A 57,671-nucleotide genomic window follows, 5' to 3' on the forward strand; every position below is an offset into this window, starting at 1 on the left:
GCGCGTCACCTCACTTGCCCACAAGGATTGACGGGTAAATACTAAATGGAGGTTCGCATCAGCTAGCGTATCCACCAGCTGCATATCATGACCAGTAATCTCGGCTAAATGCGTTAGCTGCATCTGCACTAATTGTGTGTGCAGCGCCCTATCGCCCACTTGATGTTCAATAAACACTCGCACAGGTATGTGCCATTTACGTATCCGATGTTTAGCCTTGTCATACTCATTTTTAAGTGCGACTTCACTGAACGCTTGGCGGATGTAGAGTGAGCTTTGCCAAGCCGCAGGCTTAGCAACATGATTTAAAGCAGGCGTGGTTTGTGCCGCAAAAACAGGTAACGTTGAGCAACATATACTGAAATAAAAGCTTAGATATAGACCTAAATTTAACAGTGTCCGCACGGCCGCCCTCGAATATTCATCCTAGTTAAGTCCCAATAAATTGATGTTAAATTATGATTTTTTCATTTTATGGCAATTAATTTTGACTTATGCGGTAACAGCGCCATTGCCAAAAAATGGAGAGCGACAATGGCGTATATTGTTAGCCTCTATTTTTACTAACACTATCACTGTATGGCAAATGGACCAGTAATGCGCCTTAGCGCCTAACAGTTAGCAACTTAGTCCCTTAACCATCCTTCAACTTCATCACGGGTCGGTACTGATCCACTGTGGATGAGCTCATCATCAATGACTACCGCAGGGGTTTTCATAACGTGAAATTTCAATAAACTTTGAGGATCCGTGTCTTTTTTTACGATGACATCTATGCCCATTTCTTCTGATATGTCTGCAATCATCTCGGCAGTTTGGCTACACTTAGCACAGCCGCTACCTAATACTTTGATTTTTTTCATGTTACTTCCTTATAAATACGGTGCTGCAAAATTAAAAATCCAACCTACTAACGTAAATGCCGTTAATAGTACAACCAACAGCACCGCCAAAAGGCGCCACTGCATGACTTGTTTAAGTAAAACAAATTCGGGGAAACTGGCTGCGACGGTACTCATACAAAATGCCAGCGTGGTACCAATGGGTAAGCCATTTGCCAACAAGCTTTCCATCACAGGAATAATACCTGTTGCATTAGAATACAAAGGAATACCGATTAGCACTGCCACAGGTACAGACCACCACTGACCTTGACCTAAATGGGTTTCGACCCAGCCCTCTGGTACAAAACCATGCAAGGCAGCGCCAAGACCTACACCGATAACGACCCACTTCCATACGCGACTAAAAATTTCAATCGCCTCCGCTTTAGCAAAGACATGACGTTGAGAAAAGGATAAAACACGATCTGGAATAGCGGCATCGTTCGATAACGCCATCTGCCGCCCACGGGCTAGGGCCTCTGCAGCGAAGGATTGTAACCAACGCTCAGCCTTCATCGCATCTAACAACAGCCCGCTGACTATGCCCACTGTCATACCAACGACAACATATAGCAAGGTAAACTTCCAGCCTAACAAACTCATAAGCAGTAATACGGCGACTTCATTGATCAAAGGCGAGGTGATCAAAAATGCCATCGTGATACCAAGGGGAATGCCAGCCGAAGTAAAACCTAAAAAGACCGGGATGCTCGAACAAGAACAAAAAGGGGTAATCGCGCCAAAGGTCGACCCCAATAAATAACCTACACTCTTATTCTTACTGGCTAAATAATCCCGAACGCGCTCAACATCTAGGGAAGCACGTAGTAGTGCAATGAAATAAATCATCACCACCAGTAATACAAAAATTTTACTGACATCTTCAACAAAAAAATGCACTGCGCCGCCCAAGGCTGAATCGGCCTCAAGACCAAATACGCCGTATACTAGCCAAGTCGAAAATTCAGTAAATATTTGGAACATATTGATCCCTAATAAAATATAAGCTTACATCACTATAATTTAGGATTGACTCTATCAGAGTACGCTGTGCAACGTACTGAAGGTATCGCAGTCACCTTATCATTCTTACCCAATCGTCTAAGCACTGTCACTTAGGCTGCTCTTAGAATTTAACCAAATAAACAAATAGCGACTGCGACAGCAAGCTCAAAAAATGAGAGGGATGGGCTATGCTCGCCACTACCAACATGGAATGGGTCAGTTTAGGCAGTATGGAATGGATAAATTTAGATTGTGAGGCAGTGCAATCCGTTAATTACAGATAAAGCTTTAGCTTAAAAAATAACAGCTACGCAGCACTGACATCATAGTGTGCTTCATTCTATTTGCGGATAATTTGGCTAGCAGTAAAGGAAATAACATATCAACATGGCGAAAATGGTACAGCTCGCCATTACAGGATAAATAAGCCAATTTATGGTGCGGCTAATCGTCTGCGATAAGCAGTCCGGTTAGCCGCATTAGCATGTTTACTTCGGTATATCACTCAGCGGTATGTCTAATGCTTTAGCGATACCCGTACCATAGGCTGGGTCTGCTTTAAAACAGTTGCCAATATGACGGATTTGAATTTCTCTTGGTGCATCGCCAATAGAACGAGCCGTATTTTCAAACAATACTTGTTGCTGTTCTGGCGACATTAAGCGGAACAAAGCACCGGGCTGAGAGTAATAGTCCGTATCTTCACGGTGATCCCAGTGAGCTGCCGCCCCCGACAACTCCAGCGGTGGCTCGCTAAAATCCGGTTGTTCTTGCCATTCACCATAACTATTAGGCTCGTAACCCAGTGTACTGCCGTGGTTACCGTCAACACGCATAGCGCCATCACGATGATAGCTACTGACAGGGCAGCGAGCGGCGTTAACAGGTACCAAATGATGGTTTACACCCAAACGATAACGCTGGGCATCACCATAAGAGAACAAACGCCCTTGTAGCATTTTATCGGGTGAAAAGCTGATACCTGGCACAATGTTGGCGGGGTTAAATGCGGCTTGTTCAACTTCAGCAAAATAGTTATCTGGGTTACGATTAAACTCGATTTCGCCCACTTCAATTAAAGGGTAATCGCCGTGCGGCCACACTTTAGTTAAATCAAATGGGTTGTATGGCACGATAGCCGCATCTTTTTCTGGCATGACTTGCACGTACAAAGTCCATTTCGGAAACTCGCCGCGCTCAATCGCTTCATATAAATCGCGTTGATGGGTTTCACGACATTCGCCCACCGCTTTTGTGGCTTCAGCATCGGTCATATTTTTAATGCCTTGCTGAGTGCGCCAGTGGAACTTAACCCAAAAACGCTCATTACTGGCATTGATAAAGCTAAAAGTATGCGAGCCAAAACCATGCATATGGCGATAACTGCTAGGAATACCGCGGTCACTCATCACCACTGTTACTTGATGCAACGCCTCTGGCAACGAAGTCCAAAAATCCCAGTTATTTTTTGCGCTGCGCATATTGGTGCGAGGATCGCGTTTTACGGCGTGATTAAGATCGGGGAATTTTAGCGGATCACGTAAAAAGAAGACTGGCGTATTATTGCCCACTAAATCCCAATTGCCTTCTTCAGTATAAAATTTTAGGGCAAAACCACGAATATCGCGCTCAGCATCGGCCGCGCCGCGCTCGCCTGCAACGGTAGACATACGGCTAAACAGTGCGGTCTTTTTACCTACTTGATTAAACAGTTTGGCGCGCGTGTATTGGGTAATATCCTTGGTGACGGTAAAGGTGCCATAAGCGCCAGAACCTTTGGCGTGCATACGTCTTTCAGGGATCACTTCTCGGTCAAAATGCGCCAGTTTTTCCAGAAACCAAACATCCTGTAATAACTGTGGACCGCGCGGTCCGGCCGTCATAACATTCTGGTTATGCGCAACAGGACAGCCTGCATTAGTGGTTAATTTTTTCTTGTCAGTCATGATTTTCTCCTGTGGGGTGGTACATCTTGGCTAAGTTTTTTGGAGCGGTGTTAATCCGTCCTAAGTGCTCACCGCGAACCAGTTGAACTAACTGTTTTAATTGAAAAATAACACTAGCTACGATGAGAAGTCTCAGTTTTTTGATAAAACTGACTCTCCGCTTTGATTCGCTGTAATAGATATCAAACATCGACTTTGGAGGGGTATTTATGCGAGATATAAATAACCACTAATATAAACAATAACGTTCATAGCCCTATTTCGCTACACACTTATTTACTGAGTTAGTTATCCTGCGATGGTTATTTTGCAAGGTAGCAGCGATCAATATGCACCACCTGTAGACAATTCATATCTTTTTTAATGAGTTATGTGAAGGCTACCCATATAATTGACATACCTCTTTCTACCTAGATTAACGTTTGATTTAGCTGACAGCGCTAGGGTTAAACTGCCTCCCATTAAAGCCCACGCTGCCATTCTTGTCTTAAGGGAATGCTGCGCGGCGCATTGATGGCGAGAGCAACCTGTGCCAACAATTTTGCCTTGTCCTTACCTAGTACGCCCTTGAGCACTAGGTAATTAGAGGCGTGATCTGATCTAAAAATCGTCTGTTCTAATTCCAAATGATTCAATAGGGTATGCATTTCTTGGAACAGACCCTGTTGATCCGGCAACTGAAATTGACCGCCAAATACCGCGTCCATTCGCTCTGTGCCTAAGGGTAAAGTGACCACTAAGGTAGAGAGATAATCCGGCTGAGCAGCATTCATTAACTTGGCTGAATTAACCGCATGTTGATGAGATAACTCAACGCCGCCTAAACCATTGAGGATCATTACAGATGACTTCATCCCCGCCGCACGGATTTTAAGCAGTGCCGCTAAGGATGATTCGAAGGTTTCACCCTTTTGGATTTTGGCGAGCACTTCGTCATCGCCACTTTCGCAACCCACATAGAGTAAAGACAGCCCGAGTTCGCGCAGACGTGCGAGTTGCTCTGGGGTTTTATTATTCAGATTGCGCGGCAAACAGTAACTGCTGATGCGCGTAACCTGTGGCAAGTGGCGGTTGATCAGCTCACAAATCGCTTCGAGACGCGCAAAGGGCAAACTCATGGCATCGCCATCGGCCAAAAATACCCGAGAAACGGGGGCGCCAGACTGCGCAACGGCCAAAATATCCTGCTCAACCTTGTCGAGCTTTTGTGCCCGAAAGGCTTTTTGCGGCTGGGTATACATGTCGCAAAAGCTGCACTGGTTCCAACTGCAACCATTAGTTACTTGCAGTATCAATGACTTCCATTCTGATGGAGGTCTAAATACTGGCTCAATATAGTTAATCAACACTGCAAGCTCCTAATAATTTATCTCACGATTAAACGATGATTTGGTGATAGGTTTCCACATGAAACGACTCAACCAATTCGGGCATCACTTGGTGGAAATAATGTTGAATGGCGTCTTTAGCACAGTGCTCATCGAATGCAGCAATATCGACAAACTTCTCTACAAACGTCACCCGACGTGGTTCATCACGGCTCACATTAAGCTCGTAACGAATGCAACCCGCTTCGCGGCGCGTATCAGGAATAAGGCTCGCGAGCGCCGCGATCAGCGCTTCGGTTTTGCCCTCTTTAGCCAAAAAACTCGCCACACAGGCAATTTGCTGTTGATTAATTTTATAATCCGTTGAAGTCGACATCTCGGTTCCTTATTGGCTTAATGTTGAATGCTTATATGCCTAGCTTTTGTTGATCGCTTATGTTGATAATTGATTTAGATAATTGATGTAGATAACTCATATTGATAGCCGCTTATACTGATTGATAGCGCATATCTAAATGGGGAATACCATCTTCTAAATACATCTCAGAGCAGGCGACAAAGCCGAGCTTTTGATAGAAGGCTTTAAGGTAATCTTGGGCGCCAATTTGGATCCCTGCATCGGGCCAAGTCGTCAATGCCGATTCGATGGCGTGTTGCATTAAAGGCATGGCTAGCCCTTTGCCCCGTCCCGCCGGCGATACCACCACGCGGCCGATACTCGCCTCTGGATAACTCAACCCCGGCGGTAAAATGCGCGCGTAACTAAGGAGTTCACCCGCTAGCGATAAGCCAATTAAATGTTGGGTTTGTGGATGCCTATCTTTGTCATCAAGCTCAGGATAAGCGCAGGCCTGCTCCACCACAAACACATCGACTCTGAGCTTTAATATGTCGTATAGCGTATTGGCATTTAACTGATTAAATGTAAGATTTTGCCACTGCAAGCGATTATCCCTCTGTAAATCATCGAAAAAGAGCTTTGAGTCTACCACAGCATAAAGACCATAAAAAAGCACCTTAATCCGCGAGGACTAAGGCGCAAAGCTGGTATACCCAAACAACCTGAAACTCGTATCTTCGGGTCGCTTAGGTATCAAACCAATAGATCTGGGGAAATCTATGGCGACAACAGGATAACGAAAAACGTTATTACTCGACCATGGCATCGTGGGCCACAGGCCCTGTCGGTTTACGGATCAGCAGCACGGCGAAGACGGCGATGAGTAGCAGAGCGCCCATGATGTAAAACACATCGTTATAGGCCTGAATATAAGCTTGCTGACTCATGGTTTTGCCCAGTAAGGCTTTCGCCTGCGCGGCCGCGGTATAGGGATCAGAACCTCCCGCCTGCAACATGCTTGCGCTTTGGGTTAAATAATCCTGTGCTTGTGTGCTCACTGCGGGTAAAGATTCCTTAATATGAGCCAAATGCCCGCGCGACAAAGTGTCAGTCAAGGTCGCGACCAGCGCGATACCAAAGGCGCCACCTAAGTTACGCATCACGTTTAATACCGTCGACGCCGAGGCATTTTCATGGGGTTTTAAATGCATGGTCGCAAGCATACCAATAGGCACCAAAATAAACGGCTGACCTAAGGCCCGCACGACTTGCGAAGCGATCATCTGCGGTCCGGCATAATCTGCGGTCATCTGACTATTCATGTAATAGCTAATGGCGAACATTAAAAAACCAAAGGCGGCGAGATAACGACTATCGAAGCGCTCCATCAATTTCGGCACTAAAGGCAAGACCAATAGCTGCGGAAATCCCATCCACATAATCACCCCACCAATCTCTAACGGTGTGTAATCATGGACTTGCGATAGATAAAGCGGGATCAAATAGATAGCGCCGAATAGTGCCATCCCCAGTAAAAAATACGCCACGGTGGAGAGCACAAAATCACGCTTACCGAGCAGGCGCAAATTCACTAACGGTTCTTTACGCCTTAACTGGATCCAAACAAACAACACCAGATTGACTACGGCAATAATGGCCAGATTACGAATGAGCTCCGAGCCAAACCAGTCCTTGCGGTTACCTTCTTCGAGCACCACTTCAAGGCAACCCATCCCCAGCGCCATAGTGACTATGCCCGCCAGATCGACATTCTTCAGCTTATCCCAAACGACCGACTGCTTCTCTAAACCGTAGGCCAACATCGCCATCACCAACAAGCCCGGTGGCACATTGATATAAAACAAATAATGCCAGCTAAATTGCTCGGTCAGCCAACCGCCTAAGGTCGGGCCGATTGAAGGCGCAAAGGTCGCCGTCACGCCAAATAACGCCATGCCGACGGCACGCTTGTTATCGGGTAAAAACTCAAGGATAAGCCTAAAGGCCAGCGGAATAAGCGCACCGCCAAAGAAGCCCTGTAGCGCCCGAAAGGCGATCATTGCCTCTAAGTTCCACGCCATAGAACAAAGTACGGAAGCAAAGATAAAAGCAGCCGTGGTCCATAACAGATAACGCCTGACCGACAATCCTGTACTGAGCCAGCCAGAGAGCGGGATCGCGATCATCTCAGCCACCAGATACGCGGTTGAAATCCAGCTGCCTTCTTCGAGCGTAGCCCCAAGGCTGCCTTGAATCTCCTTCATCGATGCATTAGTGATTTGAATATCGAGAATCGCCATAAAGGCGCCAATCAAACCACCAAATACCGCAATCCATGAACGGCGACTGCCACGCTCATAATCGGTAGGCTTTTTAGGTACACTGATGCCCTGCGCCTCCATATCGGCAGACGCAGTGATAGAGCCAGTTGCGCTCATACTAACGACCTGTATTTGCAGCGATTGCCGATGTTGATGGCTCAGATGCCGTATCCACTTTCACGACCGCACTTAAGCCCGGTAGCATGTGTGCTTCTTCCTCAGATAAATCTAAGCGAATACGCACGGGAATACGTTGGACGATTTTAGTGAAGTTACCTGTGGCATTTTCCGCCGGCAGTAGACTGAATTTGGCTCCGGACGCCGGTGACAGACTATCGATAACACCTATAAAGGTTTTGTCGGGAAACGCATCGAGACTGACCTGCACTGACTGTCCTGGTTGCATATGTTGGATCTGGGTCTCTTTAAAGTTCGCCGTGATCCACACTGCCCCATCCGGAACCAAACTGTAGAGTGCTTGGCCGGGTTGCACGTACTGCCCCACCATAGCACCACGTTTACCAATCACCCCAGAAAAAGGTGCGGTCACACGGGTATCATTTAATTGAATTTTCGCCAGTTCTAAAGTCGCATCGGCCTGCTCTACTACTGAGCCCGCCTGATCTAATTGGGCATTAAAAACTGCTAACTCCCGTTGCTTTGCCACTAACACGGCTTTGGCTTCATCGAGACGGGCGGCGGCAGAATCGAATCCCGCTTGTAGTTGGTCGACATCATCTTGGGAACTGTAATTACTGACTTTAAGCTTTTTCGAGCGGCTCAATTGTTGCTGTGCACGTATTTTATCGGCCTTTGCCGCCACCACGCCTGCGCTGGCTTGAGTGATTAACGCCCGTTGCAACTCCACCTTTGCGGCTAAAGTTTGCAAGTCCGCCTTCGAACTTGCCAATGAGGCTTCAGCTTGACTCACTTTGGCACTAAACTGGTTATCTTCCAGCTGAGCTAATAACTCACCCTTTTGCACATGCTGGTTATCGGTTACATCGCTTAACACAACGTAGCCAGGCACTTTAACGCTGATATGGGAAATATCGGCCTCAACATAAGCGTTATCCGTGGTTTCGATAAAACGTACCTGTGTCCACCAGTAATAACCGCCTCCCGCAACTGCAGCGAGTAACAGTGGAACGGCGATAATGAGTTTACTTTTGGACATGAATGACTCCTTGATTAGTGATATCTAGTGTACTACTGTCTCACTAAGTTTATTAGTCAGCAAAAAATCAACCCACTGTTTCACAGGTGTAACAATGATGGATCTCAATCGCGTGCAAATTTTCGCTCAAGTGGTCGAGCAAGGTAGCTTTACTGGCGCAGCTAAAGCCCTTGGGCTCACTAAGGCAACCGTCAGTCGCAAGATAGCCGAGCTCGAAGCCGATACCGGCACACAACTGCTGTTTCGCACCACAAGAGCCCTAAAACTCACCGAAGCAGGATCAAGTTATTACAACAGGATCAATAAGATCCTCAGCGATCTGCAGAGCGCCGAAAATCAGCTCAGCGCCCAACAACAATTGATTAAAGGCAATCTAAAAATTGTCTGCCCAATTGAATTAGGCCAATTGTTTTTAGGGCCGATTTTCGCGCAGTTTTTAACGCTTTATCCCGAAATCACCATAGAGGCTGAACTCACCAATCGAAAGGTTGATGTGATAGAAGAAGGCATAGATCTGTTATTTCAAATTGCCGATTCTGGCGACACTCGTCTGCAAAGCTATGCCTTAGTCAACGCCCATAAATCACTCATGGCAAGCCCAGCTTATTTAGCTGCCCATGGAACACCCAAGGTGCCACAGGACTTAGCCAAACATAAAGCGATTCGCTTGCAGTCGGCGCATATTGAAGGTGCTTGGAAATTATTCGATGGTAAAACTTGGATTGTCGCCGAGCCCAAGACTCAACTGACGGTAAACAATGTCACCCTCGCTCGCGAGGCCGCCATTGCGGGGCTTGGGATCACTGCGGTGCCGTCCATCATAGCCCAAGTCGCATTAGAAAAAGGCGATTTAATCCCGCTACTAGATGACTATCCAATGGTGCAAACTAAGGTAGTGCTTAGCTATCCACAGCGGGCGTATCTACCGCGAAAATACCGCGTCTTTATCGAATTCATCTATAGCTCCCTATTTAAACGTTGGGGATCGCAAGTCTTAGAAGTCCCTGATTTTATCGGCCATGCCGATCTAGATGAATAAATCGAATGCCCAAAAAAGTAACAATTGTTACTTTGTAAAGTGAAAATCATTGCCTTGAGGATAAATCCTCTATGTCAGAATTGCCTTAATCCATAAGCCCCTATAAGCTTGGCAAGGTAACAGGCTGCAAAAGACCTTAGGTTTTCCTGATACAGTTTGCACAATAAAATTTAACATTTAATCTCAATTTTGGAGGAAACCTAATGAGCTTAATTAAAGAGTTCAAGGCTTTTGCGTCCCGTGGCAATGTGATCGACATGGCCGTTGGTATCATCATAGGTGCCGCATTCGGCAAAATCGTCTCGTCCTTCGTGGCCGATGTCATCATGCCACCAATTGGCATCATCCTAGGTGGTGTGAATTTTAGTGATTTGAGCATAGTGCTACAGGCAGCTCAAGGCGATGCGCCTTCTGTGGTCATTGCCTATGGCAAATTCATTCAAACTATTATCGACTTTACGATTATCGCCTTCGCCATTTTTATGGGTTTAAAAGCCATTAACACCCTAAAACGCAAGGAAGAAGATGCGCCTAAAGCGCCACCAGCACCGACCAAAGAAGAAGAGTTGCTGTCTGAAATCCGCGATCTATTGAAAGCTCAACAAGAAAAATAATCTCAAACTTAAGTGTCACGCATAAAAAACCCATCTCTAGAGATGGGTTTTGTTTTTACATCAGCGAGATAAGTGATTACTCAGCTTCAACATGCACAGTTTCACTGTAATCTTGCACTACTTCTGCCACCCGAATGCGATAAGAGTTAAACAAACAGGGCACTATACCCGTTTGCTCGGCAATGCTGTGGGCCATCTGATTGCGCCATTGGGTAATAGAGGCTTGGTCCTCCCAGAACGACAGGCTCAGTACTTTGCCATCGTCGGTTAAGCTCTGAAAACGTTCGATCGAGATCAGCCCCGTACGACCTTCTAAATATTGGCGCATTTCAGCCGCCACGTGCAGATACTCTTCCTTTCCTTCCTTTGTCGGGATGACTTCAAAAATTACCGCAATCATAATGTTCTCCAGAAATGAATGTCCTTAATGTCGACTCTAAGACTAGCCCATCTATCACTCTTTAGCTCACTGATTTTTAGAGTTTTAGTCAATGTGATAACCCTGTCTACAACGAAGGCAATAACCCGAAACATAACAAGTTATTGCCCACGATGACGGCTTACTTGTGATTAACCGAGCTCATCAATGCGCTTATCGCCGCGATATAACCAGCGATACAAGGTCGGCAAGACGAGTAAGGTCAGCGCCGTCGAGCTAAACAAGCCACCGATAATCACCACTGCCAAGGGCTTTTGGATCTCACTGCCAACACCCGATGACAATAAAATCGGGATCAAACCTAAGGCCGAGGTCAGTGCCGTCATCAATACCGGGCGCAAACGCCCAACCGTGCCCTCATAAACACAATCATAGAGTGCTTCGCCGCTTTGCCTGCGCTGATTAATCGAATCCACCAGCACCACACCGTTGAGCACCGCTACCCCAAATAGAGTGATAAAGCCAATAGAGCTAGGCACAGATAAATAAGTACCACTGACATACAGGGCCACTATGCCGCCAATCAAAGCTAAGGGCACGTTCGCCATGATGAGCAACACTTGCTTGAATGAACCAAAGGAGAAGTACAACAACAAGGCAATCAAAGCGATAGAAATCGGTACCACTAGCATCAACCTTTGCTGCGCTCGCTGCTGATTTTCATACTGGCCGCCAATGATCACTGTATATCCCGCTGGCAAATCCGCCTTTGGCACTAGGGCATAAATATCTTTTACAACCGAGCCCATATCGCGTCCCGCCACGTTGGCCTGCACCACAACACGGCGCTGCACATCGTCACGGCGAATATTCGGCGGCGCCATTTCCACTTCGACGCTGGCGACTTCCCCTAAGCGCACTGTGGCGCCATTTGTACCGCTGAGTAACAAGTCTTTAATCGCATCCGGGCTTTGGCGAAACTCGGCCGCGAGTCGCACATTGATGTCGTATCTGGCATTGCCATCGATCACTTGTCCTGCACTCGCGCCGCCAATACCTTGGCTGACGAGGCTCATCACTTGATCGACACTGATGCCGTAACGCGCCAATAGCTCGCGTTTGGGGCGCACGACTAATTGCGCCTCGCCGCTCACTTGCTCAAGCGACACATCCACGGCGCCGGGGATTTTCGCGACGAGATCGGTAAGCGCTTGGCCTTTCTGTGATAATACCGCTAAATCAGGGCCGAAGATTTTAATCGCTAGCTGGGCTTTTACCCCCGAAAGTAATTCATCTACCCGAGTCGCAATCGGCTGCGAAAAGGTCAACAAGAGTCCAGGGAATACGCTGAGCTTTTCCTCCATCAAGCGTTGCAGTTCCAAGCGCGAGCTTGCCGACTGCCACTCTGCTATCGGTTTCAAGCCAATATAGACTTCAATATTACTCACTGGCTCGGGATCGCCGCCCAGTTCAGGCGCACCAATGCGGCTCAGGGCATATTCCACCTCGGGAAATGCTAGCAAAATAGCCTCAAGCTTAGGTGCGACTTGGAGCGAAGTGCCTAAACTCGCCGTTGGTGCCAGCGTCACCCTCAAGTTAATCGTGCCTTCCTCCAGTTCAGGCACAAATTCGGTACCCAGCCTTGGTAGCAATAATAGACTCAAGCCGAACATCACCAAGGCGCTGAGCATCACCACCTTTGGCCTAGCAAGCGTTGCCGTCAGTAACTTGCGATAAGCGGCATCCAGCGGCGCTAAAATCACACTTTGTTTAAGCAGTACACCGCGCTTAAACAGATACACGGCAAGGGCTGGCACGGCAATCAGCGCCACCAGCAGCGCCGACATCATAGCCAAAATGATACTGACCGCCATCGGCTGGAACAGCTTGCCTTCAACGCCTTCGAGGGCAAATAACGGTGCAAATACGACGATAATAATGGCGGTGGCGAAGAAGATTGGACTACACACCTCTTTTGCCGCGAGCATTATCCGAATAACCATATTCGATTCGCTGACATCACCACTGGCTTTAGCGCCATCCTCCTCGCTGTGATAGGGATCGTCCTCACCATCGGCACGCGCCCTCGCCTCGGGTAAATGGCGGCGATCCGGTTGGGTTAAGTGTTTGAAAATATTCTCCACCATCACCACAGAGCCATCGACTAACATACCAATCGCCACAGCTAAACCGCCGAGCGACATCAGGTTTGCCGACAAGCCATAATAGGACATCACCATAAGTGCGAGCCCGATAGACACAGGAATCGACAGCAGCACCAGCAAGGTCGCGCGGATATTGACGAGGAACAACGCCAAGATCACCACGATAAACACAAAGGCCATTAGCAGCGCATCGCGCACTGTGGTCACAGCCTTATCGACCAGATCCGCTTGGTCGTAAAACACCTCAAAGGACACGCCATCGGGCAAGGCCTGCTCGATAAGGCTCACCCGCGCACCAATATCGTCAATCGTCGCCTTAGTGTTTGCCCCCATGCGTTTGAGCACAACACCAGCCACCACTTCACCGAGATTTTGCACTTGGCCAGATTCATCGCGGCGCGTCATAGTCACAGCCCCGACACGGATCTCGCTGCCAAAATCCACCTGAGCGATATCGCCAATACGCACTGGCGTACCGCTGGCTTCGGTCAGAGGGATCTGCGCGATCGCCGCCAATCCAGCGTCTCCTGCGGGCAACATACCATAACCGCGCACCACAAGTTGCTCTTGGCCTTGGTCCATAAACCAACCGCCAGCGTTGCGGTTATTGCTCTCTAGCGCTTCGGTCACCTGCGCCATAGACAAGCCATAGGCACGCAGTTTATTCGGGTCGACCTGCACTTGGTATTGGCGCACATCGCCACCAAAAGACAAGACTTCAGTCACGCCGCCCACGGGCATCAATATCAACTTCACCAGATAATCATTTAAGCTACGCAGCTCGGCGGCATTAATGCCAGAGTTAGGTTCTGCGCGCAGAATATACTGATAAATCTGCCCTAATCCCGAGGTATTCGGGCCGATTTCAGGCACTCCGACGCCGCTTGGGATCATCTCCCGCGCCGCCTGCAACTGTTCAAACACTTGCTGACGGGCGAAGTAAATATCCGTCCCCTCGGCAAATACCACAGTCACAATCGACAAGCCAGTGCGCGATAACGAGCGCACCTCAGTCACGGCTGGCAAGGCGTACATGGCCGATTCCACCGGATAACTGATAAGTTTTTCCACCTCTTCTGCAGCTAAGCCTTCGGCCGCTGTATTGATGGTCACTTGCACGTTAGTCACATCAGGAAAGGCATCGAGATTCAACTTAGGTAACATGGCCACACAGCCCACAATCACGGCGAGCAGAGCCAATACCACTAACAGCCGATTTTTAATCGCGGCTTCGATTAACTTTTGCAACATAGAAAATCTCCAAAATAAGGGCGCTCATATTAGTGGGCGTGAATATCAAAGCCCGCTTTCGCCTGCTCGGATGCCAAGAAGAACGCGCCAGCCACCACAACCTTGAGCTGTGCCTGTTGGGCTTTTTCAAGCTCAGGTCCACGCACTAGACTCAGACCACGTTGACGCTGCACCACTTCTACCTCAATGGACTCGAAGCCATCCTCATCTTGAATAAAAATCTGCCAATCGCCATCGCCGCCACGGGTCAACGCCGTATCGGGCAGCACTATGCCACTGCCGTTTGGATCGGTAGTAGAGCCAGCAAAGTAGAGTTCAGCAAATTGCCCCGCATGCAACACATGATCAGGATTGGGCATACTCACCAGCACTTGCTCGGTGCGCGTTACGCTGTCGAGTTCATGGGAGCGACCGATGATCTTACCTGCCAACGTCTTATCCCCTACTTGCACTAAAGCTGAACTGCCAACCTGGATATACGTAGTTTGAGTTGGGGTTAACTGCGCCTCAACCCATAAATAGGATTCATCGGTCAGTTGCATTAAGGGTGTGCCCGCGCTAAAAACTTGACCTAGCATGGCGATATCCTGCTGCACTCTGCCGTCAATTGGTGCTAAGAGTTGATAACTGCCTATGGCTTCGGGCGTCGATTCCAGTGCACGAATTTGCGCGGGCGTCATCTTAATTGCCTCTAAAATCGCCCGTTTAAGTTCGGCATCCACCTGCGCCTGCATCCGCCGACTGACGCTAACCGCACCTTCACTCATGCGTTTGACTCGGCTCCATTCGGCAGCGGCATTAATGTAGTCCGCCTGTGCCTGCGCAACGGCTGCGCCACCCAAGGTAAGTAAAGGCTCACCTTTTTTCACTTCTTGTCCCGGCACCACATGGCGCGCCAACACACGCACATCGAGCTGCGGCGCAAGGGTCGCTGTTCGATCGCGATCCACCACTAAGGTCGCCGTCGCCCTAATATCGAGATTCAAATTGGCGAGGTTCAAGCTATCGCTCGACAAAGGTAAAAAGCTAATCCCCGCCAAGGCTTGCTGCGCTTCGGTCAATTTCAACGCCTGTTCGCCGTGTTCATCCGTCGGCGCCGTTTGCGTTACCGAATCGCCGCTTGCCTTAGCGACGGGAGCGTGATCACCGCCAGCCAATACAGGCTGAGCGAGAAATGCCAGCGTGCTCAGCACGAATAATGCGAGCGCAATTTTTGATAGGTTAAACCGACGCTTTTTAGGCGTCATTACAGCATCCAGTTGAAGGACATTTTCGTGGTGAGTATTTGAATTCATTATTGTGACCTCATGGGTTTACTGTGCGTGCGGCGGCATTAGATGTTATCGAAGGGACTGCATTTAGCTTTTCGATAATGAGCTTTTCGATAAAAGGCATAAGCTGGCCGCTTTCGCCCATCCAAGTTAACCAACTTTGATAGATAGCCGTTTCTAGGTTTAAGCCCACCAAATAACTGGCGGCTAACTGACGACGGCTCTGTAAGTACTCGCTAGTACTCACATCCCCCGCCTGCCATTGTTGGCTTAAGGATTTAGCGGCTTTAGCACCTGACACTTGCACTAACTCACGCCAGTCTTGGTAACGTTCGAGTAAACGCGGTAACGCATAGAGGAATTGTTTCTGCTTAGCGGTAAGCACTCGCTCACGGGCAAGATAGCCTTGCTCCGCGATAGCGATGCCCTTATCGGCTACGGCTTGCAACTCACTGTAGTTATTGCGAACTTGTAGAGGAATCGACACGCCGACACCGAGCTTATTGTCCGTGCCCTCCTTTTCAGCGCCTAGGCTAATAGTTGGGTCAGCTGAAGCTTCCGCTTTGACTTGCATAACATTAACTCTGGCGAGCAGCACTTGCTGATAAGCACTCGCCAGGGCTGGCAAGGCTGATGTAGAGGTGCCCAACTCGGCCGCTGGCGCTTGCTTAGCCTGAGTCACAAAGAAATGGATCTCTTTGATAAACTCACTAAAAGCAAAATTATTATCCCCAAGTAATTCAATTACTTTGCCATCGGCCACTAAGGCCACCTGCTCGGCTAAGGCGTAGTCGGCAGTATTAGAGGCGACTTCGAGTTGTATCAATTGCAGCTCGACGTTGGATAAATCCCCCGCCGCCAATCGCTGCTCAGCAATATTGAGCTGCGCCTTGGTGAACCTTAATTGCTGCTCAGCAAAGGTCAGCGCCTTACGGCTTTGCGCCTGTTCTGCCAACGCCAGTAAGCGTTCGGCCAACATTTGGCTACGCTCTAACCCTATATCTGCTAACAGGATTTGCGCTTCAAGCTCGGCACGCTTTGTCGCCACGCCGCGTTTGTCGCCCCAATCGAGGGTTTGGCTCAGCCCTAAGCTGTAGGCATCTGTATCGGCATTTTGATAATTAAGCCCAAGTTCTGGGTTATACACAGCGCGATCTGCCGCCTGAATGGCCAGTTTGGCCTGTTGCTGCCTTACAAGTTGCGCCTGAACTTCAGGTAACTGATTGAACTGTGTGAGTAACTCAGGCAACCATTGGCCAAAGTTGACATGTGCCGTGTCGGTTTCTTTGGCGGGTAAACCCAGTGATTGCGCCTTAAATGCCTCAACTTCAGAGGCATTTATTTCAGGGGCATTAGCCTCAGAGGCTTTGGTTTCAAGGACCATGACTTCAAGGACGTTGACTTCAAGAGAATCATTTTCTGCCGCGAGGGCAAAGGCTACCAATCCGGCGGCCAATACTAATCCGCAGCTAAACAAGCCCGATCTAAACAGACAAACTAAAGTACGGGCGAGAATCGTTTTTTTCATCGCAAATCCTAACAATATCGAATGTGGATCGGCTGACTTTTGCGCCCAAAGCGAAACGGCTAGATGTGAGCTTCATTTACATAGCTCAATGCAAAGCAATCATATCGTTCTGGGCATGGCAAATAAGCGCCGATCGAATCATCCCGCCAAGCAATACAGTAACGGCTAAAAAGCCAATGACGGCTCCAACAGTTAACGCTGCGAGCATCAGTTCAAGCGTATCTTTTGGGGGATGAACATAACGGACTTATCACGCGGCAAAATAGAATGAGATCCAATCAGATGAATCAATCGTCCTAGGCCGAGAAATAAGCCGAATATTGGAGAATTAAGCGATAGGAGGGCGGTATTTAGGTAAATTTTCAGGCGGGAAATAGGATACATCGGTAGGCAGATAGACGCTTTCTAACGCCTGTACAGGCTGACTCACTGCCTGAGATAACAGCGCCACATGACCGCCATGGCATTGACAGTCGAGGCATAGGTCAAAATCTTGTATTTCAGTGGTTTTCACTAAGTGGGAATGAAATCCGCTGCTTTGGTTTTCTCCCGTGTGATTACTGGTGACACCCGTGGAGTCCGCAAAGCCTAAGGCTTGCTCGCTTGGACAAACGCAATCGACACATTGGGCCAAAGTGGTCACTTGAGCGCTAAATTGCAGATGGGGATGATTCTCAGCTTCTTCCGCACCATTGCCCGCATGTAACTGATGCGCACCCATATTCGCGCCAGCAAATTGCAGCACGATAATGGCTATCAGTAGGGTCACCATTCGAGTAAAAAATGGCTTAGCGGTAGAATTCAAATATCACCTATAGCAAATAAAGGATAACGGAACATCTGACCCGTATGATAAACATAAGTTCACAGCTCGCAAGCAAAGTCTTTCAAGCTGTGATCTCTAAAGGCTAACGCTGACTTAAACACTCAGTGCTTATTTAAATGCACAGCACTTATTTAAATACACAGTGCTTAGCATAATCAGCGGCTTCGTTAGCAGTCCAATCGCCAGACGGCTTATTTTTCATCTGTTTACACCAAGCATCACTGCCCACTTCTGGCGCGCAGGCACTCAGTCCAGCGGTAAATGCCAACACTAACGCAATCGCACTGACCTTAGAAACTGTCAGTGAAGAAACAGAGCCCGATTTCAATAATGACATACTTAATTCCTTGTAAATATGGCCTAAATTAGACCATTAAATATTCGAACGCTTAGTGATCCAAGCAATCGCTTTGGCTTTCTGTTCGAGTGGAAACCAAGCCACTTCGCCCTGCATAAAAGGCCCGAGTAAGCGCACCGCATTTCCCACCCAATCAGGGCCGCCCACAAACACTAAGGCTTCAAAATTCGGTAACTGGACTTCACCACTACCGGTCAGCGACTCAAATTCCCAGCCTTCGAGTAACACATCCGCCTCAATATACAGGCAAACTTGGCCCCAATCCTTACGATAACTCTTAATCGCTGGCTGTAAACGGGTCCGATAATCGGTGGAGGATAGTCGGCCACTGGCAAAAAGACTGATAACACCCTTAGCAATATCGGGGATTTGGCATAACATAGAGGCACTCCGAATCGAGAACACTTTTGCAGGCAATGGCTTTAGCCAATGCAGCGGCAAAGAATGCGCCCGATGATAACAAATCTATTGGAAAGCCATAAGTCATTATTGATGGCTTCTCAATCCATGCTGAAAAATGCCTAAGTTTGCCATGATAAAAATCTCAAACCGTGTGGAACTTCAGGAAAATGAAATCGAGTGGCAATTTATCCGTTCGAGTGGTGCAGGCGGCCAGCACTTAAATAAAGTGTCCACCGCTGCGCAGCTGATTTTCGATATTAAAAGCTCATCATTACCCGAGTTTTACCAAGAACGCTTGCTCAACAAGGCGGATCACCGCATCACTAAAAGCGGCAAAATCATTATCAAATGCCAAGCGAGTCGCAGCCAAGATGCCAACCGCCAAACGGCGTTGGAGCAATTTATCGCCTTGGTTGCCAGTGTCGGTGAAGTGCAGAAAAAACGCATCCCCACCCGCGCCACTAAAGGCAGCCAAACGCGGCGATTAGAAACCAAGAAACAAAAAGGTGCCACTAAGGCCATGCGCCAACAGAAGAGTGACTATTAACTTAGGTGACAATTAACTCAACTGACAGCCAACTTAGGCAATTGCTAACTCGGTACCAGAGAAATAACCGCAATTGAACCCAGCCAACAATGGCACAGGATTTCAAAGGTATAATCGGCTCGCACATGATCAGCTCGCACACAATTGACTAACGGATAATGCAAAATCGATTTGAACAGGTTAAGTTAATGGCCTATGTAGAAAACTGAAATAAATTTATTCCAACTTTAATCCCAGCATAAATCCCAAGGCATGCCGTAAAGGAAAGCGCAATGAGTCACAAAATTTTGCTCGTCAATGGCCCCAATCTCAACCTCTTAGGCCGCCGCGAGCCCAGCGTTTATGGTCATCAAACCTTAGCCGACATAGTGGCGGAGTTAAATCAGCAGGCAAAGTTGGCGGGAGTTGAGCTCGAACATATTCAGTCCAACGCCGAATTTGAGCTAATCAATGCGATTCATGCGACTGATGCCCAGATGATTATTATCAATCCCGCCGCCTTTACTCACACCAGCGTCGCCCTGCGTGATGCCTTGCTTGGCGTGGCAATTCCTTTTTTTGAAGTACATTTATCCAATGTGCACGCCCGTGAAGCTTTTCGCCACCATTCCTATTTTTCCGATAAGGCGATAGGCGTGATTTGCGGTTTCGGTTCACAGGGTTATGAGTTTGCGCTGGCGGCGGCCATTAAGCGGCTCAACCAGCCACAGTAAATTCTATTCAATAGCGTGCTTTGCAAGGGCAGATAAATGGCAATGGATCTTCGTAAAATTAAAAAACTCATTGAGTTAGTACAAGAATCTGACATAGCAGAACTGGCGATCACAGAAGGTGAAGAATCAATTCGCATCACCCGCTACAGCCCTATGCCAGCCAATATGCAATCACAGCAAGCTATCCCCAGAGCACGAGTCGAGTCTTTGAGTGAACAGGCAAAGCAAACAGGCATTTCGCCGAGTACAGAAGGTTTTGTACAAGTCTCACCTATGGTCGGCACTTTTTACGCGGCGGCAGAACTCGATGAGGTGCCGCTGGTTAAAGTCGGTCAACGAGTGAGCCAAGGTGAAGTGATCTGCATTATCGAAGCGATGAGAATGATGAATCCCATCCAAGCCGAGCGCGATGGCGTGGTCAGCGCTATTTGGGCCAAAGACGGCGATGAAGTGGCATTCGATCAACCGCTATTTACCTTAATCTGACCGCTCGCCTTCCCATGAATTGAAGCGCACTTAAATTTAAAATGCGGTTTTCAAGCCAAGACAGCATTAACCGAGGTCACTATGATATTAATTACCGGCGCCAGCAGTGGTTTAGGCGCGGCACTCGCATCGCTCTACGCCAAAGAGAATGAAGCACTGACACTCACAGGCCGCCATGCCGAGCGCCTGCAAACCGTCGCCAATGCATTAACGCCCTTCTCCAACAAAACTATCACTGCTATCACCGCCGATCTCGCCAGTGAATCGAGTCTCGAAGCCCTGTTCGATGGCCTAACGCAAGCCCCTAAAACCGTGATCCACTGTGCGGGCAGCGGCTACTTTGGTGCGATTGAAACCCAAAGGGCGAGCGATATCCAAAGCCTGCTCAATAACAATGTCACCTCGACGATTTTGTTAGTGCGGGAATTAGTGAAACGCTATAAAGATCAAGCGGTCACTGTGGTTGTGATCATGTCCACCGCAGCACTGGCCGCCAAGGCGGGAGAATCCACTTACTGCGCGGCAAAATGGGCGGTGCGGGGATTTATCGAGTCGGTGCGATTAGAGCTTAAACAAAGCCCAATGAAGTTGATTGCCGTGTATCCCGGCGGCATGGACACAGGCTTTTGGCCCAGTAGCGGTAAGGCTTTAGATACCTCAAGCTTTATGTCCGCCGATGAAGCGGCAGGCATGCTTAAACAAGCATTAATCGCCACCCAGCATGGTTATATCGCCGATATCACCATACAAAGGGGCTAGCCAGATGTAATGCTAAGACAGAATGTTTAACAAGTGCATCGCTCGTTAATCATCACGGCCAATTACTGATGAGAATATATTAAGGGATAATTTAGATATCAAGTTTTTCAGTTGAACGTCTGAAATTCTTTTTAATATGCCTCGATATTAGCGGCTTCTTAATGATAATTTCCGGCAGATTAAAGCGTCGCCGCTCATTATTCACTAAAACATCTGGCATATTTACTTCACAATACTGAGCAAACTGCTCTAGATACATCCGAGAATAAGCCCCTTCTTCAATAGTTAGAGGTTCATCCATCTCGAGTCTTTTGTGTTTAACCCAAGGCTCTAGCGAATACCATGTAGACAAATACATTGGCCCCCAGATATTCATAAAATGATTACGAGAGATCAAATTGTGCAGTGCCATGTAACCAATTCGCTGTAATTTCACACTCACTTCTTGTGCTGCTAAAAGCTCTTCTGGCGTCCAATTACACTCAAACTCTTTAATATGATTATCTGTACATTGGCAATACGCAATACGTTTATGGGCATCCGTCAGCACACGAATAGCAGGCTTTAATATATCCATTTCAGCCATAGCCCAACGCAAAATATCTGCATCACGTGAAAGCGCCGACTCTTTAATATTTTTAGAACCTTGGCGCAGGCTATAGAGTAAGAACGCCGTTAAAAATACCATTAAAATATTGGTTAAACCTGAGACACCATTCCAGTCAAAAGTAGTGAGTTGCACTTTAAAATCATTAAACATATCAAAACTCTAATTAATACATCATTTAAATAAAAATGGTTGGAGTCGAAATAAGCACATTTATTACAGTGAGTAATAGTCAATAATATCGACAGAGTATCTCTTATTTATATTTTTATAACTCTACAAATATAAATGAGGAAACATATAATTAAATAACTGATTTACAATGCTTTCACTGTTACTTTCTGGGTTGTTCCTGATAGGTTTGACTGCTCCAGTCGTAGGCATAAAGTGCGCCTTGCCACTCGTAAAGTGTACGACCATCCTGTTGCACAACTCTGGCATTACTCGGCAAGCTAGACACACTGTACGCCACGCGCTGACGGGGTGTTGCGGCATTATTACCGGCTGTAACGGCGTCTGCATTATCACTATAACTTTGCACCGTTTGTGTAGTCGGGTTTGCAGGCACGCTTGTTGGCATACTCGACACCATACGGCCTTCACTCGCAGAATACTGCATACTGGTAGTAACACGCACTGGCTCAGATATCGCCACAGGTTCATCGTCGTAGCGCATAGGAATCGACAAACCTATGCCCGAATAGGGCGAGTTCCAGTAATTTCGAGCATAAACGTCACGCGAAGTATTCCAGCCCCAATCATTGTTCCACTGAGTGTTCACACCATAACCAACATTCCAGCCAGAACCCCAACCTGTTGCGAGCCCTAAACCCAGCCCTAAACCCCAAGGGTAATAAGGTCGATAATAGGGACGATAGTAACGATGATTAACGGCGTGCGCGTAACGATTGTCATAGTGATTGCCGTAGTTGTCATAGCGATTGTTGTAATGACTGGCGCCACGACTATGGCTATCGCGATGACCGCTTTGCTCCGAATAGCCTCGATTAGCGGCAACCGCTGTAGTCGACACACTCAGCACGCTCAAGAGTGATACCCCTACAGCCAGCGATAAAACCAAACACGTTAGCGGCCGTTTATGCACGCTAGCTGATTGACTTTGAACACACTTTTCGTGAGAAAAACCTGTAGAAATATTCATATAAACCTCGAAATAAAGGGCGTAAGCGAGATAAATCGTGACTTACTGATAATCATTTTACGCTTCCTAAGTCTGAAGATCACTGAATTGGTTAACCCTAAAACATAAAAATGCTATAGTGCGCGCCACATGGATTTTCACTGCAGAGGCTATTTCCACATGAGTTTTAAGGATTTACGCAGCTTTATTGATCACTTAGAAGCCAACGGCGAACTCAAACGCATTCGCTACCCAGTTGATCCTCATTTAGAAATGACAGAGATCGCCGATCGCGTATTACGCGCCAAAGGCCCTGCGCTTTTGTTTGAAAATCCCAAAAATCACTCGATGCCGGTGTTGGTTAACCTGTTCGGTACACCCAAACGGGTGGCAATGGCACTCGGCAAAGATGACCCCTTAGCACTGCGCGAAGTGGGTGAACTGCTGGCCTTTTTAAAAGAACCCGAGCCACCACGCGGTTTTAAAGACGCGATCGCTAAGATCCCTATGTTCAAGCAAGCTTTGAACATGCCGCCTAAAACAGTACGTAATCCCCCTTGCCAACAAATCGTTAAAACCGGTGATGAGGTCGATTTAACCCAATTGCCCATTCAGCATTGCTGGCCGGGCGATGTCGCGCCATTAGTCACATGGGGCTTAACCATCACTAAAGGCCCGCGTAAGAGTCGCCAAAATTTAGGTATTTATCGCCAACAATTACTGGGTAAAAACAAGCTGATTATGCGCTGGTTGTCCCACCGTGGCGGCGCGTTAGATTTTGCTGATTTTAAACAACAATTCCCCGGTGAGCGTTATCCGGTTGTGGTCGCACTCGGCGCCGATCCTGTGACTATTTTAGGCGCCGTCACCCCAGTCCCCGATTCCATGAGCGAATATGCTTTTGCCGGTTTACTGCGCGGTGAACGTACCGAAGTCTGCAAGGCATTAAGCTGTGACTTAGAAGTGCCCGCCACCAGTGAAATCATCCTCGAAGGCTATATCGATCCTGAGGAACTGGCGGAAGAAGGCCCCTACGGCGATCACACGGGTTACTACAACGAAACCGATAAGTTTCCAGTATTTACCGTTACACACATCACTCACCGTAAAGATGCCATCTACCACAGCACTTACACAGGCCGTCCACCGGATGAGCCCGCCATGCTTGGAGTTGCATTAAACGAAGTATTTGTGCCGATTTTGCGTAAGCAATATCCTGAGATCGTTGATTTTTATCTGCCGCCAGAAGGTTGTTCATATCGCATGGCAGTGATCTCGATTCGCAAACAATATCCGGGACACGCCAAACGGGTGATGATGGGCGCATGGTCTTTCCTACGCCAATTTATGTACACCAAGTTTATTGTTATCGTCGATGAAGATGTGAACTGCCGTGACTGGCAGGATGTGATCTGGGCAATCACCACCCGCATGGATCCTAAACGCGATACCGTGATGATCGAAAACACCCCGATTGATTACCTTGATTTTGCTTCACCCGTTGCCGGCTTAGGCTCAAAAATGGGCCTAGATGCCACCAATAAGTGGGAAGGCGAAACCAACCGTGAATGGGGCACGCCAATCGTGATGGACCCCAAAGTAAAACAAAAGATCGACTCAATCTGGGATGAGTTAGGCATAGACGACAGCCCAACCCTATAATTCAACTTAAGCCGTTGCTCAAGTATCGGCTTAAGCCAAGAGAATAGGCCAATAACCGGCCGCTAAGCGCCACCTAGTCAACAACATTGAAGCAAGGTGCAAAGGAAGTTTGATGAAAACCATACGTTGTAAGATAGAGAAAGTTAACCCATTTAACGATGCCGTATATCAAGTATTGTTAAGGCCTGAAACCGCCTTCGATTTCCAAGCGGGGCAATACTTATGTGTTGTCATGGGCGAAAAAGATAAACGCCCCTTCTCTATCGCATCAGCGCCAAACGCCGAGCTGATCGAATTACACATTGGCGCCGCTGTGAGTGAAAGCTACCCAATGCAAGTGGTCGAGCGCCTGAAAGCCTGCGCCATTGATGGCAGCACTATCGACATCGAAGCCCCAGGCGGCGAAGCCCACCTGCGCCACGAAAGCCAACGCCCTCGCCTATTAATCGCCGGCGGCACAGGTTTCTCTTACATTAAAAGTATCGTCGAGCAACAAATTGCCCTAGGCCAACAGGTTGAAACTATGTTGTATTGGGGTTGTCGCACCCAAGATGCCATGTACTTTGAAACCATCGCTCGCGAGTGGCACGACGCTCACCCTTGGTTGCACTTTATCCCTGTCATCGAGGAAGCCCCCGCTCATTGGCAAGGTAAAACCGCCAATCTGTTAGCGCAAATCAAACAAGATTTTGTCAGTTTAAATGGCTACGACATCTATATCGCTGGCCGTTTCGACATGGTGGGTGCAGCACGGGAAATCTTCCGTGAGATTGGTGTAGAGGAAGCACATCTCTACGGTGATGCGTTCGCGTTTATCAAATAACACGATAATTTGTTAGCTGTGGTTGGCCTTGGTTAGCAAACCTTTGCCAGCATAGGCTCAAATAATAAACCCCAGTTTTTACTGGGGTTTATTATTTTTATAGCTCTAACGAATGCTAGGAGTATCGACTTTAAAGCTTTCCAAACTTCGTTTGGATCAACATCGAGGGGCTTCACCCCCCTGATTTTTAATAAGGGTCGACCAAGGAAGACTAATCATCCTATCAAAAACGTCCATGTTAAACTGTCAGCTAAATATTCCTATATCGCGCTCAAAGCGGCCGTTGGATTCTCTCAGACGCCTCTAGCGAAGTTACATGCATTAGTGACTGGCTTCGTACTTATTTAGAATAAGAGTTTTGCGGCCTTATCTTTTGATAATCATAAATCTATTTTTACAACCACACATCTAAATGAGTTAGCTATGGTGGCTAAATAAAAAATTTTATATTACGACGAACTCCAGTAGTATTATTTCCTTATAAAACATAATTATAATTCTATTCTCGTTTTAAGGATTGAAACAAAATGAAGAAGTACCTTGTCGCTTTACTAGCCTGTATAGCAGCCCTATTTTGGTTTACCCCAAAAAACCCTAACAGCTCGTCTTATTCCAATGACACGATAAAAACAGCCCAGCCTTCAACCTCATCATCCGCAACACTTGAAAAAGAAATTACCCAAATAAATCTTAAGGCTCCTAACAACTATAATAGTTGTCAGCAGCTTATTGAATCGGAAAAAGAAACACGTTGGAATTGGGCTAGAAAGCAAGAGTGGGATCAATGGTTAGACAAGGGATATTCTATCGATGATATTACGTTGGCTATAGATCACTTTTTAAATTCTAATTTCGCTGCCAATTGGCGGGCAAAGCTGCTCAAAAAGAACTCGCAACTTAATCAGCAGAATCAAATTCTAACTGAACAAGTAAAAACCTTAGCACCTGATCTACCCTCTTTTGTACGAATCGAGAGAAGCATACCTCAATCTAAAATAGAAAATATTGCCACACTCAGCCAAGCAGACGCACTAGCACTCATTCAAGAAACGAAGCTCACCATCGATGATGTTGACTGGCTACTTAAACAAGATTCACTTAGCCAGCAGTTATTGTTACAAGCAATTGAAAAAATTGATGATATTGATGCACTTATAGGCTTTGGAATCCAAGAGAACGAAACTCTACACCTTATCGATACCGCAGCCTACTATGGCAGAGATCAAATAATAACCACTCTGCTAGAAAAGAACAGTGTTCTCAGTGATGATGCATACCTTGGCACAACCATGGAGTATGCCCTTGCTCGTCTAGATAACTATTTCCATATGAATATTCCATTAGAAAATGACTTAATTGTACGACAAGTCAAAATAATTAAAGCGCTTCACGGGCTAAATAGCACCGCCCACTTTAGCATTCAATCAGATCAAAAATCCGTAGGTTTCTTTCCTCGTCATATTTACAGCTTCGATGCACAACAAATGACAAATTTACAGCAAATGTATGGCTTCACGCTCACCGAGATCTCCCCTAAAATAACATTAACTTTTGATCCTAACTCCCCTTTATTAACAGAACTTAACGCTAATTTTGCACAACTACATGCAAACAGTGCTACACCTGAAGCAGTTGCAAACTGCCAGTCATTGGTTCACAAAATAAACTCTCAATGGCAGCCACATAATCTTTCTTACTTTAGCGATAAACTAATCAGAGAGGGCAAGGAGGTCACTGCCACCAATCTCAATCAAATTGATCCGGCATTAACTGATTGCTTTAACTATCAACAGCGGCAACCTCTCTCCAGACGGCAAAGTGGCGATCACAGCCTAGACAGCACTATATACGGGCTTGCGGCTCAGAATAAAATTAATGAAGCCATTAAAATGATCGAAGACGCGCAGGTAGAAGAGGCTGTAAGTCGTGAATTTTTCTATCAACTGTTAGGTTATAACCCTGAGTATTTCACGGAGTTACAACTCAGCCAATTACGTCAAGAGACCTTCGACTACGATGCTTTGTATCGCATGACTAATAGGACGATTTCCCTTATCAGCGAAGATTTAGATACCGACAAACTAGATCATGCGGGTGAAAGTTGGCTCGACATTGCTAATACCAGAATAATTTCCCTTATTAGCGAAGGTTTAGATATCGACAAACTAGATTATGCGGGTAAAAGTTGGCTCGACATTGCGATAATTGAACACGATCTTCCACTGCTGAATTATTTGGTTAATCAGCATATTAGCTATCCATATAAGGCAAGCGGACGAGATCCACTGTATCTGTTATTGGATACTAACCATTACAAATTTAACCCTGAGCATCTATTGGAGTACTTATCATTACTAATGGTACTTGAACCCAAGGTCTATCCTCAGCATCAACGTTTAATGTCATTGATACGTTTGAAGTTCCCTGAGGCATACACTCAAATCACCAACCAATTCCCAACGTTAATCGTAAAAGAGGAGATGCCACTTCCGCCTGCTGCTTGCCTCAATTACTAAGGTTGTGCAACAAATTAACAAAGATGAGACATGCATATCTCTTTTTGGATTAACAGCCGACACCGAGACCACAGAAATTCACCTTCCCCTGCGAAGTTGCTGAAGGGCGTTGAAGACTTTTTATTAAAAGGATAGACCGTGACGCAGACAGGACGTCTGCGTAGCTTTCGGGTAAGGGGCGAATGAAAATCGGTGATTTTCGCGCTTATGAGCGAGAGGCAGGGACTGCCGAACTGGAGGGCTTTACAGGGATGTAAAGCGTAGCCATCGGAAGCGTTAACTATTTTCGAATAAGCACGAAGCTAGTAACTAATGCATGTAACTTCGCTAGGGTGAGTGCTGCGTAGCAGCATTTCGAACGAGAGCCAGGGATGGCGAACTGGCAGTTAGACATGGACGTCGTTCGGCAAGGGAGATCCTAGAGGGAATTGCTGTTGATCCCCTCTTGGTCGGGTGTGGGGTGAAGCCCCACGACTTTGACTTAGATTTTGATTTAAAAAGTTAAAAGTTAAACTAATACCCAAAACTCAAACGAAGTTTAAAAACCCACAGCCCTGCGGCGAATGAGCAACCCCTAAACTTGTGGTCTATGTAGATCAAAACGCAGATCTTCACAGATCCCATAGTAAGCCGATGGGCCGCCGGCACGTAATACGGGTTCGGCGAGGGCAGTTTGATAAATCCCCTCGGCATTGAGTAAATGCTTGGCAATATGCACGGCCACCACTTCACCTAACACTAACCAAGTATCAATTTTATCGCCATTGGCGGCGGTTAACTGGATACATTGGGACAACTTACATTCAAAATTCACTGGGCTTTCAGCCACTAAGTCTGCCTTAACAATGATGCCTGTTTTAGCCGTGAGTCCGGCAAAGCTAAACTCATCTTGACCGCGTGGCAGCATGGCTGAGGTTTGATTCATCTGCTCGGCGAGACTGCGGGTGGTGAGGTTCCACACAAACTCCCCTGTTTCGACAATATTGGCAACACTGTCTTTCCAGCCTGTGCTGGCAAAGCCGATGATGGGCGGTTTGTAGTTGAAACAATTAAAAAAACTGTAAGGTGCGAGATTGCGTTGCCCCTCGGTATTCCGCGATGAAATCCAGCCGATCGGTCGAGGCCCCACAATCGCATTTAAAGGATCGTGTGCAAGGCCATGGCCTTTGCTCGGTTCGTAAAAATAGCGGTTATCAGCAGTCATACTTCATCCCTTAATCACAATAATAAATATCATCTTACAAGGTAATCTTTCCGCCAAACAGAGTGTTCAGAGGATCTCCAAACGCATAAGGGGAACCTATCGTTCCCCTTATTTACGGGTTTGATGAGACTGGCTTTACCAGATCTTAACTCGATCTTCTGGGGCCAAATACAGCTTGTCGCCAGGCTTAACATCGAATGCGCTATACCAAGCATCTAAGTTACGCACGGTCAGCGCGCGGTACATGCCGGGCGCATGGCCATCGGTTGCCACCCGAGCACGCAGGGCTTCGTCACGCATTTTAGTGGCCCAAGTTTGCGCAAAGCCGATAAAGAAGCGTTGATCGCCCGTAAAGCCTCCAATCACAGGCGCATCTTTGCCTTTAAGCGAGGCATGGTAAGCATCAAGAGCCGCGGCTAAACCTGCCACGTCGGCAATATTTTCACCTAAGGTCAACTTGCCATTCACGTGTAAATCAGGGAAAGGCGCATAAGCATCAAACTGCTGTGCTAACGCATCGCCTTGCTTATCAAATTGAGCAAAGTCAGCGGGAGTCCACCAATTACGCATAGCGCCAGTTGAGTCAAACGCTGCGCCATTGTTATCAAAACTGTGGCTGATTTCATGGCCAATCACAGCGCCTATTGCGCCATAATTGTAGGCCGCATCAGCCTTAGCATCGAAGAATGGCGGTTGCAAAATACCCGCTGGGAAGTTCAACGCATTTTGCACAGGCAAGTTCACCGCATTCACCACTTGCGGCGTCATCCACCACTCGCCTTTATCCATTGGCTTGCCAATTTTGGCTAACTGATGGGCATATTCTACTTTTTCGCCGTTAATGGTATTGGCGTAGGCATTAGTCGCAGAAACCGTATAACTGTCGTAGTTGCGCCATTTATCGGGATAACCGACGCCCACAGCGATAGTTGCTACTTTCGCTAAGGCCTCTTTTTTAGTGGAAGGGTCCATCCAATCTAATTTTTCAACTCGCTGACCAAAAGCCGCCACTATGTTATCCACCATAGTGCTCACTTCTGCCTTGGCCGAAGCGGGGAAATATTGCTCAACATAGGCATGACCTACGGCATCACCTAAATATTGGTCAAGGGCGCTTAGGGCAAGTTTGTCGCGGCTACGCTGCTCTGGCGTGCCAGAAAGCTTAGTGCCATTAAACGCAAATGCGGCTTGATCGATATTTGATGGCAACACATCGGCATGGCTATTAATGTGATGAAACACTAACCAATCTTTCCATGCATTTAGCGGCTCTGAAGCTACTAATGCCGACAGCCCGCTGATTGCAGTGGCATGATAAGCAGCAAATTTTGGTTGATTACCCAACTGAGCGGCATCCCAAAAAGCAGTCCAATCCATGCCTGGCGCTTTAGTATCAAAGTCAGCGCGGCTCCACACGCCAGAAGATTGAGCAAAATCTTCGCTTTCAGCACGGCTAGCGTGGGCGGCGGCAATCTTGTGTTCAAGGGTAAAAATCCGATCGGCGCGGGCAGCGGCATCGTTTACGCCTGCGTCTTTGAGGAGTGTTTCAATATAGGCACGATAAGCAGTCCGAATTTCAGCCATTTTAGGATCGGCAGATAGGTAATATTCGCGTTCAGGTAAGCCTAAACCGCCCTGTAAAATATAAGGTAATACTTCACCCGGCGTTGCTAAACCTTGGGTTACGAAGATCCCAAATAGGTTTTCGGTAGAAAAGTCGGTCGCGTTAAGTGGGTCAACATCAGCGCGTAGATTTGCGCCTAATACCGTAGATAAATCTTGTTTGCTGCTAATGGCCTCAAAACGGGCAATATCAGCCTCGGCGGGTTTCATTCCTGCGGCGTCAATCGCGGCGGTATCGGTGTAAGCCTTGTAGAAATCGGCGATACGCGCCTCGTCGCTGCCCGCGGCGTGCTGAGCGTTAACCAGCTTCGCAATCAGGCTGGTATTATGTTTTTCGGTCGCTTCAAAGGCCACCAGAAAAGAACCCGTGCTGGAGCGATCGGCCGGGATCGTCGTCGTTTTCATCCACTCGCCATTGGCGTAAGCATAAAAATCATCCCCGGGTTTTACGCTTAGCATCATGGCCGCCACATTAATACCGATAGGCATTTGAGTCATAACGGCTTGGCTTTTAGGCGCAGTTTCGCTGGTTTTTGCGGTATTTTCTGTGGTGTTATCACTGCAAGCAGTGAGCCCAGCCAGTACTGAAGTTGACAGTAATAGCACGGGAATAAGACGGTCCGACATGAATGACTCCTCTCTCTTTTATTATTGTATTTATCTTGTGATGATTAGGTTTGGCAGTGTAACTGGCACTGAATGAAGAAGTAAAACAAAGCCACTTTTTATGATAGAAAGTTAATGCAAACAATTTGAGCCAGACGCTTAAACACGCAGCTTAGCATCGTCACGACCACGCTCAACTGCAGGCACAAAAAAGCCGACGCTATGTCGGCTTAATCAAGTTTGGCTAACGACTACTTTATAATTTGATCTGAGTGTACTGAGTCCATGCAACCACTTGCCCCATTTGAGGAATGATCCACACCGCGGTTTGCTCATTTTGATAGATACGATAATAAAATAAGTCTTCATCGCGGATATCGTGTTTACGGATTTCACGATAAAACTGCATCGCAGAAGGGCTGACTTCATCTGGCTTTGTCAGTTCTTTTTGCTGCACTTTAACGTGGAAAACATCCACTTTAAGGTTACTGATTTCAGTTTGATACTGTTCAAACTCGCCGCGTATAGTGTATTTAATCGGTGTCGTTAAGCAATCTTGGTCTGTAATGCAGGAGGTCGAATAAAACTTACCCTTATTTTTTCCTTCGTACACAAGAGACATACTGAGATCGTTACGTACGAGCAGCTCGCCCGCAACAGGGAAATAAATATCCGCGTGGTAATTATGCTCAAGCAGCTCACCCATGGCGGCACCATCAGTTGGTAACACAATACGGTTGTAACGAATGCGTTGCTCCATTTGCTGACTGAGCGGAATAAACTCGGCCATATTCAAGCCTGCGGGTTTTGCATCTAGCGCGGTGATATTAATGATACCGCGGCCATTACAGGCACCGGCCTCTAATTCTGGGCAAATTGCCATTGAATAGTTACGGCCATCGGTTGCCACAAAGGCGCTGAAATGTTTAATACTGTCAACAAGGTTACCTTCTGGCGCTAAATGTTTTTGCCACAATGACGGGTGTAAATGTTCCTCATCGCCAATGTAAAACATTTGCGCGGTTCCAACAGTGCCACCGATATTGAGACTGATAAATTTATCGGCATGCCACTTAACTAAATGCTTAACCATGGCATGGCGGTCACTCACATACCAGACGATCGCCAAGATAACGCACAGTAAGGCAATACCCGCAAATTTAGTCCAAGCAGACACACCAACAATGGCATCACGGATAGCATCGGCATCGTTTATCGCTAACATTTTTACATGGGATTGCTCTGAAACATGCAGTTGATAACCACGGCGGGCGATGGTTTTTAACTGCACTTCGGTATAGGGTTCTAACTTTTTACGCAGGGTACTAATGCACTGAGTTAAAGATGTTGGCGCAACAACGCGATCAGGCCAGCCAGCTTCTAAAAGCGCTTCCTTGGTAAAAATCGCATTGGGAGATGACAGTAATAATGCCAACACCGCCGCTTCAGAAAAGGTCAAACTGGTGGATGTACCATGCACTTGATCGACTAATTGCTTAGCCTGTTCATCTAACAATAAATAAGCAGTAATTTTATGCATGTTAAGCGCCCGATAAATCAGTAAAAACTGATGATGTATGATTGCACTAACCACTGACAACCATATTAGGACAACGTTTTTCCCATAAGCTAGAGTGACAAAGCGTCACCCAGCTAATAGGGTTTATGTTACGTTTTAACAACATAAAATACTGTGACTGTATACTCAGTTTAGTTATTGTTTAATAAGCGCAAATCCCACCTAATGTAGCAGACACTAATTAAATTTCTTGATGTTTAAAGACCCAATGACAACAAAAGAGTAAGGCGATAATCCAGCCAGTAAACAAGCAATACATTAAAGGCAGCCCAAAGCCTGTTTGCGCAATCAGTGTAAGGCTGCTTTTTGCAACGAGCGTATCGGCAGGGTTAGCAAGCAAATTTAAGGCGCGGAATAAATCGGTAGGATTAAATAAAATCACTATGTTAAACAACTCGCGATTCAGTATGTCGGCCATTGCGACCAATAGGGTAAGTAATACCAGATCATATATTAGCACCAGTACAAACCATAAAATCAGCAACATCCCTAATGCCTTGGCTTTTTCTCGCACACATAAGCTGACCCAATAGCCTAATAAAATAAAAACTAATGACAGTAAAATACTGCTTAGGATTAAATGAGTAAATCCGCTGGCAAGGGTTAACTGAGCCTTAGCATCACCCAATAAAACCAGCATGAATCCTGTCACGCCAAAGCCTAAAATACAGGCAATCGCCATCACGCAGCCATGGCCTAAAAACTTACCACACAGCAGATGCCAGCGCGCCAAGGGATAGGTCAACAATAACAGTAAAGTGCCGGACTCTTTCTCACCCACAAAGCTGTCATAACTCAACAAAATCGCGCCTAAGGGAAGAATAAACACCGATAAGGTGACTAATCCAGAGAGAGTTTGCGCAGGCTCAAACATGGTTAAGCTGCCAGATATAGCGCTGCCCATAAAACTCACGCTCAATGAAAGCAGTAGCAATATTGCCGTCATCATCCATAACCAACGGTTACGTAGGTTATCCTTAAATTCTTTCGCGGCGATAGTGCTAATAATGCTCAGGGCGCTTAAATGGCCTCCCCCCGATAAAACGTCGGTTTGACTCATGTCATCGACTCCCGCTTAAGGTCATTAGTCATATTCACCACTTGAAAGGCCGTAGGGGATAAAATAGGCGCTGGAGCATCGCAAACACTATCCATAATACTTTCCATATAGTGATGAAATACATCCTGCAGACTCGGGGGCTCTACAGAAAAGTCCACTAGCTGCATTTTTTGTAATAAATAATTTAATACCGCGGCTTTTTGGCTGGGCGCTATGGTCAGCTTTAAGCCCTGCTGCGAAGAGGTGTTCACACAGGCACTTAAAATAGGCTCACTTAATACCTCTTGCTTTTGTGTTTGAGATAACGAGTGTAAAAAAATATGGCTGGGTAACTCAGTTGCCGCCCTAAGAGAGGCTAAGCTTCCGGCAGCAAGCATGCGGCCTTGACCTAAGATCAAGGCTCTTTCCATTTGATCTTGCACTAATCCTAACTCATGGGTGCTAATGATAATGGCGCAGCCTTGGGCCTTAAGTTGCGCGATTTTTTGATACAAAAAAGCCGACGCTAGGGGATCTAAACCCACGGTCGGCTCATCGAGTAATAATATTTTGGGGTTGGCTAATATCGCCTGTGCGAGCCCAAGACGCTGACGCATCCCCTTTGAAAAAGTATTCAAACGCTGATTTTTAGCGGCCTCTAAACCAAACTCGGCAAGTAATATATTAGCTTTTGCAGGGGCGATGCCCTTAAGTTTTGCGAAATACTGCAGTAGTTCCAAAGCGGTCATGTTGTCATAAAAGCTCACATTTTCAGGTAAGTAACCTAAAGATAAACGCTGCAGCGCATTCATAGAGCCCACATTGTGGCCTTGCACAAAAATCTGGCCGCTAGTGGGGGCAATAAGCCCTAAAATCAATTTAAGTAACGTCGATTTACCTGCGCCATTATGCCCAATGAGGGCAATAACTTGGCCTTTTAACACGTCAAAACTCACATTTTGCAGCGCCTTAAACTGGTTATAAGACTTAACGACATTAATGGCTTTAACGGCAATATCGCTATGCGTTATCACCTTATTCGCAGAGTGTGTAACCGCTTGATGATTCATGGCGAAACTCCATCAACTTGCGCAGGCTCGTCCCAGTGCATTAAGGGGAAGCTGTCACTAATACCGCTTGTCACTTGGGGCTGAAATTGCCGCTCAACCCAACGTAGCAGCAGCACAACAGGACTTTCCATTAATAACTTTGCCTCTGGATAAAGCCAAAATAACTTATCTAAACTGTCGTTAGGCCGATGGACAAGATCGCCAATCCCATCGGAATCTAAATCCCAGCCTTGATATTGCGACCAGTAGTTACCCTGCCCCTGATAACTCCACTCCAGTTGCGCGTCGCCCACGTATTTCACTTGGGTTTGATTTGCCGTAATACGGTTGCGCCACAGACGATTTTTCTCACCGCCCATCGCCATACTGATCCCCGTATCGCTATGACTAAACTCGTTATCTTCAATGCGATTATTTTGCGCTGCGTAGATAAAAATACCTTTGCCCTCATTACCTAATTCCACGGTTCCCTTAGGGTTATGAATATTGCTAACGCTGTTAGCTTGTACATGACAGGACTCAGTGATGTTGAGCAAAATGCCAAAGTCACGCGCCTGAGTTACGCGATTATGGTGCAGATAAATATCCGTTGAGCTCATTAAGGCATAACCCCCATCAACGGCAATGGCTTGGTTTTGCCACGCTTCGTCAGTTTGGGTGTACATGTAATGAATGCCGTATTGCAGCTTAGTAAATTGATTTTCAGAAATGCGACTGTGGTTAACAGACTCCAGATACACGCCATCACGGACGAAAATAAGCTGGTTATTATGAATTTGCGGAGCAGTGACATGCTTAAGATAAATACCATCGCCCCTATCCAATACATAAATAGCGCCATTACCACTAATGCTATTAGCAAGGATTTCAGGCGCATCTATGTGCTCGCCATAAATACCAAAACCCTCACCTTCGAGGCGATTGGCGGTGATTAGCACGTTATCCGCCCCTTGCTTTAGCAAGATCCCCGCATCACGATAATAGAGATCTCGCCCCCAATGACGGATATTGAGCCCTTCGATAGTCACCTTAGCGGCTTCAACAATTAACGCACTACCTTGGCGCTGTGCATCTAAAGTAGCGCCAGCTTCACCTTTTAAATGAATAGATTGCGTCACACTAAATGAGCCGCTGTATACCGCGGTCGCCAGTACAATAGTGTCACCATCTTGAGCCTTACCGAGCGCCAGCGTCAGTGAATCAGTATCTGTCACCCGAGTGAGCGCTGCCCAGCTACTGCAAGAGGCAAAGCACAACAGCCCAATAAAGAGTCGACGCAGCTTCATCTTTATAGCCCTACTTATCGCCCGCCAGCAGTTCTAATGTAATGTCGTTAAAGGTCAACACGCGACCGCCATATTCTTTGGCAAAGGCTTCGGCGGCGGCCTGAGTGCTAAAAGGAGCAACCGCAGGTCCCATCACGGCTTTTTTAGTCGTGCCATACACATAAAATGCACTTTTGGCATCGATAAACGCACTATCGTCTGGTTGTTCCCAATTGGTCGTGGCGGCGTCATGCACCATCATATAATCAATCTGGCGCTTGTTTTCGCTTTGCAAAGCAAAGTTAAACATATCGCGGCTAGAACAAAATTTAGGCACCATTTTGTCGGCTTTGAGGTGTACTTGTCCTTTGGGGCCAGGGTATTTAGTGATCACCATGCCGCACAAATGACATCGGTCATGTTCATGGATCATCTCGGCTTGGTGGATTTGCTCGGTCGCCTCGCTTTTATGGCCAGTCAATAGCAAAGGCATTAACAGCAGTAACGCATAGTACATCTTCATCTTATTGCTCCTGTTGAGTAAAAGCATCAACACCTCGTCAGGGCACCTTGCAGGGACAGTCCCGTACGACGAGGGTTGATAAAAATAATATTCGTCCAGCAAACTAAATTAAGTCATTAAATTGCATAGTGTTGTCAGATATTAAACGGCACATACCTGCGTATTAATTACCTGCCTCGCGGAGTACTGACGTAAAAAGCTCTCTGGTTGTTTAATATCAAACGTTATTAATATCGTTATTAACTTGCCTAAAAGTGGTTAGTGACTCGATGTATCATCACTTTCAGTTAATTTTATTTGCGCTTTCTCTATGGCGGTATAAATCGTATCGCGGTTGATATCAGCACTTGGCTCTGCCAACAATTGCTGCCAATGACTAATGGCCTCACTATAGCGAGCGTTCAAATAGGCATCGGTGGCGAGTAACAAGCGTGTTTGAGGTTCTGTAGGCCATAAAGCCAACGCTTGATTGATCACTTGTGTGGTTTCAGGGTTGATTTGGCGTTGATCGCGGTAGTAAAGCGCATTGGCTTTACTGCCGAGCACCTCGGCATCTTCACCCGTCAACAGTAATAATTTGTCTAAGGTTTGCACCGCATCGGCATACAAACCACCAGCACTATAGGCCTGTGCCAGAGACATCAGTGCCAAGGTATTTTGCGGCTCTTTTTCAACCAAGCGAATCCCCTTGGTAATATCGGCCGCGACTAAATAGTCAATATTTTCATCAGCTTTACCTTGGTTCCAATCGTGGAAACGACCAGTTTGGCTATAGATAGCTAGGGTTAGCAGCACCAGTAGCGCGCCCATTAACAAGGGCGCTTTAGCGGATACGGCAGGTAATTGCGCCATATCTTGTGCAAGATTTAAGCGGCGGTGTTGCCAATAAATATAAGCAACAAACAGCCCCAAACACATGCTAACTCCTAACCCTAGATCCACGGTTTTATCCCCTAAACTGAGCGTCTGTTATCGTCATCAATACCGCGAATACCCGCTATTAACTGTGACCTGGCATCATGCTTTTGTTTTTTATCTCTTTCATTTCACTCGGGGTTTCAATATTTTTAAGCTCAACATCAAACACCAAAGTGGATTCAGGAGGGATCACCCCAACTGACTCCGCGCCGTAGGCAAGACTGGCCGGGATCACAAAGCGATATTTAGCGCCCTTAGGCATCAGTTTGATCCCCTCTTCCCATCCGGGGATCACTGACATCAAGGCAAAACGCGTCGGCTCTTTACGGCCAACTGTGTTTTCAAACTCAGTGCCATCAATCAGTTTGCCCACGTATTCCACCGTCACAACATCTTCTGCTTTAGGTTTATTACCTGAACCTTGGTTTAGGACTTCATATTGCAAACCCGATGCAGTGACCTTAACGCCAGACTTTTTCTGGTTTTCCGCTAAAAAGGTGGCGCCGGCTTTTTTCGTTTCTACCATTTGTTTTTCAGCGACTAGCGTTCTAGCGGCGTTCAGTTCTTCAGCCCGCTGATTAAGGTAGGTCAGCACTTCTTCATCGGTCAGTTGTTGTTTATCTTTGAGAGCATCGATAAAACCTTGCACCACCAAATCAACATTCACCGCTGAACCCAACTCAACTTGGTTATAGACTTGACCAGAAATGTAATTACCGATGGATGCCCCCATGCTGTATGAGGTTTTATCGGCATCGGTTTGCAAGCTAGGCGCTGCAAAACTTGCCATAGAAATAAAGAGTGCCGCACAGGTCGCCACTGTGACGGTTTTTGGAATAAAAGAAGTTGGCATACGTGTTTTCATATTATGTTCTCTTTAGTAATTAACCCTGTGAGTTTCACTTTTTGACCCGCAAACTAAACTGACGATAAATCTTGTTTAACTATGGTTTTTCAATGACTCGGCCTGACATGCGCCAGCCAAAAATGCCATCCGTCATATGCCGCACACCGGTGTAACCTAATTTCATGGTTTCTCTAGCGGCCATATTGCTGGTGGTACACAGACGATTGGCGCAATAAAACACCATCACCGCATCTTTATTCTTTGGAAGTAACTCTCTCCAACTCTGCACATTGAAAAAAACCGCCCCGGGGATAAAACCATCCGCCCATATTTCCAGCGTATTTACGTCAAAAAAATAAACCCCCTGCTGTCCCACTAATGTTTCGGCTTCCATCATTGAAATTGGGTTAAGTTCGATTTCGTTATAAGGCACTTCGGACATCTCAGAGCCACCACCCGCCACCACAGGCATTGCCATGATACCCAAGGCTAATACCATTAAGGTTTGAGTAAGGCTGCGACGCAGTAATGTATTCATAATCTGGTTCTCAAATTCCCCGACACCCAGAGGTGTCGGGGATAACTAGGACTTACATTAAACTAGGCTTTTTTTGCACTTAGGCCTTTAGCATCAATAATGGCTTGGGCTTGAGTAACATAGGTCAAAGCTGCGTCTAAACGTTTGAGTGAGTAACGAGCACCGTGTGCACCCCATGAACCATCATCTCGAATGAGCTTGATGACTTCTTCGGCTTTATCGGTAAACATCAACACCTGCGCTTTGTCTTCTGTCGATAACTTAGCCTTTGACATTGACTTATCGATACGAGCGAGTGCTTCCTCTACTTGTGCAAAGGTTTCTTTCACTGGCTTTTGCCACTTCTGAACTTTGCCGTAGATTTCCATTTGGTCTTTGAAATGCAGACCAGCTGGCAACTCTGATTGGAATTGGCTATGACAACCTTTGTTTTCAACCACATCGTGGTCTGACACAGAGGTACGGGCACAAGTCCACATTAAATCAAGGTAGTTATGGCCCTTTTCATCTTTCGCCACAGTCCAACCTTTAGTCGCAGAGTTGCGAGACTTGCCTTCTGGTGGATTGAGCGTTTTACGTAATGGATCCACATCAATTTTCCACATGTGGGATTTACGTACGTTATCAAAGCCCGCTAAGTCAGGAACCTGAATAGCGGTGAAGTTTTCACAGCTTCCCATGTTTGGCATGTGGCAGCTTTGACAGGTTTGCTTACCATGCGTCTTAGTATTGTTAGCAATTTCAGCCTGTGCAGCATGGCAGTCGGTACACTCTTTCACTAACTTAGGTTTAGTGATACCAGACTTCCAATCGCCATCGGTGACTTCATGTGGATCGTGACATGTCGAGCAGCGCATACCTTTGTCATAGTGAGCAGAGGCAAACATTTGCGAACCTTCAGTACCACAAGATGGGCATGATGACTTCATCTTCACGTTGAAGGCATATTCCAGCTTTTCTTTACCCTGAGGTGTTTGGGCTAGCTCTTCAACAAAGTTGAACCGCTGGTGACAACGCTCACAGTTTGAAGGCATGCCGCCGCCAATACCGCCGTCTAAGTGACCCCCTGCGCCATGACACTCTTCACAGGTAATACCCAGTGAAACTGTGTGTTTTTGCAGTTCTTTAGGGTTGCCTAACGCGGCAAAGAACTCTTCTTTGGTTTTAAAGTCAAACTTGAAGCTATGGCACATTTCGCAATAGGAGCTAGCAGGTTGGAATAAAAACTCCTTCTCATACTTAGCGCCGTATGAGCTCATGCCCCATTGATGTGAACCGCTAGCACCGAACTCTTCCATTGTCGTTGGAAAATTAGGCACCACTTTTTGGATTTTCTTTGCCATTTCAGGCGTTAACCATTCAGCCCAACCGCGGGAGAATTGGTTACCACCGGCCACCATAGTGCCCGTACCGTCTTTAAGCAGACCATCGCGAATATGGTAAGTACCGCGAACTAAATAGCCATCAATAAAACCATATTTGGTTCTTGGTGTTCCCACTGTGGCGTAAATGGCGTCTGGCGTAATACCATCTGGCAGAATGGACGTATCCTTAGTGCCATACATTGTTTTTTCTATATCGTTTTCCACTTCAGGGTGGTTACCCGGGAAGCGTAAGGTTTTAGAATGGCGTGAACGTTTCCATTTTTCATACTGTGGGCCATGGCATTCACCACATTTTTCAGGCCCAACAAACTTATTAGGGAAATCCAATATCGACTTAGCGCCAAGTCGATATTGCAGTGCCATAGGGCGATTACCCTCTTGGTGTTGGCTATATTTCTGACTATCACCACCGTGTAAATATTCTTCCCCACGGTCACTGACTTTATAAGTTCCCTTTAGGCGGCCGGCTTCTGCATATTTAAATACCGGATGGTTTTCGAACAAAAAATCAAATAACTCTTTTTCTTGAACGATATAGTCCTGAAGGGTTCTCACACCCCGAGATTCTACTGTTACATCGGGATTGGCCATAATAGCTTGTGCTTCTGCACTTTGCTGTTTATTGCCATAACCGGGCTTGATGTCTCCTGCAGACTTAGCGTCAGACGCTAACCCTACTGCACTGACGACAGTGCCTAAACAAAACAGCACACTTAATGCCGCCTTGGATTTCCATCGTTTCATCATTCACTCCTAATTATCATTAGTTTTATATTTTCCACTGAACTTAATTGTTCTCGGAACGACACAAACAATTGATCAGTGACTGCATGATGAAGAAGGGCGAGGATGAAAAATCAGAGCTAGAGCACATTAAATCCTTATAAACAAATCAAGATGACAACAACCAATTAATAACCTATAAAATCATAAGATTAACATTTATATCCCATTAGTTTTTTAGATCAAAAAACTACATTTTTAGTTCTGAAATAATCTAAAAACAACTTTTAACTTTAAAAAGTATTCAACGAGATAAATAAAGAAATTAATAAAGGAATAGATCACATTTTTTAAAATAGCATTCGAATAACCTTGAGCAACAAAATAGCGAATCATAGACATAAATATAAAAATTAATTTAACTAACCATAATTTTACTGCTAACGACTTAATACTTGCTAATGACTTAATAAACAATAGTTAAATCCTGTAGCCATTAAATAGTGAAATAACCCAAAGGACATAAATAAATGACCGTAATGCTGCCAGAAATAGGACATGTTTTGCTAATTATTAGCACTGTTATTTCACTATTATCGGCATCAATACCATTAATCGGCGTATATCGAAATAATGCTTACCTATTAGGATGCAGTCCTATTTTATTTCGGGCATTATTTTTTGCAGTATTCACATCGCTCCTCTGCCTCGTTTATTGTTTTGTCACCGATGATTTTTCTGTTGCCTATGTTGCCAACCATTCTAATAGTCAATTAGCGCTGGGATATAAAATAGCGGCCGTTTGGGGTAGCCATGAAGGTTCAATGTTATTTTGGGTGTTTGCCATTGCACTCTGGGGCGCCATTATCAGTTATCGCCTATCTATAACCGATTGCACCCACGCTAACAGCAGTGACCGCTACCAAGATGCGTTGTATTTTGCGAGGTTACTGGCGATTTTATCCTTAGTGATCCTCGGCTTTAACCTGTTTTTACTGTTTACCTCTAATCCTTTTGCTCGTTTATTGCCTGATTTTCCGATTGAGGGGCGCGATCTCAATCCCATATTGCAGGACATAGGCCTAATACTGCATCCACCTATGCTCTTTCTTGGCTATGTTGGGCTGACCGTTTGTTTTGCCGCCGCCTTAGCATCATTACTCGGGGGGAAATTTAATACTCGCCAAGTCAAGCATTTACAACCTTGGGTACTATTCGCGTGGATTTTCTTAACGGCGGGTAATGCCTTTGGCTCATGGTGGGCCTATAACGAATTAGGTTGGGGCGGGTGGTGGTTTTGGGATCCGGTAGAAAACGCGTCTTTTATTCCTTGGCTGGTCGCGACGGCATTAGTGCATTCCGTCATATTAACCAAACGCAGTCAGGGCTTTAAAATCACCACTTTACTGTTGTGTCTATTAGCTTTCTCGCTGTGTTTACTCGGCAGTTTCTTAGTCCGTTCTGGCATAGTGCAATCGGTGCACGCTTTTGCCTCTGATCCCACCCGTGGTATGTCAATCCTTTGTTTACTCGTGCTTTTTGTCAGCGCCGCTTTACTTATTTTTGCGCTCAAAGCCCATACCTTCAGACAAGATGTCATCTTTGCTCTTTTCAGTAAAGAAACCCTATTGTTGCTAGGTATTATTCTTTTAGTGGTGGCAGCTTTTTCAGTGCTACTGGGGACTTTTTATCCATTACTCTACGAACTACTCGGCCTAGGAACGCTTTCCGTTGGCGCGCCTTATTTCAACGCGATTTTTGTACCGCTCACCTTTTTACTCGCGTTGTTAATGGGTATCGCTCCCTTAGCCCAGTGGCAAAAGGCATCAAAAGCACAACTTAAGCCCTTGCTCATTTCGGGCATATTGGTATTAGCCTTAACCTTGTGGGTAAGCTTTCAAGCCGCCACGGGGGATCATTTATTTTTAATGCTTGGCACTGCAGCAGCGCTTTGGTTACTGGTTTGTTTATTACTCACCCTGATGGCGGCATTAGGATTCTATAAGCAAACCAGCATAAATAATCCCGCAAGCGTTAATGCTGACAATACAGTAACCCCTCTTTCTAAACGCCGCTTGGTGGCTATGTTAATCGCCCATTTTGGGGTGGCAATCACGATTACCGGCGCTACGGCGGTGTCGTTTTTTGAACAAGAAGCTCTGCTTCGAATGGGACCTGGGCAAGGTAAACCGCTAGCGGGTTATGTGTTGGTTTATGAAAGCACTGAAAATGTTGATACCAATAGTTTTACCGCTATCCAAGCCAATATAAGTATCCGCGATACCGCCCATGATGAGCGAGTATTAGCCTATGTTACGCCCCAACGGCAAACCTTTAAAAGCAATGGTATGGAAATGTCCCATGCCGGTATTGACCACGGCCTATGGCGGGATATTTACGTTTCAATGGGCTTACAACTGAGTGATAACGAGTACCTTATCCGCATCAGCTATAAGCCTCTGGCAAGTTGGATATGGCTTGGTGCCTTATTCATGATATTAGGCGGCGCTATCGCGGCGTGGCCCGCTTGCCGCCTTGGCTATCTATCTGCTGTTGAAACCTTAGATGTTAAAACCTTAGACAGCACAACCAATACACAACCACAGGAGAGCATCGCCTAATGAATGCCTCATTTCGCTCACCTTACCTCAGTTTTTTAATGGGGTTGCTTCTTATCACACTATTTTTGGGAGCCGCGATATTTTTCTTTATGGCGCAAGAGCGGTCAATCACCACAGTGTCTTATCAACAACAGACCATGGATATCAGTAAAGTGCTGCGCTGCCCTATGGCGACCAACCAGAACCTATTTGAATCTCAAGCCCCTATCGCCCATGAGCTTAAAGCGCAGATATTTACCATGCTGGAACAGGGGCAAAGCCAAGACGAGATTATTCATTTTATGGTGCAACGCTATGGTGAAAAAATCCGTTATCAACCTGAACTTAAAGGCTCAACTTTGGCGTTGTGGTTTGGGCCATTACTGTTCCTATTACTCGGTGTAGGGATTTGCCTTGCGCTAACTAAACGTAGTGCACCACGCCCTACTCTTTAAAAAATAGAGGATTAATTTATGAAACAACATTTGGTTAGGCTCACGCTGCTATGCGGTTTTGCTCTATTCAGCACCATAGTCCAAGCCCACTCTTTACAGAATAAACTTTACGATACCGGTGAAGCCATTCCTAAACCTAGGGTAATGACTGGCTTTGTTGAAATGCAGCACGCACGCGGGGTGCCAAATGTGCCCTTTCTCGATGAAGCAGGGCAAACTCAAACCCTAAAGCAGCACCAAGGCAAACTGGTGTTAGTCAATCTTTGGGCAACTTGGTGTGTACCTTGTTTACGTGAAATCCCACAACTTCAACAGCTTAAACAACAATATCAGGGCAAAAATATTGCCATAGTGCCAATCTCTATCGATGAGGACCCAAAGGAAGTGCGTCCTTTCCTCACTAAGCACAATTTTAAAGACTACCAAACTTGGTTCGACCCAACGCAAAACATAGAACAAATCATCCCTGCAAACGTTGTCCCCGCGACGTATTTTTTTGATACAAAAGGTAATCTGGTAGGCTTTGTGCGGGGATACCTAGACTGGGGCGATAAAGACGTAGCCCCTTACTTAGACCAATTAATCGCCAAATACGGCCAAGAGCCAACCAATTAGCACGTTAATAACTCAAATCTCCTTCGGTACACACCACCCGTAATTAACCGAAGCCCGCTGCACGAATATTAGCAGCGGGCATTTTTATACGCTTGACCCCATCCTTGAACTTTGTATTTCACGGCGCATTTCTTTAAAATTGCCGCCAAACTCTTTATTTCAAGGCAAATCAGATGAAACTCACCCGCTTAACTCAACCTATTTATGACCACTTATATCGTGATATCAGTGAGTTTCGTCGCACCTTCGACTTGCCCGTTAATGATGTTGATTCTTTAGATGACAAGGCCGACACCTTACATACTTCACTGATTATTGAGGAGTTAACTGAACTTGCCGAAGCCGATAGCCGTATCGAACAGGCCGATGCCATCGTCGATTCTGTATACGTGTTAATGGGCCGTTTAGTGCACTTAGGCGCGCAAGCCATGATCGACAGACTCGAAATCAGTTACTTAATCGACTTGTTGCTTTGTGTGGCTAAAAACCGTGAAATTGATTTTATAAGCTGCTGGGACGAAGTCCACTCGAGTAATATGAGTAAAGTGTGCCGTAACGAACAAGAACTCGCTGAGACGATTGCCTTTTATGCCAAGCAAGGTGTTGAAATTGTTGGTAGCCAACAGGGCGACTTCATTATCGCGAAATGCGCTAAAGATGTGGAAATAGTAGGTAAAGTGGTTCGCCAAGGCAAAGTACTAAAATCGGTTTACTATCGCCCAGCGGATCTAACAACACTGGTTAAAGCCTAGATTTGATAGCTTTGTTTATGAGCCTGTTATTTACAGGCTCTTATTTCGCCAAGGCAATTACGGCGCCTAAGCGATTATCCGGCGGCAATGACTTTTCAGCGTGTGTTTTAACGAGGCAATCCGTATGAATCCTGCAAAAGTCGTGCGTGCCGAGGTTAAGCAATTAACTGATTTACCCAATATTGACAAAGCCTGTGAGGCGGATTTACGTTTGCTTGGCATAGATAAGCCTGAACAACTATTAGGCATAAATCCCTACGACCTGTATCAAACGCTCAATCGTTTGACCGGAAAAACACACGACCCCTGCATGCTCGATGTATTTATCTCCATCACCCGTTTTATGGCAGGTGAAGATGCTAAACCTTGGTGGTTTTACACAGATGAGCGCAAAAATACCTTAGAGAAATGAAGTTTTAGCGACTATCTATCTGTTTATCCAATGGTATCGTTTCTGGCTCTTCCCTTAACCACTCACGCCAAATCGCCACCAGCAAGGCCATCAATACTGGACCAACAAACAAACCGACAAAACCCATGGTTTTCACGCCGCCAATCAAGCCAAAAAAGGTCGGTAAAAAAGGCAATTTAATTGGCCCACCAACCAAATTCGGCCGCAGAGTTTTATCAACAATAAACAGCTCTATGCTACCCCAAAGAAACAAGCCTACGCCTGCAGTCGTATCACCAGTACCGACCAAATAAAGTGAAATTAAGGTAAACATAGTGGGCGCGCCACCGGGAATCAAGGCCATAAAGGCGGTTAGCACCCCAAACGCCACGGCCGATGGCACACCGGCAATCCAATAGGCAATCCCTAGCACTATGCCTTCACCAATGGCGATAAGCGTCATGCCAATAACCGTAGAACTGACCGTAGCAGGCACCACTCGAGAAAAGCTATGCCAGCGTGCGGGCAGCACTCGCTCACCGACAACATCTAATTGTTTCGCCACTTGTTCACCATCTTTATAGAGGAAAAATAAGGTGATGAGCATAAAAATTAAGGTCAGTAGCAACCCTAGCGTGTTCCAACCCAACTGCAGTACCCCGCGAGAAATACCCGTCAGGTTCTGCCCACTGATGGCACTGATAATTTTACCTAATTCGTGGGGTTCACCGATAAATTGTTGCCATTGCAGGGTCAACCATTCACCCATCCAAGGTAGCTCTTTGATCCACAAGGGCACGGGCGAGCCGTGTTGGTTGGTAAATACCAGCCAATCAACCCAAGTTTTAATCTCTTGTAACGCATAGGAAAATACAAAAGCCAGCGGGATAATCAGCCCGAGCACAATACAGCACAGCGCAATGGTTGCCGCCAATACAGTGCGATTCCCGCATTTTGCCAATAGTTTTTGATACAAGGGCCAACTCGAAAAACACACGATCAAAGCAGCTAAGGCGGGCACTAAAAAGTCGATAAAAAAGAACACGCCAGCACACAGCAGCAAAATCAATAGGGTACGACCAATCGCGGCATTACTAAAAATTGGCGTCATAGGGCTAAAAGTTCCCACAATAAAAACGAATGATAAAGTAGAAAATACTCGGCATTACGCCAAAGTCCTAATGTTATAAAGGAGTTATTGAACTGGCAACTGCTCGACAACTTTCTCTGGCTGGCTAAAATCAGTAATACGCTGCATCACTTTACCGTCCTTGATCCAGAGTAAAGTCGGAATATTTCGAATGTTAAAATGATTAAACAACACGCCTAACTCATCGATACTAAAGTCTATTTGTGTTTTATACAGCTGCTTAAAATCCGCCAGTGCTTTATCGTCAGTCCACAGGTGATTTACCACGCCATGCCAGGCTTTATTGGGTAGTTTTTGCACGAGATCATTTAAACCATTTTGCACAGCAACACACTGTTTAGACATCTCAGGACGGCTCTCAGCTAAGTACCAATCGCACCATGTTGCGGTAAAAAACAGTAAATGCTCACCCTGAACCCAAGGTTTGAGTAACTTAGCCGTTTGCTCCGCATTAGGCGCATCGGTTGTTTGCGCCGTTAACTCTTGGCCACTGGCTAACATATCAATAAATTTATCTAAATTAGCATCTGACTCATGGCTAGTGTAAACCACATCACCCGCACGATTAATTAATACGCTATAGGGCGTACCGACCAAGCCTAAAGCCACACCTAACTCGCCTTCATTATCTAACCACACGGGCATAGTCAGCCCAAAACGCGTGATAACCTCAGCAATCTTAGGCAGCTCTTCATTAATATTAATGTTAACCGCAACTATGTTTACTTTGTCCTGATATTGCTTTTGCAGAGCTTCAAAATGCGGCATTTGCTCCATACAGGGCTGACACCAAGTTGCCCAAAACTTTAGGTATATCGGCTTGTCACCCGACACACTGGCTAAGTTCACTTGCTGCTGTTCTGGATAGGTTTTAAGTGTGATTTGTTGATAGGCTTTATCGCCCGCAAATGCAGTAAAACTCATAACGGCAAGGCACAAAACAATGATTTGACGTAACAACATAACGTTATCCTTAAATCTATAGAGGTCAGCAACATCTATGACCATCGATATTAATCATTTGAAGCCGTGGTAGATGCTCATACTCAGGCTGAAGGAACGGCTGAATTAAGCCGCTGAGCTTAACTCGCGGTAAATCATTAGACGACGAGTATAAACCAATGTGTCGCTAATTTAGCCATGTTAAATACAAGTATTGGGGAGTAGATAATAGCAAAGATATCGCAACTTATAACAATGACATTCTGTGACATCTAAATCGCCAAATGAAAAACGTTACATTATAACACTTTAATATCAATAGCTTAAACAAAGATTTGCTATGTAAACCCAACCTAGCATGTTTTTTGTCACTCGTGGATTTGACCAAGCGCATCGGCGAATACTGGAGGATCATCCACAACAAGGTTGACCACACTGAACGACTCTGGCAATTGTCCCATGCCACCATAATAAGTTTGGGGCTGCTTAAAAATAAGCTGCACATTCGCGGTATCGCCACGGCCTATTGTCAATATTTCTGAAGCACCGCCCACTTGCTGTGGCTGCATATGAGTCGCAAACATCCCTAATTTCAGTTCATTTATCTGGGTTAAATCAATCGACATAAAACCCCAGATACCATTATTGATAATCAACTTACCTTCCTTTTGGTACAGGGAGTAATAACGACTGATGCGGTAATTGGCAGCGATTAATACAACTGAATACAAGATCAAACCAGAAACGAATACGGCAGCAATATGACTCACATCATCCAGTAGTGTGTAACTCAGTGTGGAGGCGGCGATTAAGCACATTATGAGGCCTAAAGCATGCCAAGGCTGGGCACTGAGCAACTTAAGCTGAGTGACTGCAGTAGGGTGGCGACGGGAAAAATAAGGAATAGCGTAATACCAGCTCGCGGGTTCAGTGGCGAGTATTAAACCTAAGGTCAGCTTCTTATCGTCAGGCATTTGATTCTTTGGCGAATCAATGTTTGATGCGCCCTCAATATTAAGCGTTCTAAGTTCATTCGTCCCCTTACCCTTCTCTTGCTCCACAGTGGCAGCATATTGAGCAATGATCGCTAATCTTGGATCGCTTGAAGCCTTCCTCGCCTGCCACAATCCCTTAATAATACTCACCATCAAGTACAGTTCGATGAGCAGCAATATCGCAATAATAGGGAAACGTAACCAAGCGATAAACTCGAAATACTCTGCAATTTTAGGAGGATAACTGAGCCGAGCCATGAGGCAGCTCAAACTTAGGATAACAAATATTTTCCAGCTTTTTTGCGCACCAATTTTGATAATCCAATACCAATAGAGCAGAGGTAACAACACAAAATATAGCGCACTGACGAGTGCCAAAAGCAGCTGCTCACTTGTTTGCGTTAACTGTTCTGGCACGATATTAAACCCAATAAAATACACAGTAACCATCAATATGAGGAAGGCTATTCGATATTTAACTGGGCGTCTTAGTCGTATTTTTAGCATTTAACATCCCTGTAAGTTGAGCTATTCAACAAATAACAGTTAATACATAACTGCCAAAACTATAATAGTGACAACCAATAAAGTTGCTTGGTTTATCAAATACATTGGGGGCAACAAGAATGAATACAAGGTGGGCTTAAAAATACTCAAGTAGATTGTTAAACCATCAAACCTAAAGCTAACAGCCTTGTGAGCTCCGCAGCCGGGATCGCTTTGCAGCCTGAAGCATTTTGGCCGCACCACAGTGGGCTGAAATCACCGAACCCTTGTTGCTCGGCGGCGCTTCGTAATACGGCAACAGCACTTGCTGCAAGAGGGAAATCGGGTACAGCTTGGTTGATAGGTCCAAGTTCGGCCATAAAACGATTCACTATGCCGCGAGCAGGTCGGCCAGAAAATAAGTTAGTCAGCGCAGTATGCTGCGCGGCCTCACTTTGCAGCGCGGCGCGATAAAGTTTACTGGTGGTGCATTCAGGGCAAAGTAAATAGGCCGTACCGACTTGTACCGCCGAAGCGCCCATTGCCATCGCGGCGCGCACAGTTTTCGCATCAACTATGCCACCTGCGGCGATAACGGGCACAGCAACGGCAGCGATGATTTGCGGCAATAAGCTAAAAGTGCCGAGCTGCGCAGTTAAATCATCGGATAAAAAATGCCCTCTATGGCCGCCGGCCTCTAAACCTTGGGCAATAATAGCATCCACGCCATGTGCCTCTAGCCACAAGGCTTCTGCCACTGTAGTCGCGGTAGAAATCACTTTAGAACCCCAAGATTTAATCTCTAGCAGCAAATCATCATTGGGTAAACCAAAGTGAAAACTCACGACTTCGGGTTTAAATTTGGCTAACACTTCAGCCTGAGCACTGGTGTAGGGTGAGCGCAGCTGCACCACGGTTTGGGCGTCAGGATTGACACCTAACTCAGTAAAATAAGGCGCGAGTTGATTAAGCCACTCGGCCTGTTTTACCGCTTGTGGTGCGGGCTCTTGATGACAAAAGAAGTTTACATTGATGGGCTTAGTCGTTTGGGCGCGAATATGCGTTAATTCAGTGTGCAAAGCCTCGGGGGATAACATGGCGCAGGGCAACGACCCTAAAGCGCCCGCTTGCGATACGGCGACAGTCAGGACACTGCCCTGAACACCCGCCATAGGCGCCTGAATAATCGGCAGTTCAATGCCAAATAATCGGGTTAGCTGACACGGCATATATCACCTCCTTTGATGGTTTATTCCTTTAGCGATTAATTCTAATCTTCGCCGTTTAAACTTAGCTACCCACATACAATACGACATTAAATACGTTGCTAACCGCTATAAAAATACTATCGCGATATTAAAATGTAACCATTTGGTATTGATAGGCACAAGCCTAAATACGCTTTTGCTCCACTCTGGCGGTAAGTTCTGCGTGGCTTTCTTTACGCTCACTGTATCTGTCGGTTAAGTAATCCATATTTCCCCGCAATAACAAGGTAAATTTCATCAACTCTTCCATCACATCCACAATGCGATCGTAATAGGCTGAAGGTTTCATCCGCCCTGCCTCATCAAATTCTTGCCAAGCCTTAGCCACCGAGGACTGATTTGGGATCGTGAACATCCGCATCCAGCGACCTAATATACGCATTTGATTGAGGGCGTTAAAAGATTGCGAGCCGCCGCTAACTTGCATAATGGCCAAGGTTTTACCCTGTGAAGGACGAATTGCACCTTCAGTCAGCGGGATCCAATCAATTTGGGTTTTCATTATGCCGGTCATAGCACCATGACGCTCGGGTGAGCACCACACCATGGCTTCACTCCAACGCACCATTTCACGTAACTCTTGTACTTTAGGGTGCGTATCGGGGGCATCATCGGCTAGCGGCAAGCCTGAAGGATTAAAAATCCGCACCTCTGCGCCCATGCGGGTGAGTAACCGTGCGGCTTCCTCAGTAGTCAAGCGGCTGTAAGAGCGCTCACGCACAGAGCCATAGAGCATGAGCACTCGAGGCGGATGCGCCTCTGGCGACAGCATAAATTGCACCGCCTGAATGCGGCTATCTAACAACTCAGACTTCAGTGCTGGCATGAGCTCCAGCACGTTATTTGAAGCTGGCACGTTATCTAAAGGAAGTGTGTTATCTAATGGATTCATTATATTAACCTTTCTCCCTTTGCATCAATCACAGCGTCACCATCTTCTTTGCTAAAAGCACCTTGCTGCACGTTAGGTAAAATATCCAACACTAACTCAGAGGGGCGGCATAACCTTGTGCCAAGTGGAGTCACCACAATAGGGCGATTAATTAAAATCGGATGGGCCAACATAAAATCGACCAATTCATCATCGCTAAAACAGTCATTGGCAAGCCCCAGAGCTTCAAAAGGTGCCACATTGGTGCGCAGCAGCGCCCTTGTCGGTATGCCCATAGCAGCAATCAAGGTAAGTAACTCGGGCCGCGATGGCGGGGTTTGAAGATAATGAATAATTTCAGGCTCTACGCCGCTATTACGAATAAGCGCTAGCGTATTGCGCGAGGTGCCACAGTCTGGATTATGAAAAATACGAATAACGCTGGCTGCTTGCATGATTTTCTCTCTATTAAACAAAATTTAGTTAACTATCGGTACTCAGCAACTAATATTGCGCGCCTGCAATAATCTGTCACACGCTCAATAAAAACCGCTTTAAAAAGATAGACGAACCGCCAGAGCAATAAGGGTCACTAACAGTATCGGTAACGTCATCACAATACCGACTCTAAAATAGTAACCCCATGTAATAGTAATATTTTTTTGTGATAGCACATGCAACCATAACAAGGTGGCTAAACTACCAATTGGAGTGATTTTAGGCCCAAGATCGCTACCAATAATATTGGCGTACACCATAGCGTCTTTAATCACACCGCTGGCTTCGCTGGCCTCTATCGACAGGGCACCAATCAGCACAGTCGGCATATTATTCATCACCGAAGATAAAAATGCCGTCAAAAAGCCCGTGCCTAAGGTCGCGCCCCAGATACCATATTGTGCGAAGGTATTGAGTATATTCGCCAGTAAATCCGTCAGGCCCGCATTGCGTAAACCGTATACCACCAGATACATGCCGAGCGAAAAAATTACGATTTGCCACGGCGCTTGTTTGAGCACCTCGGTTGTATCGATAACCTTACCGCGACGGGCGACGCCCCAAAGAATTAAAGCGCCAACAGCGGCAACCACACTCACGGGGACACCTAAAGGCTCTAGGGCGAAAAATCCAATCAAGAGTAAGGCCAATACCAGCCAACCCACCTTGAAGGTTTGCGGATCGCTAATCGCCTCATTGGGCGACTTTAGCTTAGCAATATCGTAAGTGGCTGGAATATCTTTACGGAAAAACCAGTGCAACATACCTAAGGTCGCTACAATCGCCACCAGATCAACTGGCAGCATCACTGCGGCATAGTCCATAAAACCCAGGTTAAAAAAGTCTGCCGAGACAATGTTCACCAAATTAGACACTATCAGCGGCAAGCTAGCGGTATCGGCAATAAAACCCGCCGCCATCACAAAGGCTAAAGTCGCACCGCGGCTAAAACCGAGCGCCAATAACATCGCAATAACGATAGGCGTGAGGATTAACGCCGCGCCATCGTTAGCAAATAATGCCGCCACACAAGCACCGAGCAAAATGATATAACTAAACAGCCAACGCCCTTTACCATTGCCCCAACGGGCCACATGTAATGCCGCCCACTCGAAAAAGCCCGCCTTATCTAATAGTAAGCTGATAATAATCACTGCGATAAAGGTGGCCGTCGCATTCCAGACTATCTGCCATACCACAGCAATATCACTCAATTGCACCGCGCCTGTGGCAAGCGCCATGGCAGCGCCAATCGAGGCGCTCCAGCCAATGCCTAAGCCCTTAGGTTGCCAAATCACCAAGATTAAGGTCAGCATAAAAATCGTTATCGCCAGTAGCATGGTATTCCCCGCTATACATACATTTGAAATACACCCGAATACACATATGAATTTTCAGATGTGTATCTGTAAAATTTTTTAGCATATTACTGACAAGATAAATGACCTTGTTGCAACCGCTTAAGGAGTTGGTTGGTTTCAATCAACAGACATAGGCCAGCTTGCTCAAGAATATGGGCAGCCCACACGGGAATATGCGGCGAGAGGCGATAATGGATCCATTTACCGTCGCGGCGATCCATTAATAAACCTGATTCTCTAAGCATGGCAAGGTGGCGCGATATCTTAGGTTGAGTTTGTTGCATAGCAACTGTGATATCACATACGCACAGTTCACCTGCCTCACGAAGCAAGAGCATAATGCTGAGCCGCGTTTCATCTGACAGTAACTTAAACAGTTGTAATGGTATTAACTGCGCCATAAACACTCCCTTAATAGAGAGAGAAATCATACTCTATTGAGCTGCTGCGTCAACAACACATGCAAAATATCAGATGTGTTTAACTGTTTTTAAGCATGAATGCCTATTATACGCGCCCACTAAATTCATTTAGTGACACGTATTGAGTAGCACATATTAGTGACTGTTTACGCAAGTAAAGCGGTGGGGATATCTGACGTGAGTAATTGATGCGGCAGAGTGACGGATATTTCATAGCGGCTGTTGAGCTACAGCCGCTATGTACTTAAGCGAATAAATAATCAGCGCCTAAGGTGGCGAATAACACCAAACCTGCCCAATTATTATTGAGGAATGCCTTAAAACACGGTGCACGTTCGCGACCAAAAATTAGCACTTGTTGGTAGGAGCTAAAGCCAACAAAAGTCAGTATTCCTAGGCCATACACTAAACCACGATCGGCGCTCCAACCCGCGGCAATAAAACAGATTAATGCGCCCAGCTGAAATAACCCGATGATTTGGCGGTCATATTTACCAAACAAAATCGCAGTAGATTTTATGCCTACTTTTAAATCATCGTCCCTATCGACCATGGCGTACATAGTGTCGTAGGCGACAGTCCAACACCAATTGGCGGCAAATAACCACCAAGCTTCCATCGGCACTTCACCCGTTTGCGCCGCGTAAGCCATAGGGATAGACCAGCTCCACACTATGCCCAAAAACATCTGTGGCATGTTGGTGATGCGTTTAGTGAAGGGATAAATAATGGTGAGAATAATGCCAACAACGGATAATTTAACGACTAATCCATTGAGTAATAAGACTAAACCAAATGCCACTAGGCCTAATACAGCAAACAGTAACAGCGCTTCTTTGCTGCTAATTTCACCACTGGCTAAGGGGCGAGCGCGTGTGCGTTCAACAAAGGAGTCAAGATCACGATCGGCATAATCATTAATAATGCAGCCACAGGCACGCATAATCACTACGCCCAAAATAAAGACGATTAATACCTTAAGATCGGGCATACCACCCGCCGCTAACATCAGCGCCATCAAGCATGGCCACAGCAATAATAGCGTACCTATAGGGCGGTCGATTCGAGTAAGACGGGAATACACATCCCACTTCTGCTTTAAATTCATTAACTAGGTACTCCCATTCCTAATATCGGCTCACGTTTCCACTCGATTTTCAGGAGTAGCATCATATACCCATGCTTCTCCCGATGCGAATTTACGCCCTAAAAGCGTGTCATAAAAAGCTGACATTCATCGCGTTCAGGGCTGGTATTAAAGCGCCTCTAACCGAGCGTAAGCCACCACTAACCACTTGCTGCCAAAGTCAGTAAAGCTCACTTGAACTCGCCCTTGGGCACCGCTGCCCTCAAAGTTGGTCACTTTACCTTCACCAAATTTAGGATGATTGACTCGTTGGCCGACGTTAAAGCCCGTATCGTTTGTGGCAGCCGATTTTTGGGCGCTGAAACGATTATTCGCCATCGGGGTTGAAACCTGCGCCTTAAGACGGATTTCATCCACATATTGCGGCGGGATCTCTTTGATAAAACGCGACGGCCGCGCGTAATCTTCGCGGCCATAAATGCGCCGTGATTCCGCATAGGTAATATAGAGTTTTTCCATAGCGCGGGTCATGCCGACATAGCAGAGACGGCGTTCTTCATCGAGTCTATCGCCCTCTTCGAGCGCCATTTTACTCGGGAAGATCCCTTCTTCGACACCCGCCATGAACACCATAGTGAACTCTAGCCCTTTAGCAGAATGCAGCGTCATTAGCTGCACCGCATCGGTAAAGGCATCGGCTTGGCCTTCGCCCGCTTCGAGCGCCGCGTGGGAGAGGAAACCGTTAAGTTCGCCCATGTCCTCCAGCTCTTCTGGCAGCTCAAAAGTACGCGCCGCCGTGACGAGTTCTTCTAAGTTTTCGATTCTAGCGTGGGCTTTTTCACCCTTTTCGGCTTCATACATGGCCTTAAGGCCCGACGCTTGGATCACTGTATCGGCCATGCGATACAGCACCATATCTTGGGTGTCTTCACGCATCGTCATGATTAAGTCCATGAAACCACGCACAGAATTTGCTGCGCGGCCCGCGAGCACTTTCTCGTCGAGCAAACGCACACTCGCCTGCCACAGGGTTAACTCATGCTGGCGCGCCGTGGAGCGCAAAATATCTAAAGTACGATCGCCAATGCCACGGGGCGGCGTATTCACTACACGCTCAAACGCCGCATCGTCGTCTTTGTTATTAATCAACCGCAGGTAACCCATGGCATCTTTAATTTCTTGGCGTTCGAAGAAGCGTAAGCCGCCGTAGATTCGATAGGCTAAGCCTTTGTGTAATAAGGCTTCTTCCAATACCCGCGACTGAGCGTTAGAGCGATATAAAATCGCACAATCACTGAGGTTGCCGCCCTTTTCGTGCCAATCATTAATTCGGCCGACAATAAAGCGCGCCTCGTCCATTTCATTAAAGGCGCAATAGAGCGAAATCGGATCGCCATCGGCTTCATCCGTCCACAACTCTTTGCCCATGCGCTCTGGGTTGTTGGCGATTAAGGCGTTGGAAGCTTTAAGAATATTGCCCTTAGAGCGATAATTTTGTTCGAGGCGAATCGTGGTCGCCGTCGGGAAATCTTTTAAGAATCGATGTAAGTTTTCAACCTGAGCGCCACGCCAGCCGTAAATCGATTGGTCGTCATCACCGACTATCATCACATTGGCAGTTTGACCGGCGAGCACGCGGATCCACGCATATTGAATGGCGTTGGTGTCTTGAAACTCGTCCACCAAAATATGCTTAAATCTGTCTTGATAATGGGCCAACAAGTGCGGCTTATTGAGCCATAACTCATGGGCACGTAATAGGATTTCGGCAAAATCGACTAAACCTGCGCGATCACAAGACTCTTGGTAAACCTGATAGATTTTTAGCAGATTTTGCTCAAGCGGAAAACCGCCCGCATCGATATGTTTAGGGCGTAATCCTTGGTCTTTTTTACCATTGATATAACCCTGAGCTTGGCGTGGAGGATATTGTTTCTCATCCAAATTCAAGCTTTTAAGAATACGTTTGATCAAACGCACTTGATCGTCAGAATCAAGGATTTGGAAGCTTTGCGGTAAACCCGCATCTTGAAAGTGAGTGCGTAACAAACGATGCGCCAAACCGTGGAACGTGCCAATCCACATGCGCCCCATATTAGTGCCAGCGACTTTTTCAACTCGCTCGCGCATCTCAGCCGCAGCTTTATTGGTAAACGTCACCGCAAGAATCGAGTAAGGACTCTGCTGTTCAACCTGCATCAGCCACGCAATACGGTGGGTCAACACCCGAGTTTTACCACTGCCCGCGCCCGCCAACACTAACATGCTAGATTGCGGTGCCGCGACAGCCTCGCGCTGCTTATCATTCAGGCCGTCTAGTAAAGAAGATACGTCCATTCTCGCCTCCAAAAAATCGAGGGGGCATTATAA

Annotated in this window: 53 protein-coding genes (1 of these 53 running past the window's edge); 14 read left to right on the top strand and 39 right to left on the bottom strand. The window is 46.4% G+C overall.

What is annotated here, in order from left to right; translation table 11 throughout:
- From ACRN9H_RS05660 to ACRN9H_RS05700, 9 genes are all read right to left on the bottom strand, one after another.
- Positions 1-396: the 5' end (the start) of a DUF2927 domain-containing protein gene (locus tag ACRN9H_RS05660; protein WP_432312867.1), read on the bottom strand. It extends 423 nt beyond the left edge of the window; only the first 396 of its 819 coding nucleotides appear in the window; the start codon lies at positions 394-396; its stop codon lies off the left edge, out of view.
- A 230-nt stretch (positions 397-626) separates the two neighbouring features.
- Positions 627-863, bottom strand: coding sequence for a thioredoxin family protein (locus ACRN9H_RS05665; RefSeq protein ID WP_432312822.1), 237 nt, complete (start codon positions 861-863; stop codon positions 627-629).
- Between the two features lie 9 nt (positions 864-872).
- A complete protein-coding gene (locus ACRN9H_RS05670) occupies positions 873-1,868 on the bottom strand; it encodes a permease (protein ID WP_432312823.1) in 996 nt (331 codons plus the stop codon).
- A gap of 509 nt (positions 1,869-2,377) precedes the next feature.
- Positions 2,378-3,835 carry a catalase gene (locus ACRN9H_RS05675; RefSeq protein ID WP_432312824.1) on the bottom strand — a complete coding sequence of 486 codons (1,458 nt, stop codon included), beginning with the start codon at positions 3,833-3,835 and terminating at the stop codon, positions 2,378-2,380.
- Positions 3,836-4,296: 461 nt separating this feature from the next.
- Entirely contained in the window at positions 4,297-5,184 is an 888-nt protein-coding gene (locus ACRN9H_RS05680; protein ID WP_432312825.1) for a radical SAM protein, read from the bottom strand.
- Positions 5,185-5,212: 28 nt separating this feature from the next.
- A complete protein-coding gene (locus ACRN9H_RS05685) occupies positions 5,213-5,539 on the bottom strand; it encodes a putative quinol monooxygenase (RefSeq protein ID WP_006084260.1) in 327 nt (108 codons plus the stop codon).
- Between the two features lie 112 nt (positions 5,540-5,651).
- Positions 5,652-6,107, bottom strand: a complete 456-nt coding sequence (locus tag ACRN9H_RS05690) for a GNAT family N-acetyltransferase (protein ID WP_432312826.1) — start codon at positions 6,105-6,107, stop codon at positions 5,652-5,654.
- Positions 6,108-6,312: 205 nt separating this feature from the next.
- A complete protein-coding gene (locus tag ACRN9H_RS05695; RefSeq protein WP_105250326.1) occupies positions 6,313-7,941 on the bottom strand; it encodes a DHA2 family efflux MFS transporter permease subunit in 1,629 nt (542 codons plus the stop codon).
- Position 7,942: 1 nt separating this feature from the next.
- Positions 7,943-9,001 (bottom strand): HlyD family secretion protein, encoded by a 1,059-nt coding sequence (locus ACRN9H_RS05700; RefSeq protein ID WP_432312827.1) that lies wholly within the window; start codon positions 8,999-9,001, stop codon positions 7,943-7,945.
- Positions 9,002-9,095: 94 nt separating this feature from the next.
- Here ACRN9H_RS05700 and ACRN9H_RS05705 point away from each other — a divergent pair, with 94 nt between their 5' ends.
- Both ACRN9H_RS05705 and mscL read left to right on the top strand, forming a co-directional pair.
- Positions 9,096-10,040 carry a LysR family transcriptional regulator gene (locus tag ACRN9H_RS05705; protein WP_168827308.1) on the top strand — a complete coding sequence of 315 codons (945 nt, stop codon included), beginning with the start codon at positions 9,096-9,098 and terminating at the stop codon, positions 10,038-10,040.
- A 203-nt stretch (positions 10,041-10,243) separates the two neighbouring features.
- Positions 10,244-10,654: a large-conductance mechanosensitive channel protein MscL gene (gene mscL, locus ACRN9H_RS05710; protein ID WP_105250328.1), complete on the top strand. Its 411-nt coding sequence runs from the start codon at positions 10,244-10,246 to the stop codon at positions 10,652-10,654.
- Positions 10,655-10,730: 76 nt separating this feature from the next.
- Here the strand turns inward: mscL and ACRN9H_RS05715 are convergent, their stop codons facing one another.
- The 7 genes from ACRN9H_RS05715 to ACRN9H_RS05745 all read right to left on the bottom strand — a co-directional run bounded on the left by ACRN9H_RS05715 (position 10,731) and on the right by ACRN9H_RS05745 (position 18,813).
- Positions 10,731-11,054: an antibiotic biosynthesis monooxygenase family protein gene (locus ACRN9H_RS05715; RefSeq protein WP_113939195.1), complete on the bottom strand. Its 324-nt coding sequence runs from the start codon at positions 11,052-11,054 to the stop codon at positions 10,731-10,733.
- Between the two features lie 170 nt (positions 11,055-11,224).
- On the bottom strand, positions 11,225-14,449 hold the full coding sequence (locus ACRN9H_RS05720) for an efflux RND transporter permease subunit (protein ID WP_263206484.1): 3,225 nt from the start codon (positions 14,447-14,449) through the stop codon (positions 11,225-11,227).
- A gap of 29 nt (positions 14,450-14,478) precedes the next feature.
- Complete coding sequence (locus tag ACRN9H_RS05725; RefSeq protein WP_432312828.1) at positions 14,479-15,744, bottom strand: efflux RND transporter periplasmic adaptor subunit; 1,266 nt, start codon at positions 15,742-15,744, stop codon at positions 14,479-14,481.
- Between the two features lie 10 nt (positions 15,745-15,754).
- The gene (locus tag ACRN9H_RS05730) at positions 15,755-17,248 is read right to left on the bottom strand and encodes a TolC family protein (RefSeq protein WP_432312829.1); all 1,494 of its coding nucleotides are present in this window, start codon (positions 17,246-17,248) and stop codon (positions 15,755-15,757) included.
- Positions 17,249-17,576: 328 nt separating this feature from the next.
- On the bottom strand, positions 17,577-18,020 hold the full coding sequence (locus ACRN9H_RS05735) for a hypothetical protein (RefSeq protein ID WP_131524257.1): 444 nt from the start codon (positions 18,018-18,020) through the stop codon (positions 17,577-17,579).
- A 181-nt stretch (positions 18,021-18,201) separates the two neighbouring features.
- Positions 18,202-18,411, bottom strand: a complete 210-nt coding sequence (locus ACRN9H_RS05740) for a DUF3012 domain-containing protein (RefSeq protein WP_076498649.1) — start codon at positions 18,409-18,411, stop codon at positions 18,202-18,204.
- A 36-nt stretch (positions 18,412-18,447) separates the two neighbouring features.
- Entirely contained in the window at positions 18,448-18,813 is a 366-nt protein-coding gene (locus tag ACRN9H_RS05745; RefSeq protein ID WP_105250333.1) for an STAS/SEC14 domain-containing protein, read from the bottom strand.
- A gap of 136 nt (positions 18,814-18,949) precedes the next feature.
- Here ACRN9H_RS05745 and arfB point away from each other — a divergent pair, with 136 nt between their 5' ends.
- From arfB to ACRN9H_RS05765, 4 genes are all read left to right on the top strand, one after another.
- Entirely contained in the window at positions 18,950-19,381 is a 432-nt protein-coding gene (arfB, locus tag ACRN9H_RS05750; RefSeq protein ID WP_011787977.1) for an alternative ribosome rescue aminoacyl-tRNA hydrolase ArfB, read from the top strand.
- Positions 19,382-19,653: 272 nt separating this feature from the next.
- The gene (aroQ, locus tag ACRN9H_RS05755; protein WP_028759381.1) at positions 19,654-20,094 is read left to right on the top strand and encodes a type II 3-dehydroquinate dehydratase; all 441 of its coding nucleotides are present in this window, start codon (positions 19,654-19,656) and stop codon (positions 20,092-20,094) included.
- A gap of 36 nt (positions 20,095-20,130) precedes the next feature.
- Entirely contained in the window at positions 20,131-20,580 is a 450-nt protein-coding gene (gene accB, locus ACRN9H_RS05760; protein WP_432297881.1) for an acetyl-CoA carboxylase biotin carboxyl carrier protein, read from the top strand.
- Positions 20,581-20,661: 81 nt separating this feature from the next.
- Positions 20,662-21,339 carry an SDR family NAD(P)-dependent oxidoreductase gene (locus ACRN9H_RS05765; protein WP_432312830.1) on the top strand — a complete coding sequence of 226 codons (678 nt, stop codon included), beginning with the start codon at positions 20,662-20,664 and terminating at the stop codon, positions 21,337-21,339.
- A gap of 91 nt (positions 21,340-21,430) precedes the next feature.
- Here ACRN9H_RS05765 and ACRN9H_RS05770 read toward each other — a convergent pair whose 3' ends face one another.
- Together ACRN9H_RS05770 and ACRN9H_RS05775 are read right to left on the bottom strand one after the other, a co-directional pair.
- Positions 21,431-22,099, bottom strand: coding sequence for a hypothetical protein (locus ACRN9H_RS05770; RefSeq protein WP_432306457.1), 669 nt, complete (start codon positions 22,097-22,099; stop codon positions 21,431-21,433).
- 181 nt (positions 22,100-22,280) lie between these two features.
- A complete protein-coding gene (locus ACRN9H_RS05775) occupies positions 22,281-23,108 on the bottom strand; it encodes a hypothetical protein (RefSeq protein WP_432312831.1) in 828 nt (275 codons plus the stop codon).
- A gap of 159 nt (positions 23,109-23,267) precedes the next feature.
- Between ACRN9H_RS05775 and ubiD the strand changes: the two genes are divergently transcribed.
- From ubiD to ACRN9H_RS05790, 3 genes are all read left to right on the top strand, one after another.
- Positions 23,268-24,749 (top strand): 4-hydroxy-3-polyprenylbenzoate decarboxylase, encoded by a 1,482-nt coding sequence (ubiD, locus tag ACRN9H_RS05780; protein ID WP_076498666.1) that lies wholly within the window; start codon positions 23,268-23,270, stop codon positions 24,747-24,749.
- A gap of 112 nt (positions 24,750-24,861) precedes the next feature.
- Entirely contained in the window at positions 24,862-25,572 is a 711-nt protein-coding gene (fre, locus tag ACRN9H_RS05785) for an NAD(P)H-flavin reductase (RefSeq protein WP_432312832.1), read from the top strand.
- Positions 25,573-26,099: 527 nt separating this feature from the next.
- A complete protein-coding gene (locus tag ACRN9H_RS05790) occupies positions 26,100-28,088 on the top strand; it encodes a hypothetical protein (protein ID WP_432312833.1) in 1,989 nt (662 codons plus the stop codon).
- A gap of 574 nt (positions 28,089-28,662) precedes the next feature.
- On the opposite strand, the gene ACRN9H_RS05795 is transcribed toward ACRN9H_RS05790, so the two are convergent.
- The 11 genes from ACRN9H_RS05795 to sirA all read right to left on the bottom strand — a co-directional run bounded on the left by ACRN9H_RS05795 (position 28,663) and on the right by sirA (position 41,429).
- Positions 28,663-29,292, bottom strand: a complete 630-nt coding sequence (locus ACRN9H_RS05795; protein ID WP_432312834.1) for a flavin reductase family protein — start codon at positions 29,290-29,292, stop codon at positions 28,663-28,665.
- Between the two features lie 135 nt (positions 29,293-29,427).
- Positions 29,428-31,542, bottom strand: a complete 2,115-nt coding sequence (locus ACRN9H_RS05800) for a M13 family metallopeptidase (RefSeq protein ID WP_432312835.1) — start codon at positions 31,540-31,542, stop codon at positions 29,428-29,430.
- A gap of 235 nt (positions 31,543-31,777) precedes the next feature.
- The gene (locus ACRN9H_RS05805) at positions 31,778-33,061 is read right to left on the bottom strand and encodes a winged helix-turn-helix domain-containing protein (protein ID WP_432312836.1); all 1,284 of its coding nucleotides are present in this window, start codon (positions 33,059-33,061) and stop codon (positions 31,778-31,780) included.
- A gap of 220 nt (positions 33,062-33,281) precedes the next feature.
- Positions 33,282-34,160 (bottom strand): ABC transporter permease subunit, encoded by an 879-nt coding sequence (locus ACRN9H_RS05810; RefSeq protein WP_432312837.1) that lies wholly within the window; start codon positions 34,158-34,160, stop codon positions 33,282-33,284.
- A complete protein-coding gene (locus ACRN9H_RS05815) occupies positions 34,157-35,209 on the bottom strand; it encodes an ATP-binding cassette domain-containing protein (RefSeq protein WP_432312838.1) in 1,053 nt (350 codons plus the stop codon). Before ACRN9H_RS05815 ends, ACRN9H_RS05810 begins: the two co-directional genes overlap by 4 nt.
- Positions 35,206-36,495 carry a nitrous oxide reductase family maturation protein NosD gene (nosD, locus tag ACRN9H_RS05820; RefSeq protein WP_432312839.1) on the bottom strand — a complete coding sequence of 430 codons (1,290 nt, stop codon included), beginning with the start codon at positions 36,493-36,495 and terminating at the stop codon, positions 35,206-35,208. The genes ACRN9H_RS05815 and nosD overlap by 4 nt, the downstream gene beginning before the upstream one ends.
- Before the next feature lie 10 nt (positions 36,496-36,505).
- Positions 36,506-36,997: a nitrous oxide reductase accessory protein NosL gene (locus tag ACRN9H_RS05825; protein ID WP_432312840.1), complete on the bottom strand. Its 492-nt coding sequence runs from the start codon at positions 36,995-36,997 to the stop codon at positions 36,506-36,508.
- Between the two features lie 258 nt (positions 36,998-37,255).
- Complete coding sequence (locus ACRN9H_RS05830; protein ID WP_432312841.1) at positions 37,256-37,915, bottom strand: tetratricopeptide repeat protein; 660 nt, start codon at positions 37,913-37,915, stop codon at positions 37,256-37,258.
- A gap of 82 nt (positions 37,916-37,997) precedes the next feature.
- Positions 37,998-38,780, bottom strand: coding sequence for an FKBP-type peptidyl-prolyl cis-trans isomerase (locus ACRN9H_RS05835; RefSeq protein ID WP_432312842.1), 783 nt, complete (start codon positions 38,778-38,780; stop codon positions 37,998-38,000).
- A gap of 79 nt (positions 38,781-38,859) precedes the next feature.
- Positions 38,860-39,300, bottom strand: a complete 441-nt coding sequence (locus tag ACRN9H_RS05840; protein WP_432306468.1) for a rhodanese-like domain-containing protein — start codon at positions 39,298-39,300, stop codon at positions 38,860-38,862.
- Positions 39,301-39,362: 62 nt separating this feature from the next.
- Complete coding sequence (gene sirA / locus ACRN9H_RS05845) at positions 39,363-41,429, bottom strand: dissimilatory sulfite reductase SirA (RefSeq protein WP_432312843.1); 2,067 nt, start codon at positions 41,427-41,429, stop codon at positions 39,363-39,365.
- Positions 41,430-41,938: 509 nt separating this feature from the next.
- Between sirA and ACRN9H_RS05850 the strand changes: the two genes are divergently transcribed.
- From ACRN9H_RS05850 to ACRN9H_RS05870, 5 genes are all read left to right on the top strand, one after another.
- A complete protein-coding gene (locus ACRN9H_RS05850; RefSeq protein ID WP_432312844.1) occupies positions 41,939-44,029 on the top strand; it encodes a heme lyase CcmF/NrfE family subunit in 2,091 nt (696 codons plus the stop codon).
- Positions 44,029-44,463 carry a cytochrome c-type biogenesis protein gene (locus tag ACRN9H_RS05855; RefSeq protein ID WP_432312845.1) on the top strand — a complete coding sequence of 145 codons (435 nt, stop codon included), beginning with the start codon at positions 44,029-44,031 and terminating at the stop codon, positions 44,461-44,463. Before ACRN9H_RS05850 ends, ACRN9H_RS05855 begins: the two co-directional genes overlap by 1 nt.
- 18 nt (positions 44,464-44,481) lie before the next feature.
- Positions 44,482-45,078 (top strand): redoxin domain-containing protein, encoded by a 597-nt coding sequence (locus ACRN9H_RS05860; RefSeq protein ID WP_432312846.1) that lies wholly within the window; start codon positions 44,482-44,484, stop codon positions 45,076-45,078.
- Positions 45,079-45,251: 173 nt separating this feature from the next.
- On the top strand, positions 45,252-45,830 hold the full coding sequence (locus ACRN9H_RS05865) for a nucleoside triphosphate pyrophosphohydrolase family protein (protein ID WP_432312847.1): 579 nt from the start codon (positions 45,252-45,254) through the stop codon (positions 45,828-45,830).
- A gap of 124 nt (positions 45,831-45,954) precedes the next feature.
- A complete protein-coding gene (locus ACRN9H_RS05870; RefSeq protein WP_432312848.1) occupies positions 45,955-46,242 on the top strand; it encodes a helix-hairpin-helix domain-containing protein in 288 nt (95 codons plus the stop codon).
- Between the two features lie 4 nt (positions 46,243-46,246).
- On the opposite strand, the gene ACRN9H_RS05875 is transcribed toward ACRN9H_RS05870, so the two are convergent.
- The 10 genes from ACRN9H_RS05875 to uvrD form a co-directional block, all read right to left on the bottom strand.
- A complete protein-coding gene (locus tag ACRN9H_RS05875; protein WP_432312849.1) occupies positions 46,247-47,332 on the bottom strand; it encodes an AI-2E family transporter in 1,086 nt (361 codons plus the stop codon).
- Between the two features lie 84 nt (positions 47,333-47,416).
- Positions 47,417-48,334 carry a TlpA family protein disulfide reductase gene (locus tag ACRN9H_RS05880; protein ID WP_432312850.1) on the bottom strand — a complete coding sequence of 306 codons (918 nt, stop codon included), beginning with the start codon at positions 48,332-48,334 and terminating at the stop codon, positions 47,417-47,419.
- Between the two features lie 347 nt (positions 48,335-48,681).
- Positions 48,682-49,815, bottom strand: a complete 1,134-nt coding sequence (locus ACRN9H_RS05885) for a hypothetical protein (RefSeq protein WP_432312851.1) — start codon at positions 49,813-49,815, stop codon at positions 48,682-48,684.
- A gap of 158 nt (positions 49,816-49,973) precedes the next feature.
- On the bottom strand, positions 49,974-51,023 hold the full coding sequence (locus ACRN9H_RS05890) for an NAD(P)H-dependent flavin oxidoreductase (protein WP_432312852.1): 1,050 nt from the start codon (positions 51,021-51,023) through the stop codon (positions 49,974-49,976).
- Positions 51,024-51,186: 163 nt separating this feature from the next.
- Complete coding sequence (gene arsH, locus ACRN9H_RS05895; RefSeq protein WP_432312853.1) at positions 51,187-51,954, bottom strand: arsenical resistance protein ArsH; 768 nt, start codon at positions 51,952-51,954, stop codon at positions 51,187-51,189.
- Entirely contained in the window at positions 51,954-52,388 is a 435-nt protein-coding gene (arsC, locus tag ACRN9H_RS05900; protein ID WP_432312854.1) for an arsenate reductase (glutaredoxin), read from the bottom strand. The genes arsH and arsC overlap by 1 nt, the downstream gene beginning before the upstream one ends.
- A gap of 99 nt (positions 52,389-52,487) precedes the next feature.
- Positions 52,488-53,771 carry an arsenic transporter gene (locus ACRN9H_RS05905; RefSeq protein WP_432312856.1) on the bottom strand — a complete coding sequence of 428 codons (1,284 nt, stop codon included), beginning with the start codon at positions 53,769-53,771 and terminating at the stop codon, positions 52,488-52,490.
- A gap of 86 nt (positions 53,772-53,857) precedes the next feature.
- Positions 53,858-54,193 (bottom strand): metalloregulator ArsR/SmtB family transcription factor, encoded by a 336-nt coding sequence (locus ACRN9H_RS05910; RefSeq protein ID WP_432312858.1) that lies wholly within the window; start codon positions 54,191-54,193, stop codon positions 53,858-53,860.
- A gap of 265 nt (positions 54,194-54,458) precedes the next feature.
- Complete coding sequence (ubiA, locus tag ACRN9H_RS05915) at positions 54,459-55,322, bottom strand: 4-hydroxybenzoate octaprenyltransferase (RefSeq protein WP_432312860.1); 864 nt, start codon at positions 55,320-55,322, stop codon at positions 54,459-54,461.
- A gap of 147 nt (positions 55,323-55,469) precedes the next feature.
- Positions 55,470-57,638: a DNA helicase II gene (gene uvrD / locus ACRN9H_RS05920; protein ID WP_432312861.1), complete on the bottom strand. Its 2,169-nt coding sequence runs from the start codon at positions 57,636-57,638 to the stop codon at positions 55,470-55,472.
- Positions 57,639-57,671: the final 33 nt, after the last annotated feature.

It is taken from the genome of Shewanella sp. MF08487 (genome assembly GCF_050848685.1).
GTDB classification, from domain to species: domain Bacteria; phylum Pseudomonadota; class Gammaproteobacteria; order Enterobacterales; family Shewanellaceae; genus Shewanella; species Shewanella glacialipiscicola.

Excerpts from the sequence above, each read along its gene's own strand:
- ACRN9H_RS05665 (WP_432312822.1), bottom strand. The coding sequence starts at position 863 with ATGAAAAAAATCAAAGTATTAGGTAGCGGCTGTGCTAAGTGTAGCCAA.
- ACRN9H_RS05670 (WP_432312823.1), bottom strand. The coding sequence starts at position 1,868 with ATGTTCCAAATATTTACTGAATTTTCGACTTGGCTAGTATACGGCGTA.
- ACRN9H_RS05675 (WP_432312824.1), bottom strand. The coding sequence starts at position 3,835 with ATGACTGACAAGAAAAAATTAACCACTAATGCAGGCTGTCCTGTTGCG.
- ACRN9H_RS05685 (WP_006084260.1), bottom strand. The coding sequence starts at position 5,539 with ATGTCGACTTCAACGGATTATAAAATTAATCAACAGCAAATTGCCTGT.
- ACRN9H_RS05695 (WP_105250326.1), bottom strand. The coding sequence starts at position 7,941 with ATGAGCGCAACTGGCTCTATCACTGCGTCTGCCGATATGGAGGCGCAG.
- ACRN9H_RS05700 (WP_432312827.1), bottom strand. The coding sequence starts at position 9,001 with ATGTCCAAAAGTAAACTCATTATCGCCGTTCCACTGTTACTCGCTGCA.
- ACRN9H_RS05705 (WP_168827308.1), top strand. The coding sequence starts at position 9,096 with ATGATGGATCTCAATCGCGTGCAAATTTTCGCTCAAGTGGTCGAGCAA.
- mscL (WP_105250328.1), top strand. The coding sequence starts at position 10,244 with ATGAGCTTAATTAAAGAGTTCAAGGCTTTTGCGTCCCGTGGCAATGTG.
- ACRN9H_RS05715 (WP_113939195.1), bottom strand. The coding sequence starts at position 11,054 with ATGATTGCGGTAATTTTTGAAGTCATCCCGACAAAGGAAGGAAAGGAA.
- ACRN9H_RS05720 (WP_263206484.1), bottom strand. The coding sequence starts at position 14,449 with ATGTTGCAAAAGTTAATCGAAGCCGCGATTAAAAATCGGCTGTTAGTG.
- ACRN9H_RS05725 (WP_432312828.1), bottom strand. The coding sequence starts at position 15,744 with ATGAATTCAAATACTCACCACGAAAATGTCCTTCAACTGGATGCTGTA.
- ACRN9H_RS05730 (WP_432312829.1), bottom strand. The coding sequence starts at position 17,248 with ATGAAAAAAACGATTCTCGCCCGTACTTTAGTTTGTCTGTTTAGATCG.
- ACRN9H_RS05735 (WP_131524257.1), bottom strand. The coding sequence starts at position 18,020 with ATGGTGACCCTACTGATAGCCATTATCGTGCTGCAATTTGCTGGCGCG.
- ACRN9H_RS05740 (WP_076498649.1), bottom strand. The coding sequence starts at position 18,411 with ATGTCATTATTGAAATCGGGCTCTGTTTCTTCACTGACAGTTTCTAAG.
- ACRN9H_RS05745 (WP_105250333.1), bottom strand. The coding sequence starts at position 18,813 with ATGTTATGCCAAATCCCCGATATTGCTAAGGGTGTTATCAGTCTTTTT.
- arfB (WP_011787977.1), top strand. The coding sequence starts at position 18,950 with ATGCCTAAGTTTGCCATGATAAAAATCTCAAACCGTGTGGAACTTCAG.
- aroQ (WP_028759381.1), top strand. The coding sequence starts at position 19,654 with ATGAGTCACAAAATTTTGCTCGTCAATGGCCCCAATCTCAACCTCTTA.
- accB (WP_432297881.1), top strand. The coding sequence starts at position 20,131 with ATGGCAATGGATCTTCGTAAAATTAAAAAACTCATTGAGTTAGTACAA.
- ACRN9H_RS05765 (WP_432312830.1), top strand. The coding sequence starts at position 20,662 with ATGATATTAATTACCGGCGCCAGCAGTGGTTTAGGCGCGGCACTCGCA.
- ACRN9H_RS05770 (WP_432306457.1), bottom strand. The coding sequence starts at position 22,099 with ATGTTTAATGATTTTAAAGTGCAACTCACTACTTTTGACTGGAATGGT.
- ACRN9H_RS05775 (WP_432312831.1), bottom strand. The coding sequence starts at position 23,108 with ATGAATATTTCTACAGGTTTTTCTCACGAAAAGTGTGTTCAAAGTCAA.
- ubiD (WP_076498666.1), top strand. The coding sequence starts at position 23,268 with ATGAGTTTTAAGGATTTACGCAGCTTTATTGATCACTTAGAAGCCAAC.
- fre (WP_432312832.1), top strand. The coding sequence starts at position 24,862 with ATGAAAACCATACGTTGTAAGATAGAGAAAGTTAACCCATTTAACGAT.
- ACRN9H_RS05790 (WP_432312833.1), top strand. The coding sequence starts at position 26,100 with ATGAAGAAGTACCTTGTCGCTTTACTAGCCTGTATAGCAGCCCTATTT.
- ACRN9H_RS05795 (WP_432312834.1), bottom strand. The coding sequence starts at position 29,292 with ATGACTGCTGATAACCGCTATTTTTACGAACCGAGCAAAGGCCATGGC.
- ACRN9H_RS05800 (WP_432312835.1), bottom strand. The coding sequence starts at position 31,542 with ATGTCGGACCGTCTTATTCCCGTGCTATTACTGTCAACTTCAGTACTG.
- ACRN9H_RS05805 (WP_432312836.1), bottom strand. The coding sequence starts at position 33,061 with ATGCATAAAATTACTGCTTATTTATTGTTAGATGAACAGGCTAAGCAA.
- ACRN9H_RS05810 (WP_432312837.1), bottom strand. The coding sequence starts at position 34,160 with ATGAGTCAAACCGACGTTTTATCGGGGGGAGGCCATTTAAGCGCCCTG.
- ACRN9H_RS05815 (WP_432312838.1), bottom strand. The coding sequence starts at position 35,209 with ATGAATCATCAAGCGGTTACACACTCTGCGAATAAGGTGATAACGCAT.
- nosD (WP_432312839.1), bottom strand. The coding sequence starts at position 36,495 with ATGAAGCTGCGTCGACTCTTTATTGGGCTGTTGTGCTTTGCCTCTTGC.
- ACRN9H_RS05825 (WP_432312840.1), bottom strand. The coding sequence starts at position 36,997 with ATGAAGATGTACTATGCGTTACTGCTGTTAATGCCTTTGCTATTGACT.
- ACRN9H_RS05830 (WP_432312841.1), bottom strand. The coding sequence starts at position 37,915 with ATGTGTTTGGGGCTGTTTGTTGCTTATATTTATTGGCAACACCGCCGC.
- ACRN9H_RS05835 (WP_432312842.1), bottom strand. The coding sequence starts at position 38,780 with ATGAAAACACGTATGCCAACTTCTTTTATTCCAAAAACCGTCACAGTG.
- ACRN9H_RS05840 (WP_432306468.1), bottom strand. The coding sequence starts at position 39,300 with ATGAATACATTACTGCGTCGCAGCCTTACTCAAACCTTAATGGTATTA.
- sirA (WP_432312843.1), bottom strand. The coding sequence starts at position 41,429 with ATGAAACGATGGAAATCCAAGGCGGCATTAAGTGTGCTGTTTTGTTTA.
- ACRN9H_RS05850 (WP_432312844.1), top strand. The coding sequence starts at position 41,939 with ATGACCGTAATGCTGCCAGAAATAGGACATGTTTTGCTAATTATTAGC.
- ACRN9H_RS05855 (WP_432312845.1), top strand. The coding sequence starts at position 44,029 with ATGAATGCCTCATTTCGCTCACCTTACCTCAGTTTTTTAATGGGGTTG.
- ACRN9H_RS05860 (WP_432312846.1), top strand. The coding sequence starts at position 44,482 with ATGAAACAACATTTGGTTAGGCTCACGCTGCTATGCGGTTTTGCTCTA.
- ACRN9H_RS05865 (WP_432312847.1), top strand. The coding sequence starts at position 45,252 with ATGAAACTCACCCGCTTAACTCAACCTATTTATGACCACTTATATCGT.
- ACRN9H_RS05870 (WP_432312848.1), top strand. The coding sequence starts at position 45,955 with ATGAATCCTGCAAAAGTCGTGCGTGCCGAGGTTAAGCAATTAACTGAT.
- ACRN9H_RS05875 (WP_432312849.1), bottom strand. The coding sequence starts at position 47,332 with ATGACGCCAATTTTTAGTAATGCCGCGATTGGTCGTACCCTATTGATT.
- ACRN9H_RS05880 (WP_432312850.1), bottom strand. The coding sequence starts at position 48,334 with ATGTTGTTACGTCAAATCATTGTTTTGTGCCTTGCCGTTATGAGTTTT.
- ACRN9H_RS05885 (WP_432312851.1), bottom strand. The coding sequence starts at position 49,815 with ATGCTAAAAATACGACTAAGACGCCCAGTTAAATATCGAATAGCCTTC.
- ACRN9H_RS05890 (WP_432312852.1), bottom strand. The coding sequence starts at position 51,023 with ATGCCGTGTCAGCTAACCCGATTATTTGGCATTGAACTGCCGATTATT.
- arsH (WP_432312853.1), bottom strand. The coding sequence starts at position 51,954 with ATGAATCCATTAGATAACACACTTCCTTTAGATAACGTGCCAGCTTCA.
- arsC (WP_432312854.1), bottom strand. The coding sequence starts at position 52,388 with ATGCAAGCAGCCAGCGTTATTCGTATTTTTCATAATCCAGACTGTGGC.
- ACRN9H_RS05905 (WP_432312856.1), bottom strand. The coding sequence starts at position 53,771 with ATGCTACTGGCGATAACGATTTTTATGCTGACCTTAATCTTGGTGATT.
- ACRN9H_RS05910 (WP_432312858.1), bottom strand. The coding sequence starts at position 54,193 with ATGGCGCAGTTAATACCATTACAACTGTTTAAGTTACTGTCAGATGAA.
- ubiA (WP_432312860.1), bottom strand. The coding sequence starts at position 55,322 with ATGAATTTAAAGCAGAAGTGGGATGTGTATTCCCGTCTTACTCGAATC.
- uvrD (WP_432312861.1), bottom strand. The coding sequence starts at position 57,638 with ATGGACGTATCTTCTTTACTAGACGGCCTGAATGATAAGCAGCGCGAG.